Here is a 55137-nt window from a genome sequence, read left to right on the forward strand (position 1 = left end):
AGCGCCGATGCGGTGGAAATGATCGCCGCCCGGGTGGAAGGCAACCTGCTGGCCGCGGCCCAGGAAGTGGAGAAACTCAAGCTGCTCGCCGAAGGCAACCAGGTCGACGCCGAAACCGTGCAGGCGGCAGTGGCCGACAGCGCGCGCTTCGACGTCTTCGGCCTGATCGACTGCGCCCTCGGCGGCGATGCCGCGCATGCCCTGCGCATGCTCGAAGGCCTGCGTGGCGAGGGCGTGGAAACCCCGGTGATCCTCTGGGCGCTGGCCCGCGAGATTCGCCTGCTGGCCGGTATCGCCCACCAGCAGAACCAGGGCATTGCGCTGGACAAGGCCTTCGCCAGCGCCCGCCCGCCGGTGTGGGACAAGCGCCGCCCGCTGCTGTCCAAGGCCCTGCAGCGTCACAGCAGCAAGCGCTGGGGCCAGCTGTTGCAGCAGGCGCAGGAGATCGACGCGCAGATCAAGGGCCAGGCCGCCGGCGATCCCTGGAGCAATCTCGCCCTGCTGACCCTGCAACTGGCCGGCCAGCGCCTGCGCCTGTAATTCCTGCTGGTCTGCTTCCTTCTAGGGTGGGCCGGACGGCGATCCGCTTCAGCCCACGCCGACCACCGCTGGTGGGCTAAAGCCCACCCTACGAGCTGGCCGGCCAGCGTCTGCGTCTCGGCTAGTGAACGCAGGAACATCGCGGGACGCCCGGCCCCGGCTTGCGCAAAGGGATGGTGCGCACAGCGCACCCTACACATTTCCTGTACAGAGGCACATAATTCGCCGCGCCTGCATCCACGCAGACCTGCAGAGGAACCGTCATGAGCAAGAAAGCCGCAAAGCGGCCCAACAAGGCCAAATCCATCGTCGCCCAGCCGCTGTTCCGCGCCCGCCAGGAGCGGCCACTGAAAGGCAAAGGCAGCTACCGCCGCGAAGCCTCCCACAATTGGGAGGCTTCTTGCTTTATGGGTCGTGGAAATGCGCCGGTGGCCCTGTTTTCGGCGCCGGCATGCTAAGGTAGCCGCTTGCAAAACGCTCCGAGATAGACATGCCGCTCCATTTCCCGCGCCGTACCCTGGCTACCGCCGCCCATCTGCTTCCCCTGCTCCTGCTGACCGCCTGCGCCCAGGCCCCGGCCGAGAACCTGCCGGCGCCCAGCAGCGGCGCCGCGCTGAGCCAGCCCCTGATCGAGCCGGCCGACGCCCCGGCGCCCAGCTTCGCCGAGTGGCGCCAGGGCCTGCGCAGCGAGGCCCTGGCCGCCGGCATCGACGGTGCGCTGTTCGACCGTGTGTTCGCCGGCATCACCCCGGACCCGGCGGTGATCAAGGCCGACAGCAGCCAGCCGGAATTCACCCGGCCGGTCTGGGAATACCTGGACGGCGCGGTATCGGCCAGCCGCATCGGCCGCGGCCGCGTACTGCTCGCCCAGCACCACGCGGTGCTCAAGCGCATCGAACAGCAATACGGCGTGGAAGGCCGGGTGCTGGTGGCGATCTGGGGCCTGGAAAGCAATTTCGGCAGCAATATCGGCAGCCACAGCGTGATCCGCTCGCTCGCCACCCTGGCCTACGACGGCCGGCGCCAGGGCTTCTGGCGCGGTCAACTGCTGGCTGCGCTACAGATCCTGCAGAACGGCGACATCGGCAGCGACCGCATGCTCGGCTCCTGGGCCGGCGCCATGGGCCAGACCCAGTTCATGCCCACCACCTACAACCAGCACGCCGTGGATTTCGACGGCGATGGGCGACGCGACCTGTGGGGTTCTTCGACCGACGCCCTGGCCTCCGCGGCTCACTATCTGCAAGCCTCCGGCTGGCAGCCGGGTCAGCCCTGGGGGTTCGAGGTGCGCCTGCCGGCCGGCTTCGACTACGCCCTGGCCGACCCGGAGCAACGCCGCAGCCTGGCCGAGTGGGCCGAGCTCGGCGTGCGTCCGCTGCTGCCGAGCGGTGTCGCGGCCAGCGCCCGCGCCAACCTGTCGCTGCCCGCCGGCCATCGCGGCCCGGCCTTCTTGCTGCTGGACAACTTCCGCAGCATCCTCAAGTACAACAACTCCACCGCCTACGCCCTGGCCATCGGCCTGCTCGCCGACAACCTGCTGCGCCCCACCGAGGTCCAGGGCAGCTGGCCACGCGGCGAACGCCAGCTCGGCCGCAGCGAGCGCGTCGAGCTGCAGGAGCTGCTGGCGCAGAACGGCTTCGATCCGGGCCCGGCCGACGGCATCATCGGCGCCAATACCCGCAAGGCGATCCGCGCCCTGCAGCTGCAGCTGAACTGGCCGGCGGACGGCTACCCCAACGAGGCCCTGCTCGAGCAGTTGCGCGTACGTTGATCGCGGTTGCCCTGCAGGGCTCGCCGCGCACTCCCTTGCGGCACTGCCGAGCCGCAGTCGCTCGACGCACGCGGGATTGCGATTCGGCGGCGGCGCCCCGAGCGACTGCGCACTAGACCTGCGCCTGGACAACCCGCACCAACCCCGGCATGCGTGGCGCTGGCAAGCCGAGGCCCGGGGCATTGGCGCCGGGATCGAGGACCTCCACCCGGTCGAAGCCGCAACGCTGGAAGCCGGCGACGATCTCGCCATGATCGCGGTAATGCAGCGGGTAGCTGCCGCGCGTCAGCCAGCCGATCAACCCGACGCCCCACCGCAGCTGGCGATAGCGCGGATGCTCACGCAGATCCGGATACAGCTCGGTCAGATAGCTGCCGCCGGCGAAGCCGCGCAACTCGTCGGCCAGACGCCGCCAGAAGTCCTCGATCACCGCCAACGGGAAATAGTTGACCAAGCCCTCGGTGATCACCAGCACCGGCTGCCGTGGGTCCAGCTCGGCGAACAGCGCCGGCAGGCTGTCGCGGCCGCGCTCGGCGAGGATATCCACGGCGCGCACCTGATGGTCGCCGCACAGCCAGCCCTGGTCCCGCAGCAACAGGCGCTTGCGCGCCGCCATGGCCGGCAGGTCCGCCTCGAGGTAGCGCAGCTGGGGATAGCGCGTGCGAAAACGCCGCCCGCGCGGCGACAGGCCGCAGGCGATCTCCACCACCTGTTGCACCCCGCCCTGCTCGACGGCCGCGGCGAGCTGCGCATCGATCTGCAGGTGGCGCTGCAGCAGGAACGCCTCGATATCCAGGCCGAAGCCGACCCGTGCGCCCCAGGTCACCGGCCACAGCAGCTTGTGCACGAAGCGGCCGAAGCCGGTGACAAAGGCCGGCTCCGCCAGCCGGTGGTGGTACCAGACGTAGCCGGTGTAGTGCGCGGACGGGCTGATATGGGCGCTGCTGATTCGGGAACGTTCAGGCATGTTTAACGATCTTGTTGTTATGCTCGCCGCCCCAGACTATGCCTGTACGCCCCCATGCAACAGATCATGCCCGCCGAACCCACCCTTAGTTTGCCCTGGCCGCAGGCCCGCCCGCTGCCCGACGCCTTCTTCGACCGCGACGCCCAGCTGGTGGCGCGCGAGCTGCTCGGCAAGGTGATTCGCCACCGCGTCGGCGCGCTCTGGCTGAGCGCGCGGATCATCGAGACCGAGGCCTACTACCTGGCGGAAAAGGGCAGCCATGCCTCGCTCGGCTACACCGAGAAGCGCAAGGCGCTGTTCGCGGACGGCGGGCACATCTACATGTACTACGCGCGCGGCGGCGATTCGCTGAATTTCAGCGCCCATGGGCCGGGCAACGCGGTACTGATCAAGTCCGGCCTGCCCTGGCTCGATGCGATCAGCGGCGAGGCTTCGCTGGCGGCGATGCAGCGCAACAATCCGGCCAGCGATGGCACGCCGCGTCCGTCACAGCGCCTGTGCGCGGGGCAGACCCTGCTGTGCAAGGCCTTGGGCCTGAAAGTGCCGGACTGGGACGCGCGCCGCTGCGATCCGCAGCGACTGTTCGTCGAGGACCTCGGCGAGCGGCCGGCGCAGATCGTGCAGTGCCTGCGCCTGGGGATTCCCCAGGGACGCGACGACCATCTGCCGTATCGCTTCGTCGAGGCCGAACATGCGCGCCACTGTACGCGCAATCCGCTGCGCCGCGGTCAGCTCGAGGGGCGCGACTACTGGCTGCTGCAGGGCGCCGGGGAGACGGCGTGAGCGCCTGGCTGCAACGGCTCACCGACTGGCTCGGCGGCAACCCCGAGTGGCTGGGGCTGGCCGTCTTCCTGATCGCCCTGTTCGAATGCCTGGCGCTGGTCGGCATCCTCCTGCCGGGCGTGCTGCTGCTATTCAGCGTCGCCCTGCTGGCCGGCAGCGGCGTGCTGACGCTGTGGCAGACCCTGCTGTTGGCCTACGCCGGCGGCCTGTGCGGCGACCTGTTGTCGTACGGCCTCGGACGTCGCTTCAAGCAGGACATCCCGCGTCTGCCGCTGCTGCGCCGCCATCCCGAATGGGTGATGCGCGCCGAGCTGTATTTCCAGCGCTATGGCGTGGCCAGCCTGCTGGTGGGCCGCTTCATCGGCCCGCTGCGGCCGATGCTGCCGCTGGCGGCCGGCATGCTGGGGATGTCGGCGCCGCGCTTCGTCGCCATCAGCGCGCTGGCGGCGGCCGGCTGGGCGGTGGCCTATCTGCTGCCGGGCTGGGCCACCGGGGCGGCGCTGCGCCTGCCGATGGCCGCGGGTTTCTGGAGCGAGGCGGCGATCCTGCTGGCCGGCATCGGCCTGATCCTGCTGCTGACCGCGCAGGCCAGTCTCGCCGAACGGCGCCACGCCAGCCTGCTCGGCGGCGGCCTGAGCCTGGTTCTGCTGCTGGCCCTGATGCTCGGCTGGCCGCATCTGGATGCGCTCGACCAGGGCCTGATGACCCTGGTCCAGGAACAGCGCCATGCGCGCCTGGACACCGCCATCGTACTGCTGACCCGGCTCGGCGACCTGCGCATCCAGCTGGCTGCCGCCGTCCTGCTGTGCGGCCTGCTGCTGCTGGCCCGCCAGTGGCGAGCGGCGCTGTTCGCCGGCGCCACCCTGCTGTGCACTGCCCTGGCCAACAGCGCCCTGAAGAACGGCTTCGCCCGCGCCCGCCCGGACATTCTCAGCGACCCGCTGACCAGCTTCAGCTTCCCCAGTGGACACAGCTCGGCGGCCTTCGCCTTCTTCCTGGTGCTCGGCGTGCTGGCCGGGCGCGGCCAGGGCGCTCGCCTGCGCCTGGCCTGGATGCTGCTGGCCGGCCTGCCGGCGCTGGCGATCGCGCTGTCGCGGGTCTATCTCGGCGTGCACTGGCCCAGCGACATCATCGCCGGCGCGCTGCTGGCCAGCGCCACCTGCGGCCTGAGCCTGGCCCTGGCCCAGCGCCGACAGGCGCTCGATGCGCTGCCGGCTCGCCTGTGGTGGCTGCTGCTGCCGGCCTGCCTGGCACTGCTCGGCGGCCTGGCGACCTGGCATCTGTCGGCTGCGGTGTTGCGCTACAGCTACTGAGGCGCGGCGGCAACCCTTGCCCCGGCAAAGGCACTAGCCCGCCGCGGCCCGCGCCACCGTCCCTAGCGGCGCCGCGCCGAATGGCCTCTAGAGCCCCTTGACCGCGTAGATGCCGGCGGCGTTGCGCCAGTAGCCCTTGTAGTCCATGCCGTAGCCGAAGATGTAGCGGTCGATGCACTGCAGGCCGACATAGTCGGCCTTGAGGTCCGGGCGCGCCTTGCGCTGGTGCTGCTTGTCGATCAGCACCGCGGTGTGCACGGCGCGGGCGCCGGCGTGGTGGCAGAAATCGATGATCGCGCCCAGGGTATGCCCTTCGTCGAGGATGTCGTCGATGATCAGCACGTCGCGGTCGATGAACGAGACTTCCGGCTTGGCCTTCCAGAACAGCTCGCCGCCGCTGGTTTCGTTGCGATAGCGGGTGGCGTGCAGGTAGGACGCCTCCAGCGGGAAGGCCAGCTTGGGCAGCAGCTTGCCGGTGAAGATCAGGCCGCCGTTCATCACGCAGAACACCACCGGGTTGCGTTCGGCCAGTTCGGCGTTGATCCGGGCGGCGACGCGGTCGATGGCCGCTTCCACCTCGGCTTCGGGGAACAGGCAGTCGGCTTCCGCCATGACTTGGCGAATGTGCGCGAGATCGGCGGACATGGGCGTTTTCTCTCTCGGTTGGGCGGATGAAATGAGCGGCGCGCAGCAATGAAAGCTGATCGATCCGTCAAATAAAAGCGGGCAAAGGTACAGACCCGCGCCGTAGTTGCCAAGCTTCGCCTGACCAGCGTGGCCGAGGCGCCGTGACCCATCAGTCACCCCACCACCTGGCATGAGCAATGCTTTAATCTAACGCGATTTCCCCAGAGCCCGCCGGAGACCCCAGCCCATGCCCATCCGCGAGATCCGCCACCCGCTGATCCGTCACAAGATCGGCCTGATGCGCCGCGCCGATATCAGCACCAAGAACTTTCGCGAACTGGCCCAGGAAGTGGGCGCGTTGCTGACCTACGAGGCGACCAACGACCTGCCGCTGGAGAACTACGAGATCCAGGGCTGGGCGGGGACGGTGCAGGTGGAGAAGATCGCCGGCAAGAAGATCACCGTGGTACCCATCCTGCGCGCCGGCATCGGCATGCTCGACGGCGTGCTCAGCCTGATCCCGGGAGCCAAGGTCAGCGCCGTGGGCGTGGCGCGCAACGAGCAGACCCTCGAAGCGCATACCTACCTGGAGAAGCTGGCGCCGGAGATCGACGAACGCCTGGCGCTGATCATCGACCCGATGCTGGCCACCGGCGGCTCCATGGTCGCCACCATCGACCTGCTGAAGAAGGCCGGCTGCAAGGACATCCGCGCCATGGTCCTGGTCGCCGCCCCGGAAGGCATCGCCGTGGTCGAAAAGGCTCACCCGGACGTGACCATCTTCACCGCCTCGATCGATGAGCGCCTGAACGAGCACGGCTACATCATTCCCGGCCTTGGCGATGCCGGCGACAAGATCTTCGGCACCAAGCAGAAGGACGCCTGAGCATGCGCGACCCCATGCGGGACTCCACCTGGCGCCAGGCCCTGGCCGGCTCGCAGATGCTCTTCGTGGCCTTCGGCGCGCTGGTGCTGATGCCGCTGATCACCGGCCTCGATCCCAACGTGGCGCTGTTCACCGCCGGCCTCGGCACGCTGATCTTCCACCTTGTGACCAAGAACCAGGTGCCGGTATTCCTCGCCTCCAGCTTCGCCTTCATCGCGCCGATCATGGCGGCCAAGGCCGACTTCGGCCTGCCCGCCACCCTTGGCGGCCTGGTCGCCGCCGGCTTCGCCTACATGCTGCTGGCCGGCGCGGTGAAGCTCAAGGGTACCGGCTTCATCGACCGCCTGCTGCCGCCGGTGGTGATCGGCCCGGTGATCATGGCCATCGGCCTGGGCCTGGCCCCGGTAGCGGCGAACATGGCGATGGGCAAGGCCGGCGACGCCAGCGTGCAGCTGGTGCCGTACGATACCGCGCTGATGATCTCGCTGCCGGCGCTGCTCACCACCCTGGTGGTGGCGGTGCTCGGGCGCGGCATCTTCCGCCTGGTGCCGATACTCTGCGGCATCGCCGTGGGCTACGCCCTGGCCATCTTCTTCGGCGTGGTGAACTTCGACGCAGTGGCCGCCGCACCCTGGCTGGCCATGCCGGCCTTCATCGCACCGGAGCTGCACTGGGGGGCGATTCTGTTCATCCTGCCGGTGGCCATCGCGCCGGCCATCGAGCATATCGGCGACGTCCTGGCGATCGGCACGGTGACCGGCAAGAATTACCTGAAGCAACCCGGCCTGCACCGCACCCTGCTCGGCGACGGCCTGGCCACCTCGGCCGCCGGCCTGCTCGGCGGCCCGCCCAATACCACCTACTCGGAAGTCACCGGGGCGGTGATGCTGACCAAGAACTTCAACCCCAGGGTGATGCTCTGGGCCGCCGTGATCGCCATGGTGCTGGCCTTCATCGGCAAGTTCGGCGCGGTGCTGCAGAGCATTCCGGTGCCGGTGATGGGCGGCATCCTCTGCCTGCTGTTCGGCTCCATCGCGGTGGTCGGCCTCAACACCCTGATCCGCCACCAGGTCGATCTGTCCGAGGCGCGCAACCTGGTGATAGTCGCCGTGACCCTGGTGTTCGGCATCGGCGGCATGGTGATCGGCGCCGGCGACGTCAGCCTGAAAGGCATCTCGCTGTGCGGCATCATCGCCATCCTGCTCAACCTCCTGCTGCCCGGCGGTGCCGGCTGGCGCAGCAAGGGCCTGGATCAGGCCGCCGAGCAGTAGCCACTTCTTTGCTGGCGGTGCGCACGGCGCCCTGAAAGGAACAAGCCCCGAAGATCGGGGCTTTTCTTTGCCTCGGGCATGGCCAGTTTGCCGGCGCCCGCCAGTGAACGGCAAGCAGGACGTCGTTGCCATTGTGGGAGCCGCGCCCCACGGCGAATGGGGCTAGGCGAGAGCTTAGCCCCCGGCTCCCGAGGACTGGGCCATGGCGCCGCGGGTCATGCGGGAACGTCTCAAGGTCCGGGGCTTTCGCCGTGATAATCAGGCCTTTTCCGCTGGGGCCACCGGGGCGTCGCCGTTGGGCTGGCGCCGTTCGCGCCCCCATTGCAGGGCGATCAGGATGAGCGTCGGCACGCCGAGCAGGGCGGTGGCGAGGAAGAAGTGGGCGTAGCCGAGCTTCTCCACCATCACCCCGGAGTAGCCGCCGATCAGGCGCGGCAGCAGCAGCATGATGGAGCTGAGCAGCGCGTACTGGGTGGCGGAGAACTTCAGGTTGGTCAGGCTCGACAGGTAGGCGACGAACGCCGCGGTGGCCAGGCCGGCACTGAAGTTGTCGCAACTGATGGTGACGATCAGCATGTTCAGGTGCGGCCCCATGCTCACCAGCAGCATGAACAGCAGGTTGGTCGCCGCCGAGGCGAAGGCGCCGATGAGCAGGATCGGCATGATGCCGAAGCGCACGATCAGCAGGCCGCCCATGCCGGCGCCGAGCAGGGTCATGGCCAGGCCGAACAGCTTGCTGATGCTGGCGATCTGGTCCTTGCTGAAGCCCTGGTCGATGTAGAAGACGTTGGCCATGACCCCCATCACGGTATCGGACAGCCGGTAGGTAGCGATCAGGCCGAGCAGCAGCAGGGCCTGCCAGCGGTAGCGCAGGATGAAGTCGTTGACCGGCGTCAGCACCGGCGCCAGGCTGCGCCGGCCCATGGCCGACAGGCACAGGCTGGTGAGAATGGTATAGAGCAGGGCGCGCAGGAAGGCGCGGTCCTCCAGCAGCAGGTCGAGCAGGCTGGCCTCGCCACGCACCACGCTGGCAAAGTCGGTGTGGAAGAACTGGGTGAACATCGCCGGCACCGACACCAGCAGCACGATCAGCACCAGCACCGAGAGGATCTGCCGGACGAAGCCATACTTGGCGGCCGCCAGCTGGGTCTTCAGCGGCACCGGCGGCTCGCGCATCCACAGGCTGGTGAGCAGGCCCGGCAGCATCAGCAGGGCGAAGATCAGGTAGGTGCCGGCCCAGGCGCCGTGCTTGTACAGCTGGCTGGTGGAACCGAAGCCCTCGGCGAAATACAGCGCGCCGGCGGTGGCGAGCAGCGCGGCGACCCGGTAGCCGGCCATGTAGGCGGCGGCCAGGGCGGCCTGGCGGGTGTCGTCGACGATCTCCAGGCGGTAGGCGTCCACCGCGATGTCCTGGGTGGCCGAGGCGAAGGCCACCAGCACCGCCAGGGCGATCAGCCAGCTGAGCTGGGTCTGCGGATCGAAGCTGGCCATGCCGAGCAGACCGATGGCGATCAGGCTCTGCGCCAGTACCAGCCAGGAACGGCGCCGGCCCAGCCGGCCGAGCAGTGGCAGGCGCCACTGGTCGAGCATCGGCGCCCATACCCATTTGAAGGCGTAGGCCAGGCCGATCAGGCTGGCGAAGCCGATCGTCTCGCGCGCCACGCCGGCCTCGCGCAGCCACACCGAGAGGGTGGAAAACACCAACATGTAAGGCAGGCCGGCGGCGAAGCCGAGCAGGAGCAGCGCCAGGGTGGCGGGGCTGGCGTAGGTGGCGAGGGCTTCTCGCCAGGATTTGCGTGGCATCGGGCTTGAATCTGGGGGGTGAATGTATGCGCGCACTCTACCCGTTGTGCTCCGTCGGACGCCAGCCGTGCCGACGGATATCCACCCTATCGTTCAGGATACCGACGCCCTCGGCGCGCAGGCGGGCACGCTGCTCGTCACCGGCCGGGGTGCCGGCCGCCAGGCTCAGGCGTCCGCCGGCGCCGAGTACGCGGTGCCATGGCAGGCGGGTGCCGTCGGGCAACTGGCCGAGGGTGCGGCCGACCCAGCGCGCGGCACGGCCCAGGCCGGCCAGCCGGGCCAGTTCGCCATAGCTGACCACCTTGCCCGCCGGCACCTGCGCCAGCACTAGGTACAGCGCCTCGCGCCGCGCTTCGACGCTTGCCGGTGGCGAGGCCGGCCATGCAGACTGCGTCGGGTCCAAGTTGCCCATATGGGTTGTCCTCATCATGCTGCCGCGCCTGTTGCTCGCTCTCGTCCTTTATACCCTGGCCACGCCGCTGTGGGCGGACACCGTCTGGCTCGACAACGGCGATCGCCTCAGCGGCGAAATTCTGCTGCTCGACGGTGGCAAGCTGGCCTTGAAGACCAAGTATGCCGGTCAGGTACTGATCGACTGGAAGGATATCGATACCCTGAGTTCGGACAAGCCCCTATTGTTGCGGCGCCAGGGCTTCGACAACGATCACAGTCAGCGCTTGGCTCCCGCCGGCAGCGGTATGGTGCACATGCAGGGCGAGCGCAGCCAGGTGCTGCCGCTGGCCGAGATCACCCGCCTGGTGCCGCCGCGGCCGCTGCTGGAGGATCGCGTGTGGGAAGGCAACCTCGACGCCAAGCTGGACATGGAGCGTAACGACAACAAGGTCGACGAGTGGAAGCTCAAGGGCAATACCCGCGTCGAGCACGGGCGCTGGCGCCATGTGTTGCGCGGCGAGCTGGAACACGAGACCAAGAATGGGCAGAAGGTCGATGACAACTGGGAGCTGGAGTACGACCTCGACCGCTTCTTCACCGAGCACTGGTTCTGGCGGGCCGGGCTCGACCAGCATGAGGACGAGTTCGAGGCCATCCGGCGCCAGCGCGTCGCCGGCACCGGGCCGGGCTATCGCTTCTGGGACGACGAGCTGGGGCGGTTCGACCTGATCGGCCAGTACAACCGGGTGCGGCTGGAGACCGATATCGGCGATCGGGACTTCGCCACCAGCTCGCTGGAGCTGGACTACAAGCGACTGTTGTGGGGCACGCGCCTGGAGTTCTACGCCAACGCCGAGCTGCAGCTGCCGCATATAGACGAGATCGACTACGTACTCGACAGCGAATTCGGTCTGCGTTACCGCCTCAACCAATGGGCGCGGCTGTCGTTGCTCTATGAGCTCGATCAGTTGCGCGGCCTCGGTCAGACGCTGTCGGATCGTCGCTACCTGATTGGCGTCGGGGTGGGCTGGTAGGCGACCGCCCGGCGGAGAATGCTGAACTCCTCGGCAGTCGACCGGTCTGCTCTTGCTCTGGCGTCGGGCTTACGCATAATGCCCGGCTTTTTTGCCCATCAGAGCCCAGTTGTTACCGATATGTCGCGTTCACTTCCGCTTTCCCTGCTCAGTCTGAGCGTCGCCCTGCTCAGCGCCACCGCCGCCGCCGACACCGTCTGGCTGAAGAATGGTGACCGCCTGACCGGCACCATCAAGTTCTATGACGGCACCAAGCTGGCGCTGGAGACGGACTACGGCGGCACCATCGCCCTGGACTGGAAGAAGGTCGCCACCCTGGAGAGCGAACAGGCGCTGCTGATCAAACAGGACGATTTCAACGGCGAGCGTGCCAAGTCGCTGCAGGCCGCGGAACCGGGCCAGGTGACCCTGGCCAACGGCGACGCGCCGAAGACCGTGGCGCTGAGCGAGATCGCCCAGATCATCAAGCCCAAGCCGCTGGTGGAGGATTTCACCTGGAAGGGCAACATCGACCTGGCGCTGGACTACAAGCGCGGCGAGGGCGACAGCGACGATTACGACGTCGACATCAAGACCCAGGCCCGTCACGGCCTGTGGCGACACAATGCGCAGGCCGAATACAACCGCGAGCTGAAGGACGATGTGGTCAGCACCGACAACTGGGGCGCCGAATATGCCCTCGATCGCTTCCTCACCGAGCAGTGGTTCTGGCAGGGACGCTTCGAGTACGAGCGCGACCGTATCGAGGAGCTGGAACGCCAGCGCACCCTGGGTACCGGCCCCGGCTACCAGTTCTGGGACAACGAGCTGGGCGCCTTCTCCATCGCGACCCTGGCCAACCGCAGCGACTACGTCTACAGCAATGGCGAGCAGGACCGCTTCTACGCGCTCAGCTTCAAGTGGGACTACAACCGCTATCTGATCGGCAAGGCGCTGGAGCTGTTCAGCTCCGGCGAGCTGGGCAAGCCGCTCGAAGGTGTCGCCGATTATGCCCTGGATGCCGAGGTGGGGCTGCGCTACAAGGTCACCGACTGGGCCTCGCTGAACATGAAGGCGGAGAAGGACATCGTCAGCGGCGCCGAGGGCGAGCTCGACGAGACCCGCTACAGCCTGGGCTTCGGCGTCGGCTGGTAAGACGGGGACAGCAAAAAACCGCGCTCCTGGCACAGGGGCGCGGCTTTTCGTCCGAGCGAATGGCCTTACGCATCAGTCGGGGCTTTGTCCATCCGACGTGCCTCAATCGGCCTTGGCCAGATGCACCACCCGCTGCGGGAAGGGAATGCCGATACCGGCTTCGGTCAGGCGCTCCTTGGCCAGCTCGGTGAATTCGAAGGTCACCGGCCAGAAGTCACCGGTCGCCACCCACACGCGCAGCGACAGGTTGACCGCGCTGTCGCCCAGGCCGGTGACGAACACCGCCGGCTCCGGCTCGACATGCACGCGCGGGTCCCTGGCGATGTCCAGCAGCACCTCGCGGGCGCGCTTGATGTCGCTGGAGTAGTCGATGCCGATGTTGATGTCGACGCGCCGCCGCGGCTCGCGCGAATAGTTGGTGATATGGCCGTTGGACAGGTTGCCGTTGGGCACTATCACCACCTTGTTGTCGGCGGTCTTGAGCGTGGTGTGGAAGATCTGGATGCTGTCCACGCTACCGGATACGCCCTGCGCCTCGATCCAGTCGCCGGCGCGGAACGGGCGGAACAGCATGATCAGTACCCCGCCGGCGAAGTTGGCCAGGCTGCCCTGCAACGCCAGGCCGATGGCCAGGCCGGCGGCACCGATCATGGCGATGAACGAAGTGGTCTCCACGCCGATCATCGACGCCACGCTGATCAGCAGCAGCACGCGCAGCACGATGCTGACCAGGCTGCAAATGAAGCTACTCAGGGCGCGGTCCACTTTGCGCGCTTCGAGCAGGCGACCGACGCTGGCGGTGAGCTTGCCGATCAGCCACCAGCCGATCAGCAGGGTGATCAGCGCCAGGGTCAGCTTGCCGCCATACTCCAGCGCCACCGGCAACCAGGCCTCGGACATCTTCACCAGTTCGTCGACATTCATCTCCATGGGGTACTCCTAATTTCCTGTGCATGAAACGACACCGCCATGGCAGGCCATGGCGGTCAGATTGCTATCACGACTGCGACGCCGCCACGCGGCAAAGGTTCAATCGCGGAAGTTGTTGTACTGCAGCGGCATGCCGAAATCGTGACCGCGTAGCAGGGCGATGGCCTCTTGCAGGTCGTCGCGCTTCTTGCCGGTGACGCGCACCTGCTCGCCCTGGATGGCAGCCTGCACCTTGAGCTTGGCGTCCTTGATATGGGCGACGATCTTCTTCGCCAGCTCCTTGTCGATGCCTTCGCGGAAGGTCACTTCCTGCTTCATCACCTTGCCCGAGGCATAGGCGTCCTTGGTCTCCATGCACTGGCAGTCGATCTTGCGCTTGATCAGGCTGTTGCGCACGATGTCGAGCATCTGCTCGAGCATGAACTCGGCCTCGGCGGTCAGGGTAAGGGTCTTGTCCTTGCTCTCGATGCTGCACTTGCCGCGCAGGTCGAAGCGGCGATCGAGTTCCTTGACGGCATTGTCGACCGCGTTGGTCAGTTCGTGCTTGTCCAGTTCGGACACCACGTCGAACGAGGGCATAGAAATCCTCCTGATGGACGGCGCGACCGGCTTCACGGACGGAGCACGCCTGGCTTGACGGTAAAAAGACGCGGTCATTATATATCCGCAGAAGCAAACACCGCCCGGCCATGTACCGGGCGCCACGTCCCCTCAGCGAGCCTGCCCCATGCCCAACCCCCATCTCAGCATCCTGGTGGTGGACGACGCCAAGTTCTCCAGCGCCATGATCGGTCGCGCCCTGGGCCAGGCCGGCTATCAGGACGTGCGCTTCGCCAGCAGCGCCGCCGAGGCCCTGCAACTGCTCGAACAGCGCCCCGCCAGCGTGCTTCTGGCCGACTGGCTGATGCCCGAGATAGACGGCCTGGAGCTGACCGCGCGGGTGCGCCAGCTGGACGAGACCGCCGACCACTACACCTACGTCATCCTGCTCACCGGCAGGGAAGGCGAGAACGTCCTGGGCGAGGCCTTCGACCGCGGCGTCGACGACTTCATCAGCAAGGCGGCGATGAACGAGCAACTGGTGCCGCGCGTCTACGCCGCCGACCGCCTGTGCAACACCCTGCAACGCCTGCTGCAGGAGAACCGCCTGCTGACGCAGAACATCGCCAGCCTGGAGCGACGCAACCTGGTCGATCCGCTGACCGGCCTGGGCAACCCGCGCTACCTGCGCCAGAAACTCGCCGACAGCCTGCGCCAGGTCGAATCGCGTGACGGCGCGCTGTGCTACCTGCTGATCGGCCTGCAGCAGGCCGGGCAGCTGCATCAACGCTATGGCGAACGCTTCTACGACGAGCTGCTGCACGGCGTGGCCCGGCGCCTGCAGCAACTGGTACGGCCGCTGGACGTGCTGACCCGCCTGGACGACAACCACTTCGGCCTGATCACCCTGCTCGAAGACCTTCACGAATGCTCGCCGAGCAGCTTCAAGCGCCTGCACGAGGGGCTCAATCTCAAGGCGTTCAAGACCAGCGAAGGTTTCATCACCCTCAAGGCCGGCATCAGCCTGGTCGGCCTCGACGCCAAGGCCCTGCCGATCGAGCCCGAGCAGGTGCTGCGCCGCGCCGAAGCCCTGCTGGACGAGTCCTACGCCAGCGGCCGGGTCGCCGCCGTGCGTCTGCCGCTGCCATGACCTGGCACGTCCTCGGCGCCGGCAGCCTGGGCAGCCTGTGGGCCGTGCGCCTGGCCCGCGCCGGCCTGCCGGTGCGGCTGATCCTGCGCAGCGCCGAACGCCTGGCCGCCTACCAGACGGCCGGCGGCCTGACCCTGATCGAACGGGGTGAACCGCGCTGCTACGCCATCCCCGCCGAACTGCCGCAGGCCGACGCACCTATCCACCGCCTGCTGCTGGCCTGCAAGGCCTATGACGCCGCAGCCGCTGCCGCGCAGCTGGCGCCGCGCCTGGCCGTCGGCGCCGAGCTGGTGCTGCTGCAGAACGGCCTGGGCAGCCAGGAGGCGGTGGCCCAGCGCCTGCCGCGGCAACGCTGCCTGTTCGCCTCCAGCACCGAGGGCGCGTTCCGCCAGGCCGACTTCCAGGTGGTGTTCGCCGGCAACGGCCATACCTGGCTGGGCGACCCGGCCGACCCGCTGCCGCCGCCCTGGCTGGACGAGCTCGAGCGCGCCGGCATCCCTCATCAGTGGAGCCCGGACATCCTCGCCCGGCTGTGGCGCAAGCTGGCGCTGAACTGCTCGATCAACCCGCTGAGCGTGCTGCATGATTGCCGCAACGGCGGCCTGCGCGAGCATCCGGCCGAGGTCGCCACGCTCTGCGCCGAGCTCGTCGAGCTGCTGCAACGCTGCGGCCAACCGGCGGCGGCCGAGCAGCTGCACGAGGAAGTGCAGCGGGTGATCGAGGCCACCGCGGCCAACTACTCTTCCATGCACCAGGACGTGGCCCGGGGCCGGCGCACCGAGATCGCCTACCTGCTCGGCTACGCCTGCGCCGCGGCGCGGCGCCACGGCCTGCACCTGGCGCATCTGCAACATCTGCAGCAGCGCCTGCTCGCCCACCTCGCCGCGCGCGGCCTGCCGCTGGACTGACGACTCGCCCAGGGTGAACCGGGCGACGCCTTGTCCACCCTCGCCCGTCCCGGGAACCAGCCGCGCTGCGGCATCTTCACCCCAAGGCCTGCGCCGTCGCCCGATCGCGAACCGCCCCGGCGTGGCAATGACCGCCCGGCCGCGCTAACCTGCCGCATCCACCCGCAACAGCGAAAGCCTCATGAGACTGCGCCAGCGCCTCGACAACCTGCCGGTCGGCCGCAAACTGCTTGCCGCGCTGCTGGCGCTGCTCACAGCGGTGCTGCTGGTCGCCAACCTGGCCTTCATCAGCGCGGCCTACTGGATCACCCAGGAAAGCATGGCGCCGCAGGCCCTGCACACCCTCGGCCGGCTGATCGCCAGCCCGGCGCTGAGCAAGCAGGCGCTGCACTCGCCGGCCTCCGCCGAGGCCCTGCTCAAGCGCCTGGACGACTACGCGCCGCTGCGCGCGGCAGTGATCTACGACAGCAACGGCGTCAGCCTGGCGCAACTGCAGCGCGGCGAGAAGCTGGACCTGCCGCTGCTGCTGAGCCAGCTGCAGCACTGGCGCGACACCGCCTTTCGCCCCAACCACCTGGTCGAGTTGCCGCATCCCAGCGGGCGCCCGGGCGCCCTGCTGCTGGTCGCCTCCAGCGAGCTGCCCGGCGTCTTCTACACCGGCACCCTGAGCGCCAGCCTGGCGATCCTGGTGCTCAGCGTGCTGCTCTGGTTCGTGGTGGCGCGGCAGATCAGGCGCCTGGTGACCAAGCCGATCCGCAAGCTGGAGGAACTGTCGCGTCAGGTCACCCGCGAGGAGAACTACGCCCTGCGCGCCGCCCGCGGCAACCAGGACGAGATCGGCAGCCTGGCCGACGCCTTTAACACCATGCTGACGCGTATCGAAGCGCGCGAGCAGCAGCTCAAGCGCGCCCGCGACGATGCCCAGCAGGCCTTCGACCAGGCGCAGAGCCTGGCCGAGGAAACCCGCCACTCCAACCGCAAGCTGGAGCTGGAAGTGCAGGTGCGCAGCAAGATCGAGAAGAAACTCACCGGCTTCCAGAACTACCTCAACAGCATCATCGACTCCATGCCCTCGGCGCTGATCGCCCTCGACGAGCAGCTCTACGTCACCCAGTGGAACCAGGAGGCCAGCGCGCTTTCCGGCACCCGCCTGGACGAGGCGCTGAACCAGCCGGTGTTCCTCGCCTTCCCGCCGCTCAAGCCGTTCCTGCCGCAGCTCAAGCGCACCGCCGAACAGCACAAGGTGGAGAAGATCGAGCGGGTCACCTGGCACAAGGACGAGGAGGCGCGTCACTACGCCCTGACCTTCTACCCGCTGATGGGCAGCGCCGGACGCGGCGCGGTGATCCGCATCGACGACATCACCCAGCGCCTGGCACTGGAGGAGATGATGGTGCAGTCGGAAAAGATGCTCTCGGTAGGTGGCCTGGCCGCCGGCATGGCCCACGAGATCAACAACCCGCTCGGCGCCATCTTGCATAACGTGCAGAACATCCGCCGGCGCCTGTCGCCGGAACTGGAGAAGAACCGCGAGCAGGCCGAACAGGTCGGCGTGAGCCTGCAGGCCATCGACCGCTACCTTGAGGTCCGCGAGGTGCCGCGCCTGCTCGACGGTATTCAACAGGCCGGGCAGCGTGCGGCGAAGATCGTCAGCCACATGCTCAGTTTCAGCCGCCGCAGCGACCGCCAGTTGGCGCCCTGCAACTTGCCGGGGCTGATCGATCAGGCGCTAGAGATCGCCGGCAACGACTTCGACCTGACCGACAGCTTCGATTTCAAGACGCTGCAGATCGTTCGCGACTTCGACCCACGGCTCGGGCCGGTGGCCGCCACCGCCAACGAACTGGAACAGGTGCTGCTGAACCTGCTGAAGAACGCCGCGCAGGCCATCCACCAGCGCGACGATCGCGACGAGCCCGGGCGCATCACCCTGCGCACGCGCCAGGCCGGCAATTGGGCCGAACTGCAGGTCGAGGACAACGGCATCGGCATGGGCGAGGCGGTGCGCAAACGCATCTTCGAGCCCTTCTTCACCACCAAGGAAGTCGGCCAGGGCACCGGCCTGGGCCTGGCCGTGTCCTATTTCATCGTCACCAACAACCACAAGGGGCAGATGGAAGTGCAGTCCAAGCCCGGCCAGGGCACCTGCTTCACCCTGCGCCTGCCCCTGGCCGACAATACGGGACTCTGAACATGGGCTATCGCCTTTCCAAGATCTACACCCGCACCGGCGACCAGGGCGAGACCGGCCTGGCCGATGGCCGCCGGGTTGCCAAGGACCACCCGCGAATCGAAGCCATGGGCGAGCTGGACACGCTCAACAGCCAGCTCGGCCTGTTGCTCGCAGAACTGCACGAGGCCGTGGCGAACTGCCCGGGGCTGGCCGAGGTCGTCGCGGTCCTGACGCCCTGCCAGCACCGCCTGTTCGACCTCGGCGGCGAGTTGGCGATGCCCGACTACCAGGCCCTGCAAGCCGGCGAGGTGCAGCGCCTGGAAGCGGCCATCGACCGCTGGAACGAGGAAGTCGGGCCGCTGGAGAACTTCATCCTCCCCGGCGGCTCGCGCGTGGTGGCCCAGGCCCATCTGTGCCGCAGCGTCGCCCGTGGCGCCGAACGGCGTTGCCAGCAGCTCAACGCGGCGGAGCCGCTGCGCGCCGAGGCGCTGGCCTACCTCAACCGCCTCTCCGACCTGCTGTTCGTCGCCGCGCGCCTGATCGCCAGGCGCCAGGGCGTCGACGAAGTGCTCTGGCAGGCGGCGGAGAAACCACAGCCGTAGGGTGGATGACGCTTCACCCATCCACCACTGCCGGGCGTGCTGTAAACGGTGGATGGAAAGAGCGTCATCCACCGGCCCCGCAACACCTACGGCCACAACGCGCGGATAGCCGCCACTCCCTGCGCCCCAGCCTGCCAGGCGCGTTCGATATCGGCCGGGCCGAGGCCGCCGAGCAGATAGGCCGGACGGTCGAAGCCGCGCAGCAACTCGGCGGCGGCGTCCCAGCCCAGCGGCCGGGCGTCGGGGTGGCTGGCGGTGGCCTGCAGCGGCGACAGCGTGACGAAATCCACCCCCATCCGTGCCGCCAGCGCCAGTTCCTCGGCGTTGTGGCAGGAGGCCGCCAGCCAGCGGCTTTCGGGAAGCGGGCGACCCGCCGCGGCATGCTTGCGCAGCTGTCCGGCGGTCAGGTGCCAGCCGGCGGCGGGAAAGTCGCTGAGCCACTCCAGCGGCCCCTTGAGCATCAGCTGCGCCTTGCCGGCGCACAGCCCCAGCACGTCGCCGGCCAGGTCGCGGTACTGCGCATCGAACATGTTCGGCGCGCGCAGCTGAATCAGCCGTACCCCACCCGCCAAAGCGGTGCGTACGCCAGCCAGCAGCTCGTCCGGCGCCAAACCATCGGGGGTGATCAGGTAGAGATCCGGCAGGCGCGCCGCCGCGACTATGGGTCGGTTGGCGGCGGGAAACTCATGTTCGAGCAACTGCCGCTCGCTGACCCAGGCCAGCGGCTGGCCCTCGGCGCCGTGGGGCGCGCCGGTGAACGCCGAGACCTCCCAGACATCCAGCAGCACCTGCTTGTCCGGGTAGTCGTGGCGGATCTGGATCAGCGGCCGCGCCGTCGTCGGGCGGATGCCCAGTTCCTCCTCCAGCTCGCGCGCCAGGGCCGGCTGCACCGCCTCGCCCTCCTCCACCTTGCCGCCGGGGAACTCCCACAGGCCGCCCTGGTGTTTGTCCGGCGGGCGCCTGGCGATCAGGATGCGGCCATCCGCGCCGCGGATCAGCGCCACCGCCACATGGATGCGCTTCACCCCTTGCGCTCCTGCAGGGCAGCCTGCTGCCAGCGCTGGAAGGCCGGCCAGCGATAAAGGGTTTCGACATAGGCGGCGGCGGCGGTCGGCAATACCACCCGATAGCTGCGCAGGCGCGCCGCCACGGGTGCATAGAAGGCATCGGCGATGCTGGCGTGGCCGAACAGGTAGGGACCGTCCTGACCGAAGCGTTCGCGGCAATCGGCCCAGAGCGCACAAACCCGATCGATGTCGGCCTGGGCCTCATCGGGCATCTGCGGCAGCGCCTGATCGCGCGCCAGGTCCATCGGCAGATGGCTGCGCAGCGCCACGAAGCCGCTGTGCATTTCCGCGCAGATGCTGCGCGCCAGGGCGCGGGCGTATTCGCCGCGCGGCCACAGATGGGCCTCGGGAAAGCGCTCGGCCAGGTACTCGGCGATGGCCAGCGAGTCCCATACCGGCCCCTCCTCGGTCAGCAGCACCGGCACCTTGCCGGCCGGCGAATGGGCCAGCAGCTGGGCGCGACTGTCGGGCTGGTAGAGCCGTACCAGCACCTCGTCGTAGGGCTCCTCGGCGAGTTCCAGCGCCAGCGCCGCGCGCATCGACCAAGAGGAGTAGTTCTTGTCGCCGATCACCAGTTGCAGGGCCATGCCGGTCTCCTCGGTTTGCTAACGAAAAGGGGTCAACGGACGGTAAAAGCTCGGGCCGATAAAGGCAAATTCCCGCGCGTCATGGGGCCATGAGGCGCGGGAACGGTTGGCTGCACACGGAGCGATGACGGCCAACCGTTCCCGGATTGCATCCGGGCTACGGGCGCCGATGCCGGTGCACGGACGCCGCTTGGAGCTTGCTGCTTAGGTGCGGTATTCGGCGTTGATCTTGACGTACTCGTGGGACAGGTCGGTGGTCCAGATGGTCTCGCTGCAGCTGCCGCGGCCCAGCTCGATGCGGATGGTGATTTCCTCGCGGGCCATCACCGCCGCGCCCTGCTCCTCGGTGTAGCTGGCGGCGCGACCGCCCTGACTGGCGATGCAGACTTCGCCGAGGAACACGTCGATCTTGCTCACGTCCAGCTGCGGTACGCCGGCGTAGCCGACCGCGGCGAGAATGCGCCCCCAGTTCGGGTCGGAGGCGAACAGCGCGGTCTTGATCAGCGGCGAATGGGCCACGGCGTAGGCGACGTCGAGGCATTCCTGGTGGGTTCCACCGCCGTTGACCTGCACGGTGACGAACTTGGTCGCGCCCTCGCCGTCGCGGACGATGGCCTGCGCCACCTCCATGAACACCTCGAATACCGCCTGCTTGAGCTTGGCGAACGGCTCGCCGGCGGCCTCGGTGATCTCCGCCAGCGCCGCCTGGCCAGTGGCGATCAGCATGCAGCAATCGTTGGTGGAGGTGTCGCCGTCGATGGTGATGCGGTTGAACGACTTGTTCGCCGCATCGCGCACCAAATCCTGCAACACGCCGCGGGCCACCTTGGCGTCGGTGGCGATGTAGCCGAGCATGGTTGCCATGTTCGGGCGGATCATCCCGGCGCCCTTGGAGATGCCGGTCACGGTGATGGTGACGCCGTCGTGCTGGAACTGGCGACTGGCGCCCTTGGGCATCGTGTCGGTGGTCATGATGCCGGCGGCGGCGGCGGCCCAGTTGTCTTCCTTGAGATCATCGAGGGCGGCCTGCAGGGCGGATTCGATCTTCTCCACCGGCAGCGGCTCGCCGATCACCCCGGTGGAAAACGGCAGCACCGCCGCCTCGGCCACGCCGGTCAGTTCCGCCAGGCGGGCACAGGCACGGCGGGCGCGCGCCAGGCCATCGGCGCCGGTACCGGCATTGGCATTGCCGGTGTTGGTCAGCAGATAGCGCACCTCGCCACCCAGGCGCTCGCGGGTGATCAGCACCGGCGCCGCGCAGAACGCGTTGGTCGTGGTCACCCCGGCGATACGCGAACCTTCCGCACAGCGCATCACCACCACATCCTTGCGCCCCGGACGCTTGATGCCCGCCGAGGCGATACCCAGCTCGAAGCCGGGAACCGGGTGCAAGGTGGACAGCGGGCCAAGACCAACAGCCATAGTATGCGCTCCTTCAAAAGTGCGGTGGCCGCCTGGGCGACCGATCGAGAATGGTAAAACGCCGCGAGCGGCTGAGCCGTTCGCGGCGCTGTCAGGGCGGCGACAGCATAGCTGAAGCGCCCTCTACTGCAAGCGGCCCATGCGGGCCGATGGTCAGCCGATCTGACCGTGGCAGTGCTTGTACTTCTTGCCCGAACCGCAGGGGCAGGGCTCGTTGCGGCCGACCTTGGGCTCGCTGCGCACCGGCGCGGTGGCCACGGCGACCTCGCCGTCCTCGGCGACAGCCTCGGGCTGGGCCAGAGCGGAGGCTTCGGCATGCTGGAACTGCATGCGCTCGGCCAGGGCCTCGGCCTCGCGGCGCAGGCGCGCCTCTTCCTCGGCCGGGTCTTCGCGGCGTACCTGCACGTGGCTGAGAACGCGGATGGCGTCGCGCTTGATCGATTCGAGCAGGTCCTGGAACAGGGCGAAGGACTCGCGCTTGTACTCCTGCTTGGGATTCTTCTGCGCGTAGCCGCGCAGGTGGATGCCATGGCGCAGGTGATCCATGGTCGACAGGTGGTCCTTCCACAGGTCGTCCAGTACGCGCAGCAGGATCTGCTTCTCGAAGGTGCGCAGGGCCTCGGCACTGGCCTGGGTTTCCTTCTCCTGGTAGGCGGCCACCAGCTCGGCGAGGATGCGCTCGCGCAGGGTTTCCTCGTACAGCTTGTCGTCCTCGTCGAGCCACTGCTGCACCGGCAACTTGAGACCGAAGTCGCTCTGCAGGGAGGCTTCCAGGCCGGCGATGTCCCACTGCTCCGGCAGCGACTGCGGCGGGATGTGGTTGCTGATCGCGGCGCCGAGCACTTCCTCGCGGAACTCGGCGATGGTGTCGCCGATGTTGTCGGCGGCCAGCAGGCTGTTGCGCATGTGGTAGATCACCTTGCGCTGCTCGTTGGCCACGTCGTCGAACTCGAGCAGCTGCTTGCGCATGTCGAAGTTGCGCCCCTCGACCTTGCGCTGCGCCTTCTCGATGGCGTTGGTCACCATGCGGTGCTCGATGGCCTCGCCGGACTGCATGCCGAGCGCCTTCATGAAGTTCTTCACCCGGTCGGAGGCGAAGATGCGCATCAGGTTGTCTTCCAGCGACAGGTAGAAGCGGCTGGAACCCGGATCGCCCTGGCGACCGGCGCGGCCGCGCAGCTGGTTGTCGATGCGCCGCGATTCGTGGCGCTCGGAGGCGATCACGTGCAGGCCGCCGGCCTTGATCACCTGCTGGTGGCGCTTCTGCCACTCGGCCTTGATCTGCGCGACCTGTTCGTCGCTGTGGTTCTCCAGGGCGGCGACCTCGACTTCCCAGTTGCCGCCAAGCAGGATGTCGGTACCGCGACCGGCCATGTTGGTGGCGATGGTCACCGCGCCGGGACGACCGGCCTGGGCGATGATCTCGGCTTCCTTGTCGTGGTACTTGGCGTTGAGCACCTTGTGCTCGATCTTTTCCTTGAGCAGCAACTGGCTGACGTACTCGGAGGTCTCGATCGAGGCGGTACCGACCAGGACCGGCCGGCCCTGGGCCTGGCATTCCTTGATGTCGGCGATGATCGCCCGGTACTTCTCGTCCTGGGTCAGATAGACCAGGTCGTTGAAATCCTTGCGCGCCACCGGCTTGTTGGTGGGGATCACCACCACGTCGAGGCCATAGATCTGGCGGAACTCGAAGGCCTCGGTGTCGGCGGTGCCGGTCATGCCGGACAGCTTGGCGTAGAGGCGGAAGTAGTTCTGGAAGGTGGTCGAGGCCAGGGTCTGGCTCTCGGCCTGGATGTTGACCCCTTCCTTGGCCTCGATGGCCTGGTGCAGCCCCTCGGACAGGCGGCGACCGGGCATGGTGCGGCCGGTGTGCTCGTCGATCAGGATCACCTGGCCGTTCTGCACGATGTATTCGACGTTGCGGTGGAACAGGGTGTGGGCACGCAGACCGGCGTAGACGTGGGTCAAAAGGCCCAGGTTGTGCGCCGAATAGAGGCTCTCGCCCTCGGCCAGCAGGCCCGCGCCGGTGAGCATCTCCTCGACGTACTGGTGGCCCTGCTCGTTGAGCTCGACCTGGCGCGACTTCTCGTCGACCTTGTAGTGGCCTTCCTGGGTGACCACGCCCTCTTCTTCCTCGATGTGCTGCTTGAGGCGCGGGATCAGCCTGTTGATCTCGATGTACAGCTTGGAGCTGTCCTCGGCCTGGCCGGAGATGATCAGCGGGGTACGCGCCTCGTCGATGAGGATGGAGTCGACTTCGTCGATCACGGCGAAGTTCAGCTCGCGCTGGAACTTGTCCTCCAGGCTGAAGGCCATGTTGTCGCGCAGGTAGTCGAAGCCGAATTCGTTGTTGGTGCCGTAGGTGATGTCGGCGGCGTAGGCGGCGCGCTTCTCCTCCGGCGGCTGGAAGGGGGTGACGATGCCCACCGACAGGCCGAGGAATTCGTACAGCGGGCGCATCCAGTTGGCGTCGCGGCGGGCCAGGTATTCGTTGACCGTGACCACGTGCACGCCCTTGCCGGACAGCGCGTTGAGATAGACCGCCAGGGTGCCCACCAGGGTCTTGCCCTCGCCGGTGCGCATCTCGGCGATCTTGCCTTCGTGCAGGGTCATGCCACCGATCAGCTGCACGTCGAAGTGACGCATGCCCATCACCCGCTTGCCGGCCTCGCGGGCCACGGCGAAGGCCTCGGGAAGCAACTGATCGAGGGTTTCGCCCTTGGCCAGACGGGCCTTGAACTCTTCGGTCTTGCCGCGCAGCTGTTCGTCCGAGAGGGCGATCATCTGCTCTTCGAGGGCGTTGACGGACTGCACCGCCTTGAGCATGCGTTTGACTTCACGCTCATTCTTGCTTCCGAAAAGTTTTTTCAACAGAGGCGCAAACATATCGACAGGATCTTCCGGCGAATGGATGGAGGTCGGCGCAAATCGCGACCTGGCAGCCAGCATGGCTGCGGGCGAAGGGGGCATTCTACCCGGAAAAGCCGGGGAGGAAAGTGACGTTGTCAGCCCATTGTTACCCTACGCAGGGCAGGCCGCACGCGGCTCCGCGCCCCGACGACGCGGCACGTCCACCTAGATGGGGAGCGCGGGCGATGAATTCAAGCGGCGGCCGGCCTGCTGGCGCTGCGGCCGGGTCCGACTGCGCGCACTGCCGGCCGGTGCCTGATCGGGTGCCGCGATCACTCGATGCCGCTGGCGCGGGCGATGTACAGCGCTGGATTGACCTGGCGGCCATCCTTGCTGACTTCGAAGTGCACGTGATAGCCGGTGGAGCGCCCGCTGCGACCGACCTTGGCGATGGTCTGGCCACGCTGGACCAGGTCACCGATCTGCACACTGTTGCTCTGGTTGTGCGCATAGAGGGTGACGTAACCGTCGGCGTGGCTGATCTCCACCACATTGCCATAGCCGCCTTTCCTGCCGGAGAAGGTCACCACCCCGGCCGCCACCGAGACCACGTCGCTGCCGGGCTTGGCGGCGAAGTCGACGCCCTTGTGCATGCTGGAGCGCCCGGTCAGCGGGTGCACGCGCCGGCCGAACGGCGAGGACATGTAGCCTTGCAGCACCGGACGCCCGGAAAGGAACTCGGCCTCGGTCAGACGCCGCTCGCCGAGCAACTGTTCGAGCACCTCGAGCTGCTGCTCGCGGCTGTCGACGCGCAGCGCCAGTTCGTCCAATGCCATCATGAACGGCGGCGGCGCGTAGGCCGAGGCACCGAGGGCATCTTCCGCACCGCCCTGGCCGACATCCAGGGAGAAATCGAACTCGTCGGAATCCAGCTTGGCCAGTTCGGTAAGACGCTCACCGAGCGCATCGAGGCGGGTCAGCCGCGCCTGCAGTTCGGCGACGTGGGCAGCGAAGGCATCGAGCTGGCGCTGGGCATCCAGACGCACCGCGCCGACCTGCTCGCGCTGCTGGTCGAGGGCCTGGGCCAGCTGCGCGTCGACCACGGGTTCGACGGTCAGCCACTTGGCGCCGAGTGCGGCGCCGGCACCGAGGCTGAGGCTCAGGAGTATGAACAGCGTCAGCAGCAGCCAGCGCAGGTCGAGATTGATCGTTCGCGCCGAACCGTGCCGGCTGTTGAGCAGGATAATATGCATGGCATCCCCTTCTGGCAGAGCCCAGGCTGGCAGCAGGCTCTGCTACCATGACGGCTCTGCAATACTAAGGCCTCCTGCCATGACGTTCCGTCCCTTGCCGGCCCAGGCACCCGCTACGCTGCTACGCGAAGCCAAGCCCCTGAAAGCGCTGTTCGGCCAGACTCAACGCCTGACACACCTGCAGCGTCTTGTGGAAAGCCAGCTGCAACCAGCCGCCCGGGAGCACTGTCATGTGGCTTCCTGGCGTGACGGCTGTCTACTCTTGATAGTGACCGACGGCCACTGGGCAACGCGCTTGCGCTACCAACAGCGCAGGCTGCTCAGGCAGCTGCAAGCGCTCGAAGAGTTCGCGACCTTAACGAAAATACTCTTCAAGGTGCAACCGCAAGGTGGTCCAAGTCGTGCAGCAGATCGCACAATTCACCTCTCCGAGCGCGCCGCGCAAAGCATTCAGGCGGGCGCCGAAGGCATCCGCGATCCCAGGCTGCGCGCGGCTCTCGAGCGTCTGGCCAGCCACACCAAGGACGGCGAATAAAGCCGCCACGCCATCCGTCGGCAAGCGGCGGGCATCGCCGCTCCCCAAATGGCTCGTTGCCGGTTTCGCCCGGGACCTGCGGGTCAAAAAGAGGCCACCCGAAGGTGGCCGCTAGGTTGAAGCGAGAAAGGAGGGGTGAAACTACCCGGCCGCGACCGGGCGCATGTAGGAGATCGGCGCGAGCTTGGCGTCCTCGAAGGTCACCATTTCCCAGGCATCGGTCTGCTCGATCAGGGTACGCAGCAGGCGATTGTTCAGCGCGTGGCCCGATTTGAAGCCCTTGAACTCGCCGATCAGGCTGTTGCCCAGCAGGTACAGGTCGCCGATGGCATCGAGGATCTTGTGTTTGACGAATTCGTCCTCGTAACGCAGGCCGTCTTCGTTGAGCACACGGTACTCGTCGACCACGATGGCGTTGTCCACGCTGCCGCCGAGTGCCAGGTTCTGCGAACGGAGGAACTCGATGTCACGCATGAAACCGAAGGTGCGGGCCCGGCTGACCTCCTTGACGAAGGACGTGCTGGAGAAATCCACACTGGCGCTCTGCGTGCGGTTGCGGAACACCGGGTGATCGAAGTCGATCTCGAAGCTCACCTTGAATCCGTCGAAGGGCACGAAGGTGGCGCGCTTGTCGCCCTCCTCCACCGTCACTTCGCGCAGGATACGGATGAACTTCTTCGGCGCTTCCTGCTCCTGCAGGCCAGCGGATTGAATCAGGAATACGAAGGGACCGGCGCTGCCATCCATGATCGGCACTTCGGACGCGGAGAGCTCGACGTAGGCGTTATCGATGCCCAGGCCTGCCATGGCCGAAAGCAGGTGCTCTACCGTATCCACCTTGACATCACCATTGACCAGGGTGGTCGACATGGTGGTTTCACCGACGTTGCCGGCCAGCGCGCGGATTTCCACCACGGGGTCGAGGTCGGTGCGACGGAACACGATACCGCTGTCCACCGGGGCCGGCTTCAGGGTCAGGTAAACCTTTTCCCCCGAGTGCAGGCCAACGCCGGTGGCACGGATGATGTTCTTCAGGGTGCGTTGTCTGATCATGGCTTTGGCCGCTATATCGCTAGTTGCGAACTGTTTTCAACAATGGCCGGGGATGATAGCAGACCCGGCCTTTGCTGAACACCAATCACCTTCATACTCCTGATACATTCCATCAATCAGCCTGGCGGCGCAGGAAAGCCGGAATATCCAGGTAATCGAGATCGTCCTGGGTATTGAGCTTGGCTGCGGTAGCCGCGCCGGAATGGCTCTGGCGCTGCACGGTCGGACGCTCGTAGTCCTTGTAGTTGACCGACTGCTCGCCGCGCGGCTGTGCGGAGGGCTGCTGGGCAACCGGTTGGCTGGCAGCGACCTGCACGGTGTTGTCGATCACCTTGACCGGCTTCTCCAGGCGCGCGCCCAGGCCGGTGGCGACCACGGTGACGTGCAGTTCGTCACGCATGTCGGCGTCGATCACGGTGCCGACCTTGACGGTGGCCTGGTCGGAGGCGAACTGCTCGATGATGTTGCCGACGTCGGAGTACTCGCCCAGCGACAGGTCGGGGCCGGCGGTGATGTTGACCAGGATGCCGCGGGCGCCCTGCAGGTTGACGTCTTCCAGCAGCGGGTTGCGGATCGCCGCCTCGGTGGCCTCGCGGGCACGGTTCGGACCGCTGGCGCAGCCGGTGCCCATCATCGCCATGCCCATCTCGCTCATCACGGTCTTCACGTCGGCGAAGTCGACGTTGATCATGCCCGGACGCTTGATGATGTCGGAGATGCCGCGCACGGCGCCGGCCAGTACGTCGTCGGCCTTGGCGAAGGCGGACAGCAGGCTGGCATCCTTGCCGAGGATGGTCAGCAGCTTCTCGTTGGGGATGGTGATCAGCGAGTCGACGCTCTCGGCCAACGCGCGAATGCCCTCGTCGGCGATCAGCATGCGCTTGCGCCCCTCGAACGGGAACGGACGGGTGACCACGGCCACGGTGAGAATGCCCAGTTCCTTGGCCACCTCGGCGATCACCGGCGCAGCGCCGGTGCCGGTACCACCGCCCATGCCGGTGGTGATGAACACCATGTCGGTACCCTGCAGGACTTCGGCGATGCGCTCGCGGTCTTCCAGCGCGGCCTGACGGCCGACCTCCGGATTGGCGCCGGCACCCAGGCCCTTGGTCACGCCCGGGCCGAGCTGCAGCACGGTGCGCGCACCGATGTTCTTCAGCGCCTGCGCATCGGTGTTGGCGCAGATGAACTCGACGCCCTCGATGTTGCTGACCGCCATGTGGTTGACCGCGTTGCCGCCGCCACCACCGACACCGATGACCTTGATCACCGCACTTTGCGGAATGTTGTCTACTAGTTCGAACATGATCCCTCTCCTTCCTTTCTAGTTGTAACGCCTACTGCAAATCAGAAATTGCCCTGGACCCAGCGCTTGATGCGCTCGATGACCGGAGTCTTGGCTTCGTCCTGGTAAGGACTGCCCACCGACATGGAGATGCCGTCGTGCTGCTTCTGCAGCCCGTACAGGAGCAGCCCCACACCGGTGGAATAAATCGGGTTGCGCACCACGTCGGCCATGCCCTTGACGCTGTGCGGCACACCGAGGCGCACGGGCATGTGGAAGATCTCCTCGGCCAGCTCGACCGCGCCTTCCATCTTCGCCGTGCCGCCGGTCATGACGATGCCGGCGGGAATCAGGTCCTCGTAGCCGCTGCGGCGCAGCTCGGCCTGGATCAGGGTGAACAGCTCGTCGTAGCGCGGCTCGACCACCTCGGCCAGGGACTGGCGCGAGAGGTCGCGCGGCGGCCGATCACCGACGCTGGGCACCTTGATGGTCTCGCCCGGACCGGCCAGCTTGGCCAGGGCACAGGCATAGCGGATCTTGATCTCCTCGGCGTACTGGGTCGGGGTGCGCAGGGCCATGGCGATGTCGTTGGTGACCTGGTCGCCGGCGATCGGAATCACCGCGGTATGGCGAATGGCGCCCTCGGTGAAGATGGCGATATCGGTGGTGCCACCGCCGATATCGACCAGGCACACGCCCAGCTCCTTCTCGTCCTCGGTCAGCACCGAATAGGCCGAGGCAAGCTGCTCGAGAATGATGTCGTCGACTTCCAGGCCGCAGCGGCGCACGCATTTCTCGATGTTCTGCGCCGCGTTCACCGCGCAGGTGACCACATGCACCTTGGCCTCCAGGCGTACGCCCGACATGCCCAGCGGCTCGCGCACGCCTTCCTGGTTGTCGATCACGTAGTCCTGCGCCAGGGTGTGCAGTACCCGCTGGTCCGCCGGGATGGCCACGGCCTGGGCAGCGTCGAGCACCCGCTCGATATCGGCGCCGCTCACCTCGCGGTCGCGGATGGCGACGATGCCGTGACTGTTGAGGCTGCGGATATGATTGCCGGCCACGCCGACGAAAGCCGAGTGGATACGGCAACCGGCCATCAGCTGGGCTTCTTCCACCGCGCGCTGGATCGAGGCCACGGTGGATTCGATATTGACCACCACGCCCTTCTTCAGGCCCCGCGAGGGATGCGTGCCGATGCCGACGATTTCCAGCTGGCCGTCGGCCGTCACCTCGCCCACCAGCGCCACCACCTTGGAGGTGCCGATGTCCAGGCCGACGATCATCTTGCCGCTCTGCACGCTATTCATTCTGTTGCCTCTCCTCAATTCACTTTCTGCTCGGCCACGGCCGGCTCCACCGGCTCGCGCCAGGCCACGGCCAGGCCGTTGGCGTAGCGCAGGTCGATGCGCGCGATGTTCGCGCTCTGTTCTTTCAGCTCCCGCTCGTAGATGGCGGCGAAGCGACGCATTTTTTCCACCACGTGATCGCGCCCCAGCAGCAGCTCGATACGCTGGCCGCTGGCGTTCTCGGTGGCCGAGAGAAACCAGCTGCCGCGCTCGCGCAGCTGCAGCCCGACCACGGTAAAGCCCAACGGGCGCAGCAACTGGCTGAGCATCTGGTACTGCTGCATCACCTTGGGCTGCGCGCGCTTGGGACCGGACAGCTGCGGCAGGTGCTGGTAGTTGTCCAGCTCCTGCGGGGCGAAAGCCTGGCCCTGGTTGTTGAGCAACGCCTCGTCGCCCCAGCGGGCGATGGGCAGTTGTTCTTGCAGACGCACGTCGATCTGATCCGGCCAGACGCGGCGCACTTCGGCATGGGCGATCCAGGGCATGCGCTCGAGTTCCTCGCGCATGCCACGCAGGTCGACGCTGAAGAAACTCGCCTCGATGAACGGCGCGATGCGCCGCTGCACCGCCTGCTGGCTGACGTAGGCCAGATCGCCCTGCACGCCGATGCGCGCGATGGGACGGTCGGCGTAGGGCAGAAGACGGAGCGCACCTTCGTAGGCTGCGAAACCGAGACCGACCAGCAGCAGCGGCCAGGCCAGGCGTCCCACCCAGGAAAAATCCGCCTTGGGCAGGCGCAGGCGCATCGGCTCCTTGGCCACCAGACGGCTGGCGCCACGCGGCGCGGGCTTGCCGCGTTGCGGAGCCCTCAGCGAATCCTGATGACGCAGAGCGATGCTCATGGCTTAACCCCTTGCCTCGACGCTGTCGGCCAGGATCGCCAGCACCAGCTGCTGGAAATCCAGACCGGCGGCGCGCGCGGCCATCGGCACCAGGCTGTGATCGGTCATGCCCGGTACGGTGTTGACCTCCAGCAGCCAGAACTGGCCGCTGGCATCCTGCATCACGTCGGCACGCGCCCAGCCCTGAGTACCCACGGCTTCGCAGGCGCGCGCGGTCAGCTCCTTGAGCTCAGCTTCCTTCTCGGCCGAGAGACCGCAGGGAATGCGGTACTGGGTGTCATCGGCCAGGTACTTGGCGTCGTAGTCGTAGAAGGTGTGCGGAGTGCCGAGCCCGATGGGCGGCAGCACCTGGCCACGCAGCACGGCGATGGTGAATTCCGGGCCGGCAATCCACTGCTCGACCAGCACCTGGCTGTCGTAGCGCGCAGCGTCCTGCCAGGCCGCGATCAGCGCCTCGACGCTGTCGACCTTGGCCATGCCGATGCTCGAACCTTCGTGAGCCGGCTTGACTATCAGCGGGAAGCCCAGCTCGGCGGCGGCGGCCTCGCAGTCGGCCTTGGAGGTCAGCACGGCATGGCGCGGCGTCGGCAGGCCGAGGCTGTGCCAGACCTGCTTGGTGCGCAGCTTGTCCATGGCCAGGGCCGAGGCGAGGATGCCGCTGCCGGTGTAGGGGATGCCGGCGCACTCCAGCAGACCCTGCATGGCGCCGTCCTCGCCGCCACGACCGTGCAGCACGATAAAGGCGCGGTCGATCTTCTCGCTGGCAAGGCGCTGCAGGAAGTCGTCGCCGACGTCGATGCCGAAGGCGTCCACTCCGGCCGCCTGCAGCGCGCCGAGCACGGCGTTGCCGGATTTCAGCGACACCTCGCGCTCGGCGCTCTTGCCGCCGAACAGCACGGCGACACGGCCGAAGGCCTGGGGATCGAGGCTAGTGTGCAGACTCATTGCGCTTCCCCCACGAACAGCGGGTGCTTGATCAGCTGCGGCGCCACAGCGCCGATATCGCCGGCGCCTTGGCACAGCAGGATGTCGCCGGCGCGCAGCAAGGGCTTGAGCAACGGCGCCAGGTCGGTGCCGCGCTCGACGTAGATCGGATCGAGCTGGCCGCGCTGACGGATGCTGTGGCACAGCTGGCGGCTGTCGGCGCCCGGAATCGGCTCCTCGCCGGCCGGATAGACCTCCACCAGCAGCAGCACGTTGGCCTCGCCGAGCACCTGCACGAAGTCGTCGTAGAGGTCGCGGGTACGGCTGTAACGGTGCGGCTGGTAGACCATCACCAGACGCCGCTCCGGCCAGCCGCCGCGCACGGCCTTGATCACCGCGGCCACTTCGCGCGGGTGGTGACCGTAGTCGTCCACCAGCATCACGCTGCCGCCATCCACCGGCAGTTCGCCATACACTTGGAAGCGTCGGCCGACGCCCTGGAAGCCCGACAGGCCGGCGACGATGGCGGCATCCTCGATGCCCTCGTCGGTGGCGATGGCGATGGTCGCCAGGGCGTTCAACACGTTGTGGTTGCCGGGCATGTTGACCGACACGTCGAGCGGCGCGCAGTCCGGACGCAGCACGGTGAAGTGGGTGCGCATGCCTTGCTGGCGCACGTTGATCGCGCGCACGTCGGCGTCCTCACTGAAGCCGTAGGTCACGGTCGGACGGCCGACCTGCGGCAGCAGCTCGCGCACCACCGGATCGTCCACGCAGAGCACGGCCAGGCCGTAGAACGGCAGGTTGTGGAGGAACTCGATGAAGGTCTTCTTCAGCACGTTGAAGTCACCGCCATAGGTGCTCATATGGTCGGCGTCGATATTGGTGACCACCGAAACCATCGGCTGCAGGTGCAGGAAGCTGGCGTCGCTCTCGTCCGCCTCGGCGATCAGGAAGCGGCTGGAGCCGAGCTGGGCATTGGTGCCGGCGGCGTTGAGGCGGCCGCCGATGACGAAGGTCGGATCCAGGCCGCCGGCGGCGAACACCGAGGCCAGCAGGCTGGTGGTGGTGGTCTTGCCGTGGGTGCCGGCCACCGCGATGCCGTGGCGGTAACGCATCAGCTCGGCGAGCATCTCGGCGCGCGGCACCACCGGGATACGCCGCTCCAGGGCGGTGGCGACTTCCGGGTTGCGGGTGTTGATGGCGCTGGACACCACCAGCACGTCGGCCTGCTCGGCGTTCTCCGCGGCATGGCCGATAAAGATCTTCGCGCCGAAGCTTTCCAGGCGCTCGGTTACCGCCGAGGCCTTGAGGTCGGAGCCGGATACTTCGTAGCCCAGATTGAGCAGCACCTCGGCGATGCCGCACATGCCGGCGCCGCCGATGCCGACGAAATGGATGCGACGGATGCGGCGCATGCGCCGCACTTCGGCCTTCACCGCGGCGGGCGACTTAGCCATGGGCCACCTCCTGGCAGATATCGACCACCCGGCGGGTGGCGTCGGGCTTGGCCAGGCGACGCGCGGTGGCGCCCATGGCGGTGAGTTTTTCCAGGTGCATCAGAACCTCGGTGAGCTGCGCGGCGAGCTTGTCCGCGTCAGTGGCGTGTTGCGGAAGTAGGACGGCCGCGCCCTCCTTCGCCAGGTATTCGGCGTTGCGGCTCTGGTGGTCGTCGATCGCGTGCGGCAGAGGCACGAGAAACGACGGCAGGCCGGCGGCGGCCAGTTCGCTGACGGTCAGCGCGCCGGCGCGACAGATCACCAGATCGGCCCAGCCGTAGGCACGGGCCATGTCCTTGATGAAGGGCGCGACCTCGGCTTCGACCGCGACATTGCGATAACGCTCCGCGGTGACCTCGGCGTGTTGCTTGCCGGCCTGGTGGAATACCTGCGGACGCAGCTCGGCCGGCAGTTTGGCCAGGGCCGCGGGCATCAGCTTGTTCAACGGCTCGGCGCCCAGACTGCCGCCCAGCACCAGCAGGTGGGGCTTGCGCCGGGCCAGGGACTCGCGCGGGGTCTCGAGGAACAGCTCCTCGCGCACCGGGTTGCCGGTGGTACGCCGTTTGTCGGACGCTTTGAAGGTGTCCGGGAAGGCCTCGCAGATGCGCTCGGCGATACGTGAAAGCAGCCGGTTGGCGGTGCCGGCCACGGCGTTCTGCTCGTGGATCACCAGCGGCACCCCGGCCAGGCGCGCGGCAAGGCCACCGGGGCCGGTGACGTAACCGCCCATGCCGAGCACGCACACCGGCTGCAGCTGGCGCACGATGCGCCGCGCCTGCCACAGCGAGCGCAGCAGCTGGAAAGGCGCCTTGAGCAAGGACAGCTTGCCCTTGCCGCGCAGGCCGCTGACATCGATCAGGTGCAGTGGCAGGTTGGCGGCCGGCACCAGTTCGTTCTCGATGCCGCGCGGCGTGCCCAGCCAGTGCACGGTATAGCCGCGTGCCTGGAACTCGCGGGCGCAGGCCAGGGCCGGGAACACGTGGCCGCCGGTGCCGCCGGCCATGATCAGGACGTTACCGCGCATGGGCGACCTCCTGGCTCGGCTCGGTGAAATCCTCTTCGCTGAACTCGACGTCCTCGCTGCCCAGCACGGTGCGCCGCTCCCACTCGATACGCAGCAGCAGCGCCAGGCTGACGCAGCAGATCACCAGCGACGAGCCGCCGTAGCTGAGGAACGGCAGGGTCAGGCCCTTGGTCGGCAGCAGCCCGGTGTTCACCCCGATGTTGATCAGGAACTGGCCGATCCACAGGAAGGACAGACCGTAGGCCACGTAGGCGGAAAAGAACTGCTTGGCCTTCTCCGCCCACAGGCCGATGTATAGACCGCGCACGCAGACGAAGACGAACAGCGCCAGGGTCGCCAGCGCGCCGATCAGGCCAAGCTCCTCGGCCAATACCGAAAAGACGAAGTCGGTATGGGCTTCCGGCAGGTAGAACTGCTTCTGGATGCTGTTGCCCAGGCCGACGCCGAACCACTCGCCACGGCCGAAGGCGATCAGCGCCTGGGTCAGCTGGTAGCCGGCGCCGTACTGGTCGGCCCAGGGGTCGGTGAAGGTGATCAGGCGCTGCAGGCGGTACTCCTGGGTCTGCACCAGGACGAACACCGCGCCGACCGCCAGCGCCACCATCAGGCCGAAACGCAGCAGGCCGACGCCGCCCAAGAACAGCATGGCCATGGCCGCGCCCATCATCACCACGGTGGCGCCGAAGTCCGGCTCCAGCAGCAGCAGGCCGGCCATCGGCAGCAGCACGACGAAGGGCTTGAAGAAACCGGCCCAGCTCTCGCGCACCTCTTCCTGGCGGCGCACCAGGTAGCCGGCCAGATAGACCACCACGAACACCTTGGCGATTTCCGAAGGCTGCACGTTGAAGGCGCCGAAGCCGATCCAGCGTCGCGCGCCGTTGACCTCGCGGCCGATGCCGGGAATCAGCACCAGCACCAGCAGAACGAAGGCGGCCAGCAGCATCATCCAGCCGAAGCGCTGCCAGAAGCTCATGGGCACCAGCAGCACCACGCCGGCGGAGCCGAGGCCGATGACCAGGTAAATCAGGTGGCGAATCATGTGGTACAGCGGGTTGCCGGACAGCGCCGCGGCGACCTCCGACGAGGCCGAGGTGATCATCACCAGGCCCAGGCCGAGCAGGCCGAGACAGCCGGCCAGCAGCGGAAAGTCCAGGTCCAGGCCACGACGACTGCGCAGCGGCGACGGATAGGGGCGCAGGAAGGACAGCATCAGGCGAGCCCCTCCACGGCCTGGGCGAACAGGCGCCCGCGTTCTTCGAAGTTCCGGAACATGTCCAGGCTGGCGCAGGCCGGCGATAGCAGCACGGCGTCGCCCGCTTCGGCCAGTACGCTGCAGCGCTGCACCGCTTCGTCCAGGGTGTTCACCCGCAGCAACGGCGCGGCATCGCCCAGGGCCTCGGCGATCCGTTCGGCATCGCGACCGAGCAGCACCACGGCGCGACAGAAACGCGCCACCGGCTCCTTCAGCGCGGAGAAATCGGCGCCCTTGCCGTCGCCGCCGGCGATCAGCACCAGCTTGCCGGCGATATCCGCACCCAGGCCTTCGATGGCGGCCAGCGCGGCGCCGACGTTGGTGGCCTTGGAATCATCGTAGTAATTCACCCCGGCGCGCTCGCCGACCCACTGGCAGCGATGCGGCAGGCCGGCAAACCGACGCAGGGTGGCGAGCATCGCCGCCATCGGCAGGCCGACGGCGTGGCCGAGCGCCAGCGCCGCCAAGGCATTGGACTGGTTGTGCGCGCCGCGGATCTTCAACTCGCGCACCGGCAGCAGCGCCTCGAAACGAAACGCCAGGGACTTCTCGCCGTTCTCCTCGAGCAGGCCGAAGCGCTTGAAGTCGGGCTTGCCCAGGCCGAATTCCCAGCAGCTCACCTGATCGGCGATCAGCGGCCGCGACAGCGCGTCGTCGCGATTGACCACCACCTGCCGCGCGCCGCGGAAGATCCGGTGCTTGGCCAGGTGATAGGCCGGCAGGCCACTGTAGCGATCCATGTGGTCTTCGCTGACGTTCAGGCAGGTGGCCACTTCGGCATTGAGCTGATCGGTGGTTTCCAGTTGGAAGCTGGACAGTTCCAGCACGTACAGCTCGACATCGTCGGCCAGCAGGTCCAGCGCCGGCGTTCCGAGGTTGCCGCCAACCGCCACGCGCTTGCCGGCCGCCGCGGCCATTTCGCCGACCAGGGTGGTGACGGTGCTCTTGGCGTTGGAGCCGGTGATGGCGACGATCGGCGCGCGGGCCTCGCGGGCGAACAGGTCGATATCGCCGGACAGCTTCACCCCGCGCGCGGCGGCCTCGGCCAGCGCCGGGGTCGCGATGGCCAGGCCCGGGCTGACGTACAGCTCCGAGGCGCGGCAGAGAAACTCCACGTCCAGCTCGCCGCAGCGCACTTCCACCTGCGGATAGTCGCGCCTGAGCGTTGCCAGCTCCGGCGGGTTCGCGCGCGTATCGACCACGGCAAAACGCAAGCCCCGGCGCGCCAGGAAGCGCACCAGGGACATGCCGCTCTTGCCGAGGCCGACAACGATGCGGAACTGGTCGGAAGCGATCAACGACACGCGCTATTACCTCAGTTTCAGGGTGGCCAGACCGACCAGCACGAGAATCACGGTGATGATCCAGAAGCGGACGATCACCCGCGGCTCGGGCCAGCCCTTGAGTTCGAAATGATGGTGGATCGGCGCCATGCGGAACACGCGCTTGCCGGTCAGCTTGAAGCTGGCGACCTGGATGATCACCGACAGGGTTTCCATGACGAACACCCCGCCCATGATGAACAGCACCACTTCCTGACGGACGATCACGGCGATGGTGCCCAATGCGGCGCCGAGGGCCAGCGCACCGACGTCGCCCATGAATACCTGCGCCGGGTAGGTGTTGAACCAGAGAAAGCCCAGGCCGGCGCCGACCAGCGCGGCGCAGAACACGATCAGCTCGCCCGCTCCCGGCACGTAGGGGATGAGCAGGTAGTCGGCGAACTTGATGTTGCCCGACAGGTAACAGAAGATCGCCAGCGCGCCGGCCACCATCACCGTCGGCAGGATGGCCAGGCCGTCGAGGCCGTCGGTGAGGTTCACCGCGTTGCTGGTGCCGACGATGACGAAATAGGTCAGGACGATGAAGCCGACGCCCAGGGGAATGGCGACGTCCTTGAGCAGCGGCAGGATCAGGGTGGTCTCCACCGGGCTCTGCGCGGTCATATAGAGGAAGATGGCCGCCGCCAGGCCGAACACCGACTGCCAGAAATACTTCCAGCGGCTCGGCAGACCGCGCGAGTTCTTCTCGATCACCTTGCGGTAGTCGTCGACCCAGCCGATGGCGCCGAACAGCAGGGTCACCGCCAGCACCACCCAGACGTAGCGGTTGGACAGGTCGGCCCAGAGCAAGGTGCTCACGGTGATGGCGCTGAGGATCAGTGCGCCACCCATGGTCGGCGTGCCCTTCTTCGACAGGTGCGACTGCGGCCCGTCGTGACGCACGGCCTGGCCGATCTGGCGCACCTGCAGGGTGCGGATCATCCACGGGCCGAGCCACAGCGACAGCGCCAGGGCGGTGAGCACGCCGAGGATGCCACGCAGGGTCAGGTACTGAAAGACCGCGAAGCCCTTGTGGAACTGTTGCAGGTACTCCGCCAGCAGCAGCAGCATTTAGTGAATCTCCCCAGAAACGCCACAGAGCGCCGCCACGACCTTGTCCATGGCAGCGCTGCGTGAACCCTTGATTAGTAGTGTGCTGCCGGCCTGCTCGGCGCGAAGCGCTGCGATCAGGTCGGCTTGATCGACGAAGTGACGGCCTTTTGCGCCGAACTCCTCGACCGCATGGCGCATCAGCGGGCCGACCGCATAGAGCGCGTCGACCTTGCCGGCAGCGTAACGCCCGACATCGCGGTGGCCCTGTTCGGCCCACTCGCCCAGCTCGCCCATGTCTCCCAGCACCAGGACGGTGCGGCCGGAGAAGCCGGCGAGTATATCCACCGCCGCGCACATCGACACCGGGTTAGCGTTGTAGCTGTCGTCGATCACCCGCACCCCGTTCGGCGCCAGTTGCGCTACGGCGCGGCCCTTGACCGGCTGCAGGTGTTCCAGCCCCTGAATCATGGCGACCAACGGCAGGCCCAGGGCATGGGCGGCGGCACAGGCGGCCAGGGCGTTGGCCACGTTGTGCTCACCCAGCAGGTTGAGCTGGATGCGCGCACTGCCGGCCGGGCCGTGCAGGGTGAAGCCCTGGCAGCCGCGTTCGTCACGGGCCAGATCGCTGCCGTGGAAATCGGCGCGGGTATCGCGCAGGGCGAAGCTCAGCACCCGGCGCCCGGCGGCGCGGCGCTGCCAGACGGAGAAGGCCTTGTCGTCCAGATTGAGCACGGCCACGCCATCGGCCGGCAGGCCTTCGAGAATCTCGCCCTTGGCCTCGACGATCTTCTCCGGGCCGCCGAACTCGCCGACATGGGCGTTGCCGGCATTGGTGATGATCGCCACCTGCGGCCGGGTCAGGCTGACGGTATAGGCGATCTCGCCGACATGGTTGGCACCCAGCTCGATCACCCCGGCGCGGTGCTCGGGGGCCAGTTCGAGCAGGGTCAACGGCGCGCCCAGGTCGTTGTTGAGGTTGCCGCGGGTGGCCAGCACCGCACCGTTCAGGCCGGCGCGCAGGATCGCCGCGAGCATCTCCTTGACGCTGGTCTTGCCGCTGGAGCCGGTCACGGCCGCCAGCGGACCGCTAAAGGCCTGGCGATTGAGCGCGCCGAGCTGGCCGAGGGCCAGACGGCTATCGGCCACCAGCAACTGCGGCAGCGGCGCACCGACCACCTCGCGCTCGACCAGGGCGGCGACCGCGCCCTTGGCGACGACCTCGGCCAGGTAATCGTGGCCATCGAAGCGCGGCCCGGTCAGCGCCACGAACAGCTGGCCGGGGGCGATGCTGCGGCTGTCGGTGCCAACGGCGGAGAAGGCAACGTCGGCGCCGATCAGGCGGGCGTTGAGATGGTCGGCGACTTCGCCGAGCAGCCAGGGTTTAAGCATGGGCTGCCTCCCAGGCCGCCAGGGCCTTGTTCGCCTCGAGCAGATCGGAGAACGGCTGACGCACGCCCATGATTTCCTGGTAGTCCTCGTGGCCCTTGCCGGCCAGCACCAGCACGTCGGCGGCCTCGGCCTGCGCCACCAGACGGGCGATCGCCTCGCCGCGCCCGGGGACGAACTGCACGGCATCCGGCGCGGCAAAGCCGGCGCGGATATCCTTGATGATCTGCGCCGGGTCTTCCGTGCGCGGATTGTCGTCGGTGACCCACACCGCATCGGCCAGACGCTCGGCCGCCGCGGCCATCAGCGGGCGCTTGCCGCGATCACGGTCGCCGCCGCAGCCGAACAGGCAGATCAGCCGCCCGCGTACGTGCGGGCGCATGGCCTCGAGCACCTTTTCCAGGGCGTCGGGGGTGTGCGCGTAATCCACCACCACCAGCGGCTGGGTGCCGCCACCGAGGCGCTGCATGCGCCCGGCGGGGCCCTGCAGCTGCGGCAGCACCTTGAGAATCTCGTCGAGGCCGTAGTCCATGCCGAGCAGCGCGCCGACCACCGCCAGCAGGTTGCTCAGGTTGAAGCGGCCGAGCAGGCTGCTGCGCAGCATGCCCTCGCCACGCGGGGTGACCAGGTGGGCACGCACGCCGTGGTCGCCGAACTGGGTCTCGCGGCAATGCAGGTAGGCGGAGGCGTCATTCAGGCTGTAGCCAATCAGCCGCGAATCATGCGTCTGCTGCGCCAGCTCCTGACCGAAGGCGTCATCCAGATTGACCACCCGGCACTGCAGCTCCGGCCAGGCGAACAGCCTGGCCTTGGCCGCGCCGTACGCCTGCATGTCACCGTGGTAGTCGAGATGGTCGCGCGACAGATTGGTGAATACCGCCACGTCGAACTCCAGCGCCGCCACCCGGCCCTGATCCAGGCCGTGGGACGACACCTCCATGGCCACCGCGCGGGCACCGGCCTGCTTGAGCGAGGCCAAAGTCGCCTGCACGCCGACCGGGTCGGGCGTGGTGTGCTTGCCCTGTTCCAGCGCCCCATGAAAACCGTTGCCCAGGGTACCGACGATACCGCAGCGCTGGCCGAGCAGATCCAGCGCCTGAGCCAGCAACTGGCTGACGCTGGTCTTGCCGTTGGTGCCGGTGACACCGATCAGGTGCAAGCCGCGGCTCGGCTCACCGTAGAAGCGCCCGGCGATGGCCGACAGCTGCCCGGCCAGCCCCTTGACCGGCACCAGCACGCTGCTTTCGGCGCGCATCGGGGCAGCACCCTCGGCCTCGTAGGCCACCGCGGCCGCGCCACGGGCGACGGCGTCGGCGATGTGCATGCGGCCGTCCTGCTGGCTGCCGGGCACGGCGAGGAACAGATCCCCCGGGCGCACCTTGCGGCTGTCCAGGGTCAGTTCGCGAATCAGCACGGCGCTCTCGGCGACCGGCAGCAATTGATTGAGCGGCATAGGCATCAGTCGCGCCCCCCCTGGTTGACGGCAGCCACTTTCTGTTCCGGCGCCGGCAGGTTGTCCGGCGCGATGTTCATCAGACGCAGCGAACCGGCCATTACCCGGCTGAACACCGGCGCGGAGATCAGGCCGCCGTAGTAGGCGCCCTTGCCGGGTTCGTCGACCACCACGACCATGGCGATGCGCGGGTCCTGCGCCGGGGCGAAGCCGGCGAACAGCGAACGGTAGGAGTTGGCCTTGTAACCCTTGGTGCCGACGCTGGTCTTGCGCGCGGTGCCGCTCTTGCCGGCCACGTGATAGCCCGGCACCTGCGCCCGAACGGCCCCGCGCGGGGATTCGATGACCTGCTGCAGCATGCCCTGCAGGGTCCTGGCGACGTCCTGCGGCACCACCTGCATGGCGCCCGGCTTGCCGTCCACGCGAATCATCGACAGCGGTACCATGCCGCCGCCGTTGCCCAGCGCGGCGTAGGCGTGGGCCAGCTGTACCGCGGTCACCGACAGGCCATAGCCGTAGGACAGCGTGGCGGTCTCGGCCTGGCGCCACTGGCGGTGGTTGGGCAGGTTGCCGACACGCTCGCCGGGAAAGCCCAGGCCGGTGTCGCGGCCGAAGCCCAGCTCGCTGAAAACCGTGTACAGCTGCTCGCCGCCGACGTCGAAGGCGACCTTGCTCATGCCGACGTTACTGGAGTTGATCAGGATGCCGGTCAGATCCAGCTCTGGCCCCTGGGTACGGGAAACATCGCGGATGTTGTAGCGTCCGATCTGCAGCGTGCCATTGCCCACCTGGACGATATCGCTGGGCTTCCAGCGCCCGGTCTCCAGGGCGGCGGCCATTGACAGCGGCTTGATGGTCGAACCGGGCTCGAACACGTCGGTCATGGCGCGGTTGCGCATGGCCGCCGGCGTCAAGTTGCGCCGGTTGTTGGGGTTGTAGGTCGGGTGATTGACCATGGCCAGCACCTCGCCGGACTTCACGTCGACCATCACCAGGCTGCCGGCCTTGGCATCATGCTCCAGCAGTGCATTGCGCAGCTCGCGATGCGCCAGGTACTGCAGGCGCAGGTCGATGGACAGTGCCAGGGCGCGACCTGCCTTGGCATTCTGGGTGACCTGAACGTCCTTGATCAGCTTGCCACGGCGATCCTTGAGCACCTGACGCTTGCCCGGCACGCCGGCCAGCCAGTCTTCGTAGGCCAGCTCCATGCCCTCGCGACCGCGATCGTCGATATCGGTGAAGCCCACCACATGAGCCGCCACCTCTCCGGCCGGGTAGAAACGGCGGAACTCCTCGATGGCGTAGACGCCCGGCACCTTCAGATCGAGCACGCTCTGCCCTTTCTCCGGGGTCAGGCCACGTACCAGGTACATGAACTCGCGCTCCTTGTTCTGCTCCAGACGCTCGGCGAAGGCCTTGGGCTCCTGGCCCAGGGCAGCGGCCAGCGCCGGCCAGTGCTCGCGACCGTGCTGCAGCTCCTTGCCGTTGGCCCACAGGGTGGTGACCGGCGTGCTCACCGCCAGCGGCTCGCCGTTGCGATCGGTGATCAGGCCACGGTGCGCCGGAATCGGGATATGCCGCACGCTGCGGGCATCGCCATGAGCCTTGAGGAAGTCGTGATCGAGCACCTGCAGATCAAGCATGCGCCAGGCGATGGCGCCGACCATCAGGGCGAGCAAGGCCAGTACCAGGCGGAAACGCCAGGGATAGAGCGCGCCCTCGAGGCCGATCATGGCTGCACCATGCGCACGGCGGCAGGATCGGGGATGTACATCTTCAGGCGCTCGGTCGCCAGCGCCTCGATGCGGTTGTGCGCGGTCCAGGTACTCTGCTCCAGGATCAACCGCCCCCACTCGGCCTGCGCTCGGTCGCGCTCGCTGAGTTCGCCGTACAACTCGTTGAGCAGCTGGCGATTCCAGTGCGCGCTGTAGGACACCGCCACCGCGGAACACAGGATGGCGACGAACAGCACCAGCATCAGCAGGCTGCCGCTGGGCATGGACTTGCCGAGGCGCGGACTCACCGCAGCTTCTCCGCGACGCGCATTACCGCGCTGCGCGAGCGCGGGTTGGCCTTGAGCTCCGCCTCGCCGGCGAAGACCGGTTTGCCGATCAGCTTCAGACGCGGCTCGAAGGCCTTGGGGATGATCGGCAAATCGCGCGGCAACTTGTCCGCCTCGCCCTTGGCCTGGCGCTTCATGAACTGTTTGACGATGCGGTCTTCCAGCGAGTGGAAGCTGATCACCACCAGGCGACCGCCGACCTCCAACGCCTCCAGCGCTGCATCGAGGCCGCGCTCGAGGTCACCCAGCTCGTTGTTGACGTGAATGCGGATGCCCTGAAAGGCGCGGGTCGCCGGGTTCTTGCCCTTCTCCCAGGCCGGGTTGGCATCGGTCAGCACCTTTGCCAGGTCGGCGGTGCGGGTAAAGGGCTGCTGCTCGCGGCGCTGCACCACGGCTCGCGCCATGCGCTTGGCGAATCGCTCTTCGCCGTAGTCCTTGAGCACGCGGGCGATCTCGTCTTCGGCGGCCGTGGCGATCCAGTCCGCCGCACTGACACCCACTGCGGGATTCATGCGCATATCCAGCGGGCCGTCATTGAGAAAGCTGAAGCCGCGCAGTGGATCGTCCAGCTGCGGCGAGGACACGCCGAGATCCAGCAGGATGCCGGCGACCTTGCCGGAAAGGCCACGGACAGCAACTTCCTCGCCGAGTTCCGCAAAACTGCGCTGCACAACGACAAAGCGGCCGTCTTCGGCCGCCAATGCTTCCCCGGTGGCTATTGCCAGGGGGTCTTTGTCGAACCCCAGCAGCCGCCCGTCTGGCCCGAGCCGCTGCAATATCAACCGACTGTGTCCTCCACGACCGAAGGTGCCGTCGAGGTAGCAGCCGCCTGCGCGCACGGCGAGCCCCTCGACGGCTTCGTCGAGCAGCACGGTAATATGGCGAAAGCTGCTATCGGTCATGGTCACAGGATCAGGTCACGCAAGTCATCGGAAAGGGCGCCGGGCTGCTTGATAGCGGCCAGATCGGCTTCGGCTACGGCGTTCCAGGTATCTTCGTCCCAGAGTTGAAACTTGTTCAGCTGGCCAACGAGCATCGCCCGCTTGTCCAGCTTGGCGTACTCGCGCAGGCGCGGCGGCACCAGGAAACGACCACTGGCATCGAGCTCGAGGTCGACCGCGTTACCGATCAGCAGACGCTGCAGGCGGCGGTTCTCCTCACGAAAGGAGGCCAGCTCGCGCAGCTTGTTCTCGATCAGCTCCCATTCGGCCAGCGGGTAGACGCAAAGGCAGGGGTCGACGGCATCGATGGTGACGATGAGCTGGCCGGCACAACGCGAAACGAGCTCGTCGCGATACCGACTCGGCATCGCGAGGCGCCCTTTGGCGTCGAGACTGATGGCGTTAGCTCCGCGAAACACGGCTGCGTTCCCCTGTAATTAGCTTTCCATGCCCAAAAAAACCCACTTCATGCCACTTCCCACCACTTGCGCACACTATAGGAATGCGTATGCCCCACCGTCAAGGCGCGCCGGAAGGGAAAAATCCTTACAGGACGGAGATTTAGCGAACGAAAGCGAGGGAAGACGCGATGCCGGAACCGACAACTTGCGCACAATATCCAGCCAATCCAGCCAGCTGAAAATCGAACTTAAAGTAATTTCTTAAGAGTAAGATTTTTTCGGTATCAGACGAGCGGGGAATAGAAGCGCAAATCGAGGAAGAAAGGGGGGGGAGAGTCGATCTGTAAGCCGGGTTCTGTCGAGGACAGTCATTCCTCTACGACGTACATCACTGCACGCCTTTAGCAACCTACCCGGTTCCAGCGCGGGCCACGCCAATGGAACCCTATTTGGTCTTGCTCCGAGTGGGGTTTACCTAGCCACGGACTGTTGCCAGCCGTGCGGTGCGCTCTTACCGCACCTTTTCACCCTTACCGGCACTTGCGTGCTTAGGCGGTTGTTTTCTGTGGCACTTTCCGTAGGCTCGCGCCTCCCAGGCGTTACCTGGCACTCCGCCCTATGGAGCCCGGACTTTCCTCCCCCTTCTTGCGAAGGCAGCGACTGCCCGATCGACTCTCCGCCGGCAAGGGTATCAAAGCCGCAAGCCGCAAGCCACACGCAGCAGACAAAAGCCGCCACCGCAGCTCCCGGCTCGCCACTTACCCCTGGCGCTCCAGAGCCACCTGGTAGAGCAGGTTCTTGCGCACCCCGGTGATCTCGGCCGCCAGCGCCGCCGCGCGCTTGAGCGGCATTTCCGCCAGCAACAGGTCGAGCACCCGCAACGCCTCGGCGCTGACCGCCTCCTCGCCTTCCGGCGCCTGCCAGCCGGCCACCAGCACCACGCATTCGCCGCGCTGCTGATTGCTGTCGCCGGCCACCCAGGCGCACAGCTCGGCCAGGGGCAGACCCTTGAGGGTCTCGAAGGTCTTGGTCAGCTCGCGCGCCAGCAGCGCCGGACGCTCGTCGCCGAACACCGCGCGCATGTCCTCTAGGCATTCGAGGATGCGGTGCGGCGCCTCGTAGAAGATCAGCGTGCGCGGTTCTTCGCGCACCTGCTCCAGGCGCGCGCGGCGCCCGGCGGCCTTGGCCGGCAGGAAACCTTCGAAGATGAAGCGATCCGACGGCAGGCCGGCGGCCGACAGCGCGGCGATAAGCGCGCAAGCGCCCGGCACCGGCACCACCGCAAAGCCGGCGGCACGCGCCTGGCGTACCAGGTGATAGCCGGGGTCGGAGATCAACGGCGTGCCCGCATCGGAGATCAGCGCCACGTCCTCGCCCCCCTGCAGACGCGCAAGGAAGCGCCCGCCCTGCTCGCGCTCGTTGTGCTCATGGCAGGCCGCCAGCGGCGTTTGGATGCCGAAATGCTGCAGCAGGCGCGCCGAATGGCGGGTGTCCTCGGCGGCAATCAGCGCCACCTCGCGCAGAATGCGCAGGGCGCGGGCGCCGATGTCATCCAGATTGCCGATCGGTGTGGCGACCACGTAAAGGGTGCCTGGCTGAACACCGGTATCGGATAAATGACTCACTGGACGCACCTCATTTATTGAAAGAGCGCTCATTCTAGCCGGTTCCGCCCAGGTGACATCGCACCCGCTGCGGGCCTTGGGTACAATCGCCGCTTGATTTGCTCAAGAATCAGGATGACCCGATGATCGCTAGCCTGCGCCCCCTTTCCGCCCTTTGCCTGGCCGGCTTGCTCGCCGCCTGCGCCAGCTTGCCCTCCGATACCCTGGGCCAGCTGCCGCGCACGCCACAGGCCAGCATCGAGCAGATGCTCCAGCAGGCTGCCGAAAGCAAGCCGGAGCAGGCCGCCCTGCTGCGCCTGTCTGCCGCCGATCAGGCCTACCGCCAGAAGGACATCGCCCGCGCCGCGCGCATCCGCGAGCAGATCGATATCGCCAGCCTGCAGCCCGCGCAGCAGATTTTCGCCAGCACCCTGGACGCCGAACTGGCGATGGCTCGCCAGCAGCCCAAGAGCGCCCTGCGCGCGTTGCAACACCCCAGCCTGGAACGCCTGGCCGAGCTGCCGGTGGAGCAGCAGATCCGTACCCAACTGGTCCGGGCGCGCGCGCTGGAAGCCACCGACCAGGCTCTGGCGGCCGCCCGCGAACGGGTGTTCATCGCCCCACTGCTCAGCGGCCAGGCCGCCCGCGACAACCACGAGAGCATCTGGGAGCTGGTTTCCAGCCTGCCACCGCAGGCCTCGGCCGGCGCCGACAACGACCTGGCCGGCTGGCTGGAGTTGGCGCGTGCGGTCCAGGGTGGCGCTACGCTCGATCAGCAGCAGGCCGCCATCGACCAATGGGTCGCGCGCAACCCCCAGCACCCCGCCGCCGCACAACTGCCCGAGGCGCTCGGCAAGCTGCGCGAGCTGGCCAGCCAGCCGCTGCAGCGCATCGCCCTGCTGCTGCCGCAGGAAGGTCAACTGGCCAGCGTCGCCCGCGCCCTGCGCGACGGTTTCCTCGCCGCCCACTACGAAGCCCAGCAGGCCGGACAGAACCCGCCGCAGATCCAGCTTTACGACAGCGCGCGCATCGGCTCGCTGGACGCTTTCTACCAGCAGGCCCAGGCCGACGGCGTGCAGCTGGTGGTAGGTCCGCTGGAAAAACCACTGGTCAAACAGCTCAGCGGCTACGAGCAGCTGCCCATCACCACCCTGGCGTTGAACTACGGCGACGCCGGTCAGGAAGGCCCGTCCCAGCTGTTCCAGTTCGGCCTCGCCGCCGAAGACGAAGCCCGTGAAGTGGCCCGTCGCGCCTGGGACGACGGCATGCGCCGCGCCGTGGCCCTGGTGCCTCGCGGCGACTGGGGCGACCGCGTGCTAGACGCCTTCCGCCAAAGCTGGCAGGCCCAGGGCGGCAGCCTGATCGCCGCCGAACACGTCGAACAACCGGTGGAACTGGCGCGCCAGATCGCCGACCTGTTCCAGCTGCGCGAAAGCGAAGCCCGCGCCCGCCGCCTGCAGAACACCCTCGGCACCAGTCTCGACGCGCAGCCGGCGCGGCGTCAGGACATCGACTTCATCTTCCTCGCCGCCACGCCGCAACAGGCGCAGCAGATCAAGCCTACCCTGGCCTTCCAGTACGCCGGCGACGTGCCGGTGTACGCCACCTCGCACCTGTTCACCGGCACCCACAGCCAGGCACAGTACCAGGATCTGGAAGGCATCCGCTTCTGCGAAACCCCCTGGCTGCTCGATACCCATGCGCCGCTGCGCGAGCAGGTCAGCAGCCAGTGGCCTCAGGCCGCCGGCAGCCTCGGCCGGCTGTATGCCATGGGTGTCGATGCCTATCGCCTGGCGCCGCGCCTGGGACAGCTCAAGGCACTTCCGGAGACACGCATCGACGGCCTCTCCGGCAGCCTCAGCCTGAACGCCGCGCAGCGCGTGGAACGCCAGCTGCCCTGGGCCGAGTTCCGTGGCGGCCAGGTCCAGCGCCTGCCCGACATCCTTAATTGAGCGCACACAACGATCTGGGTCGGGCCGCCGAACAGGCAGCCCGGCAGCACCTGGAACGCAACGGCTTGCGGCTGATCGAACAGAACTGGGCGTGCCGTCGTGGCGAGCTCGATCTGGTCATGCTCGACGGCGATACAGTAGTATTCGTCGAAGTCCGCGCCCGCCGTTACAGTGCCTGGGGCGGCGCCCTGGAGAGCGTCGATGCACGCAAGCGCGGCAAGCTGATCATGGCCGCCGAGCTGTTCCTCCAGCAGCACTCGCGCTGGGCCCGCCACCCCTGCCGCTTCGACGTGGTCGCCATCACCGGCGGCGCACACCTCGACTGGATCCAGAATGCCTTCGAGGCCTGACCGCCGCACACTCAAGGTTCTAACCGATGGACATGCAATCCCGAATCCGCCAGCTATTCCAAGCCAGCATCGACACCAAGCAACAGGCCATGGAAGTCCTGATTCCCTACATCGAGCACGCCAGCCTGGTGATGGTCCAGGCCCTGCTCAACGAGGGCAAGATTCTCTCCTGCGGCAACGGCGGTTCGGCCGGCGACGCTCAGCACTTTTCCTCCGAGCTGCTCAACCGCTTCGAGCGCGAACGCCCCAGCCTGCCGGCCATCGCCCTGACCACCGACAGCTCGACCATCACCTCGATCGCCAACGACTACAGCTACAACGAGGTGTTCTCCAAGCAGATCCGTGCCCTCGGCCAACCCGGCGACGTGCTGCTGGCGATTTCCACCAGTGGCAATTCGGCCAACGTCATCCAGGCCATCCAGGCCGCGCATGATCGCGAGATGACCGTGGTCGCGCTTACCGGCCGCGACGGCGGTGGCATGGCCTCGCTGCTGCTGCCGGAAGATGTGGAGATCCGCGTCCCGGCCAAAGTCACCGCACGCATCCAGGAGGTCCACCTGCTGGCCATCCACTGCCTGTGCGACCTGATCGACAGTCAATTGTTTGGGAGTGAAGAATGAAGCGTTCCGCCCTGATTCTGGCCGCCCTGGCCGTTACCCTGACCCTGGCCGGTTGCGGTAGCCGCAGCATCGGCAACAAGATCGACGACCAGTTCCTCGGCCCGGACGTTGCCTCGCAGATCAGCAAGGCCCACGCCGACCTGGCCAGCCCCACCTCGCGCATCCTGGTCACCAGCTACAACGGCGTGATCCTGCTGGCCGGCCAGACGCCGCGCAGCGAGCTGAAGGAAACCGCCGCGCAGACCGCGCGCCGCGTGCAGGGGGTGAAGAAGGTCTACAACGAGCTGCAGGTCCAGCAACCGGCCTCGCTGCTGGCACGCAGCAACGACTCGCTGCTGACCACCAAGATCAAGACCCAGATGCTCGCCGACGCCACGGTGCCGAGTACGCGGATCAAGGTGGTCACCGAAAACGGCATCGTCTACCTGCTCGGCCTGGTGACCCGCGAGGAAGCCAACGCCGCCACCCGCGTGGTGCAGGGCGTGTCCGGGGTACAGAAGGTGGTGCGACTGTTCGAGTACACCAACTGAGACAGCGGCAAGCCGCGAGCCTCAATCTGCCAACGAAAACGGGCGCCCACTGGCGCCCGTTTTCGTTGGTGCAGCATCCGCTCCTGCCCTTGCTGACGGCTCGAAGCTTGCTCCAGCCCTACTTGACCACCTTCAGGCTGGGCCGACCGCCGGGACGCGGCGGCTCGCCGCCGGACGGGCCGTCGTCGTCCGGCCCCTGCCCATCCTCGTCGTCCTCTGGCGGCGATTCCATATCGAAGACCATGCCCTGGCCATTCTCGCGCGCATAGATCGCCATGATCGCCGCGGCCGGGATGTACAGGCTATGGGCAACGCCACCGAAACGCCCCTCGAAACTCACCGCCTGGTTGTCCATGTGCAGATGACGCACCGCGCCGGGCGAGGCGTTGAGCACGATCTGACCATCGCTGGCGAAGCCAGGCGGCACCTGCACCCCGGGGTATTCGGCATTGACCAGCAGGTGCGGGGTGCAGTCGTTGTCGACTATCCACTCGTACAGGGCACGCACCAGGTAGGGACGGCTGGAATTCATGTTTTCCTCCTCGCGCCTCAGCGCATCTCGCGCTCAGCGGCGGACAGACTGGCCTGAAAGGCCTCGCGGGCGAACTGACGCTCCATGTAGTCGAGCAGCGGCTTGGCCGGCCGCGGCAGCTCGATCCCCAGCTGCGGTAAGCGCCAGAGTATCGGCAGTAAACAGCAATCCACCAGGCTCAACTCGTCACTGAGGAAGAACGGCCTGCCTTCGAACAGCGGCGACACGCCGGTCAGACTCTCGCGCAGCTCCTTGCGCGCCTGCTGACGCTCGGCCTCCTTGCTGCGCTTGTCGAGAATGCGGTCGACCAGGACACACCAGTCGCGCTGGATACGATGCATCAGCAGACGACTGTTGGCGCGCGCCACCGGATAAACCGGCAACAGCGGCGGATGCGGATAACGCTCGTCCAGATATTCCATCACCACGGACGATTCGTACAGGGCCAGGTCGCGATCGACCAGGGTCGGTACGCTGCCATAGGGGTTGAGCTCCGCCAGCTTGGGCGGGCAACGGCCCAGTTCGACATCGACGATCTCGACGCTGACACCTTTCTCGGCGAGCACCAGACGCACGCGATGGGAATAGTGGTCGACGGGGTCGGAGTAGCAGGTCAACCTATTGGTCACCGCCATGGCGATCCTCCTCGCGTTTCTTGGGTTTCTCAGATGCACGGAAAAATTGCCGGAGCAATTTTCGATGTCGCCTGCGACGCCCCTCGCAGGGGCGGCCGCCAGGGATGGCAGGGCAGAAAAACCTGCGCGCCCATCAGGGCGCGCAGGTTTGAACGCAGAGCGGGAGCGACTTAATGCACGTCCTTCCAGTACTCGCGCTTGAGCAGGTAGGCGAACACGAAGAAGAACGCCAGGTACAGCAGCACGTAGGTGCCGATGCGCTGGGACTCCAGCTTGACCGGGTTGGCCGAGTAGGCCAGGAAGGTCACCAGGTTCTTGATCTTCTCGTCGAACTCGGCCTCGCTCAGGGTGCCGGTGTTCGGCTCGACGGTCAGCTGGTCGCAGGCCTCGTGAGTGATCGGCGCACCGGTCAGCGGGTCGAACTGCTTCTTACCGTCGGTGACGACCTGAACCTGCTTGCAACCGATCACCTGGTTGCCCTGCAGGCCAACCAGCACGTTGGGCATGCCGACGTTGGGGAAGACCTTGTTGTTAGCGCCCAGCGGACGACTCGGATCCGCATAGAAGGTGCGCAGGTAGGTGTACAGCCAGTCGGTGCCACGCACGCGGGCGACCAGGGTCAGGTCGGGCGGCGCCGCGCCGAACCAGGCCTTGGCGTCTTCGGGCTTCATGCCGATCTTCATGTGGTCGCCGATCTTGGCGTCGTTGAACACCAGGTTGTCCAGCATGATCTCGTGCGGAATGCCGAGGTCATCGGCGACCCGCTCGTAACGCTGGAACTTGGCCGAGTGGCAGCCCATGCAGTAGTTGGCGAAGGTACGCGCGCCATCCTGCATGGCGGCCTTGTCGGTCAGGTCGATATCGACCTTGTCCAAGTGCACATCTTCACCGCCGGCGGCGAAAGTCAGCGCCGGCAGTGCAGCGAGAACAAATGCAGCAAATAGCTTTTTCATCAGCCAGTCACCCTTTCCGGAACCGGTTTGGTCTTCTCCATCCTGGTGTAGAACGGCATCAGGATGAAGTACGCGAAGTACAGGGCAGTGCACACCTGCGACAGCAGGGTACGACCCGGGGTCGGCGCCAGCACGCCCAGTACGCCGAGGATGACGAAGGAGATGCAGAAGATCACCAGCCAGATCTTGCTCAGCCAGCCCTTGTAGCGCATGGACTTGACCGGGCTACGGTCCAGCCAGGGCAGGACGAACAGCACCGCGATGGCCGCGCCCATGGCGATCACGCCCAGCAGCTTGTCCGGCACCGCACGCAGGATCGCGTAGAAGGGGGTGAAGTACCAGACCGGCGCGATGTGCGCAGGTGTTTTCAGCGCATTGGCTTCTTCGAAGTTGGGCTTCTCCAGGAAGTAACCGCCCATTTCCGGGAAGAAGAACACCACGAAGCAAAACACGAAGAGGAATACCACCACGCCGACGATATCTTTCACGGTGTAGTAGGGATGGAAGGCGATGCCGTCCAGCGGCACACCGTTCTCGTCCTTCTTCTTCTTGATGTCAACGCCGTCCGGGTTGTTCGAGCCGACTTCGTGCAGCGCCAGGATGTGCAGCACCACCAGACCGAGCAGGACGATCGGCAGGGCGATCACGTGCAGGGCGAAGAAGCGGTTCAGGGTGATGCCGGAAATCAGGTAGTCACCACGGATCCACTGGGTCAGGTCATCGCCGATCACCGGGATGGCACCGAACAGCGAGATGATCACCTGGGCGCCCCAGTAGGACATCTGGCCCCAGGGCAGCAGGTAACCCATGAAGGCTTCTGCCATCAGGCACAGGTAGATCAGCATGCCGAAGATCCATACCAGCTCGCGCGGCTTCTGGTAGGAGCCGTAGAGCAGGCCGCGGAACATGTGCAGGTAGACCACCACGAAGAATGCCGAGGCGCCGGTGGAGTGCAGGTAGCGCAGGATCCAGCCGTACTCGACGTCACGCATGATGTACTCGACGGAGGCGAAGGCGCCTTCGGCCGAAGGCTCGAAGCTCATGGTCAGCCAGATGCCGGTGAGGATCTGATTGACCAGTACCAGCAGCGCCAGGGAGCCGAAGAAATAGAAGAAGTTGAAGTTCTTCGGCGCGTAGTACTTGGACAGATGGTCTTCCCACATCTTGGTGGCGGGGAAGCGTGCATCCACCCATTCCATGAATTTGCTCATCAAGCGTTCTCCTGGTCCACACCGATGATGATCACATCATCCGTCTCGTAGGTGTGCGGCGGCACCGGCAGGTTGAGCGGTGCGGGCTGAGCCTTGTAGACGCGACCGGCCATGTCGTAGCGGGAACCGTGGCAGGGGCAGAAATAGCCACCGACCCAATCCGCACCGAGGTCCGCCGGCGCGACTTCCGGACGGAAGGACGGCGCACAACCCAGGTGGGTGCACAGACCGACCAGCACCAGCAGTTCGGGCTTGATCGAGCGGGTCTTCTTGTCGACGTATTCCGGCTGCACCGAAGCGGCAGACGCGGGATCGGCCACACTGCCTTCGATCTTGGTCAGGTTGGCCAGGATCTCCTCGGTACGGCGCACGACGAACACCGGCTGACCGCGCCACTCAGCAACCATCTGCTGACCCGCCTCGATCTTGCTGACGTTCACCTTCACCGGTGCACCGGCCGCCTTGGCCTTGGCACTGGGGAACCATGACCCCACGAACGGAGTCGCAGCACCTACCGCTCCAGCAGCACCCACCACGGAAGTGGCTGCCACCAGGAAGCGACGTCGGCCTGCATTCACGCCGTCATTGCTCATTCAGTCGTCTCCCATCAGCTTTGTGGCCTGTTGTTCAGGCCTTTACTAAGTAAAAATCGGGCCGCGCAAAAAATTCGCCAAATGGTAAAGAAAAGCCCCTTTTCTGACAAGGTAATTACCCCCTCGAAGAAGGGCGAAAGCCTTGCCGCACGCGGCCTGCGCGACTGCGGCACGTTGTCGCAGCAAATTTCCACGCCCATAAAAAACGCCCAGTTCCGCGAGGAAACTGGGCGTCTTTCGAAAGTGCCAGCGAATTAACGCTTGGAGTACTGCGGACGCTTACGCGCCTTGCGCAGACCAACTTTCTTACGCTCGACTTCACGGGCGTCGCGAGTGACGTAACCGGCCTTACGCAGCGGGCTGCGCAGGGTCTCGTCATACTCGATCAGGGCGCGGGTGATGCCGTGACGGATGGCACCGGCCTGGCCACTGACACCGCCACCGATAACGGTAACGTAGATGTCGAACTTCTCGGTGGTCTCGGTCAGCTCCAGCGGCTGACGCACGACCATGCGAGCGGTCTCGCGGCCGAAGAAGGTATCCAGGCTGCGATTGTTGATGGAGATGTTACCGGTGCCCGGACGCAGGAATACGCGCGCGGTTGCGGTCTTGCGACGGCCAGTGCCGTAGTTTTGAGTCGCCGACATAATGGACTATTCCGTCAAATCTTCAGTTCTTGGGGCTGCTGAGCGGTGTGCGGGTGAGCGGCACCCTTGTACACCTTCAGCTTACGGTACATGTCGCGACCCAGCGGGTTCTTCGGCAGCATGCCTTTGACCGCGGTCTCGATCACGCGCTCAGGAGCACGAGCGATCAACTTCTCGAAGTTGATCTCTTTGATGCCGCCCGGGAAACCGGAGTGGGAGTAGTACTTCTTGTCGCTGGCCTTGGCGCCGGTGACACGCACCTGCTCGGCATTGATCACGACGATGTAGTCGCCGGTGTCAACGTGCGGGGTGTATTCCGGCTTGTGCTTGCCGCGCAGACGGCTGGCGATTTCGGTGGCCAGACGACCCAGGGTCTGACCTGCAGCGTCGACCACGTACCAGTCGCGCTTAACAGTTTCCGGTTTTGCAGTAAAAGTCTTCATTCGCTATAGCCTCAGGGGCCGCCCTGAAAATAAGACGGCGGATCTTACTGAATAGTGCTTGCTTTGACAAGTCAAAGACGGCCGGAAACAGACGCTATCGGGGGCTCGGGTCAGCGCGTCCGCCACGGCGGGGGGTTCGGCGGGCTAGGCATCCCCACCTTCTCTGTCGGCGAGCTAGGCGTTCCCGCGTCGAGAGCCGCGGAATTATGCCGATTGCGGTGAAAATAGCAACCTGCTTTGATGAAGCCCTTTTCCCGCTGCGCAATTAAGGAGACCGTCATGGAATACCGTCAGCTGGGTCGCACCGACCTCAAGGTCAGCGCCATCTGCCTGGGCAGCATGACCTGGGGCGAGCAGAACAGCGAGAGCGAAGGCCATGCCCAGATCGAGCGTGCCAAGGCCTGCGGCGTCAACTTCATCGACACCGCCGAGATGTACCCGGTACCGCCGCGCGCCGAGACCTACAGCCGCACCGAACAGATCATCGGCAGCTACTTCAGGCAGCGTGGCGACCGCGCAGACTGGATTCTGGCGAGCAAGATCGCCGGCCCCGGCAACGGCATCGACCATATCCGCGGTGGCAACCTGAAGTTCAATCGCGCCCACATAGTCGCGGCCCTGGATGCCAGCCTGAAACGCCTGCAGACCGACTGGATCGATCTGTATCAGCTGCACTGGC

Annotated in this window: 53 protein-coding genes, 1 other RNA gene and 1 pseudogene (2 of these 55 running past the window's edge); 19 read left to right on the forward strand and 36 right to left on the reverse strand. The window is 66.7% G+C overall.

The genetic code is table 11. From position 1 onward, the window contains the following. From holA to ACUTAF_RS16885, 3 genes and pseudogenes are all read left to right on the forward strand, one after another. Nucleotides 1-540 carry the 3' portion of a DNA polymerase III subunit delta gene (gene holA / locus ACUTAF_RS16875; RefSeq protein ID WP_445581047.1) on the forward strand. It extends 489 nt beyond the left edge of the window, so the window shows 540 of its 1029 coding nt (coding positions 490-1029); its start codon lies beyond the left edge, outside the window; it ends in the stop codon at nt 538-540. A gap of 263 nt (nt 541-803) precedes the next feature. After that, a pseudogene (gene arfA / locus ACUTAF_RS16880) lies at nt 804-950 on the forward strand (alternative ribosome rescue factor ArfA); the annotation flags it as partial. An 80-nt stretch (nt 951-1030) separates the two neighbouring features. Then, entirely contained in the window at nt 1031-2311 is a 1281-nt protein-coding gene (locus ACUTAF_RS16885; protein ID WP_445581048.1) for a lytic murein transglycosylase, read from the forward strand. A gap of 112 nt (nt 2312-2423) precedes the next feature. On the opposite strand, the gene ACUTAF_RS16890 is transcribed toward ACUTAF_RS16885, so the two are convergent. Then, nucleotides 2424-3278: a class I SAM-dependent methyltransferase gene (locus tag ACUTAF_RS16890; RefSeq protein WP_445581049.1), complete on the reverse strand. Its 855-nt coding sequence runs from the start codon at nt 3276-3278 to the stop codon at nt 2424-2426. A 66-nt stretch (nt 3279-3344) separates the two neighbouring features. On the opposite strand from ACUTAF_RS16890, the gene ACUTAF_RS16895 reads away from it, so the two are divergent. Further along, a complete protein-coding gene (locus ACUTAF_RS16895; RefSeq protein WP_445581050.1) occupies nt 3345-4061 on the forward strand; it encodes a DNA-3-methyladenine glycosylase in 717 nt (238 codons plus the stop codon). Next, nucleotides 4058-5374, forward strand: a complete 1317-nt coding sequence (locus ACUTAF_RS16900) for a bifunctional DedA family/phosphatase PAP2 family protein (protein WP_445581051.1) — start codon at nt 4058-4060, stop codon at nt 5372-5374. Before ACUTAF_RS16895 ends, ACUTAF_RS16900 begins: the two co-directional genes overlap by 4 nt. 87 nt (nt 5375-5461) lie before the next feature. Here the strand turns inward: ACUTAF_RS16900 and ACUTAF_RS16905 are convergent, their stop codons facing one another. Continuing rightward, nucleotides 5462-6019 (reverse strand): hypoxanthine-guanine phosphoribosyltransferase, encoded by a 558-nt coding sequence (locus ACUTAF_RS16905; protein ID WP_445581052.1) that lies wholly within the window; start codon nt 6017-6019, stop codon nt 5462-5464. A gap of 229 nt (nt 6020-6248) precedes the next feature. Between ACUTAF_RS16905 and upp the strand changes: the two genes are divergently transcribed. Together upp and ACUTAF_RS16915 are read left to right on the forward strand one after the other, a co-directional pair. Next, on the forward strand, nt 6249-6887 hold the full coding sequence (gene upp / locus ACUTAF_RS16910; RefSeq protein ID WP_445581053.1) for a uracil phosphoribosyltransferase: 639 nt from the start codon (nt 6249-6251) through the stop codon (nt 6885-6887). 2 nt (nt 6888-6889) lie between these two features. Further along, entirely contained in the window at nt 6890-8158 is a 1269-nt protein-coding gene (locus ACUTAF_RS16915; protein WP_445581054.1) for a uracil-xanthine permease family protein, read from the forward strand. Between the two features lie 258 nt (nt 8159-8416). Here ACUTAF_RS16915 and ACUTAF_RS16920 read toward each other — a convergent pair whose 3' ends face one another. Next, the gene (locus tag ACUTAF_RS16920; protein ID WP_445581055.1) at nt 8417-9961 is read right to left on the reverse strand and encodes an AmpG family muropeptide MFS transporter; all 1545 of its coding nucleotides are present in this window, start codon (nt 9959-9961) and stop codon (nt 8417-8419) included. A gap of 37 nt (nt 9962-9998) precedes the next feature. After that, complete coding sequence (locus tag ACUTAF_RS16925; RefSeq protein WP_445581056.1) at nt 9999-10373, reverse strand: MGMT family protein; 375 nt, start codon at nt 10371-10373, stop codon at nt 9999-10001. Between the two features lie 16 nt (nt 10374-10389). Between ACUTAF_RS16925 and ACUTAF_RS16930 the strand changes: the two genes are divergently transcribed. Further along, nucleotides 10390-11388: a DUF481 domain-containing protein gene (locus ACUTAF_RS16930; protein ID WP_445581057.1), complete on the forward strand. Its 999-nt coding sequence runs from the start codon at nt 10390-10392 to the stop codon at nt 11386-11388. Nucleotides 11389-11508: 120 nt separating this feature from the next. Beyond that, entirely contained in the window at nt 11509-12522 is a 1014-nt protein-coding gene (locus ACUTAF_RS16935) for a DUF481 domain-containing protein (protein ID WP_445581058.1), read from the forward strand. Between the two features lie 102 nt (nt 12523-12624). On the opposite strand, the gene ACUTAF_RS16940 is transcribed toward ACUTAF_RS16935, so the two are convergent. Both ACUTAF_RS16940 and ACUTAF_RS16945 read right to left on the reverse strand, forming a co-directional pair. Further along, nucleotides 12625-13452 (reverse strand): mechanosensitive ion channel family protein, encoded by an 828-nt coding sequence (locus tag ACUTAF_RS16940; protein WP_445581059.1) that lies wholly within the window; start codon nt 13450-13452, stop codon nt 12625-12627. A 99-nt stretch (nt 13453-13551) separates the two neighbouring features. After that, entirely contained in the window at nt 13552-14031 is a 480-nt protein-coding gene (locus ACUTAF_RS16945) for a YajQ family cyclic di-GMP-binding protein (RefSeq protein ID WP_445581060.1), read from the reverse strand. A 148-nt stretch (nt 14032-14179) separates the two neighbouring features. Here ACUTAF_RS16945 and ACUTAF_RS16950 point away from each other — a divergent pair, with 148 nt between their 5' ends. The 4 genes from ACUTAF_RS16950 to ACUTAF_RS16965 all read left to right on the forward strand — a co-directional run bounded on the left by ACUTAF_RS16950 (nt 14180) and on the right by ACUTAF_RS16965 (nt 18825). Then, the gene (locus tag ACUTAF_RS16950) at nt 14180-15142 is read left to right on the forward strand and encodes a GGDEF domain-containing response regulator (RefSeq protein ID WP_445581061.1); all 963 of its coding nucleotides are present in this window, start codon (nt 14180-14182) and stop codon (nt 15140-15142) included. Beyond that, entirely contained in the window at nt 15139-16050 is a 912-nt protein-coding gene (locus ACUTAF_RS16955; RefSeq protein WP_445581062.1) for a putative 2-dehydropantoate 2-reductase, read from the forward strand. Before ACUTAF_RS16950 ends, ACUTAF_RS16955 begins: the two co-directional genes overlap by 4 nt. Nucleotides 16051-16231: 181 nt before the next feature. Beyond that, nucleotides 16232-18241, forward strand: coding sequence for an ATP-binding protein (locus tag ACUTAF_RS16960; protein WP_445581063.1), 2010 nt, complete (start codon nt 16232-16234; stop codon nt 18239-18241). 2 nt (nt 18242-18243) lie between these two features. Continuing rightward, a complete protein-coding gene (locus ACUTAF_RS16965) occupies nt 18244-18825 on the forward strand; it encodes a cob(I)yrinic acid a,c-diamide adenosyltransferase (protein WP_445581064.1) in 582 nt (193 codons plus the stop codon). 86 nt (nt 18826-18911) lie between these two features. Here the strand turns inward: ACUTAF_RS16965 and ACUTAF_RS16970 are convergent, their stop codons facing one another. The 5 genes from ACUTAF_RS16970 to ACUTAF_RS16990 all read right to left on the reverse strand — a co-directional run bounded on the left by ACUTAF_RS16970 (nt 18912) and on the right by ACUTAF_RS16990 (nt 26007). Beyond that, complete coding sequence (locus tag ACUTAF_RS16970) at nt 18912-19850, reverse strand: Nudix family hydrolase (protein WP_445581065.1); 939 nt, start codon at nt 19848-19850, stop codon at nt 18912-18914. Then, nucleotides 19847-20479 (reverse strand): glutathione S-transferase family protein, encoded by a 633-nt coding sequence (locus ACUTAF_RS16975; protein WP_445581066.1) that lies wholly within the window; start codon nt 20477-20479, stop codon nt 19847-19849. Before ACUTAF_RS16975 ends, ACUTAF_RS16970 begins: the two co-directional genes overlap by 4 nt. Before the next feature lie 204 nt (nt 20480-20683). Continuing rightward, on the reverse strand, nt 20684-21901 hold the full coding sequence (argJ, locus tag ACUTAF_RS16980) for a bifunctional glutamate N-acetyltransferase/amino-acid acetyltransferase ArgJ (RefSeq protein ID WP_445581067.1): 1218 nt from the start codon (nt 21899-21901) through the stop codon (nt 20684-20686). Between the two features lie 153 nt (nt 21902-22054). Beyond that, nucleotides 22055-24790 carry a preprotein translocase subunit SecA gene (gene secA / locus ACUTAF_RS16985; protein ID WP_445581068.1) on the reverse strand — a complete coding sequence of 912 codons (2736 nt, stop codon included), beginning with the start codon at nt 24788-24790 and terminating at the stop codon, nt 22055-22057. Between the two features lie 296 nt (nt 24791-25086). Then, nucleotides 25087-26007: a M23 family metallopeptidase gene (locus ACUTAF_RS16990; protein ID WP_445581069.1), complete on the reverse strand. Its 921-nt coding sequence runs from the start codon at nt 26005-26007 to the stop codon at nt 25087-25089. A gap of 79 nt (nt 26008-26086) precedes the next feature. On the opposite strand from ACUTAF_RS16990, the gene ACUTAF_RS16995 reads away from it, so the two are divergent. Beyond that, a complete protein-coding gene (locus ACUTAF_RS16995) occupies nt 26087-26542 on the forward strand; it encodes a DUF721 domain-containing protein (RefSeq protein ID WP_445581070.1) in 456 nt (151 codons plus the stop codon). A 141-nt stretch (nt 26543-26683) separates the two neighbouring features. Here the strand turns inward: ACUTAF_RS16995 and lpxC are convergent, their stop codons facing one another. The 18 genes from lpxC to rsmI all read right to left on the reverse strand — a co-directional run bounded on the left by lpxC (nt 26684) and on the right by rsmI (nt 46046). Next, a complete protein-coding gene (lpxC, locus tag ACUTAF_RS17000; RefSeq protein ID WP_445581071.1) occupies nt 26684-27595 on the reverse strand; it encodes a UDP-3-O-acyl-N-acetylglucosamine deacetylase in 912 nt (303 codons plus the stop codon). Between the two features lie 112 nt (nt 27596-27707). After that, nucleotides 27708-28901, reverse strand: coding sequence for a cell division protein FtsZ (gene ftsZ / locus ACUTAF_RS17005; protein ID WP_445581072.1), 1194 nt, complete (start codon nt 28899-28901; stop codon nt 27708-27710). Between the two features lie 41 nt (nt 28902-28942). Beyond that, nucleotides 28943-30190 carry a cell division protein FtsA gene (gene ftsA / locus ACUTAF_RS17010; RefSeq protein ID WP_445581073.1) on the reverse strand — a complete coding sequence of 416 codons (1248 nt, stop codon included), beginning with the start codon at nt 30188-30190 and terminating at the stop codon, nt 28943-28945. 14 nt (nt 30191-30204) lie between these two features. Then, nucleotides 30205-31071 carry a cell division protein FtsQ/DivIB gene (locus ACUTAF_RS17015; RefSeq protein ID WP_445581074.1) on the reverse strand — a complete coding sequence of 289 codons (867 nt, stop codon included), beginning with the start codon at nt 31069-31071 and terminating at the stop codon, nt 30205-30207. 3 nt (nt 31072-31074) lie between these two features. Then, complete coding sequence (locus tag ACUTAF_RS17020) at nt 31075-32016, reverse strand: D-alanine--D-alanine ligase (RefSeq protein ID WP_445581075.1); 942 nt, start codon at nt 32014-32016, stop codon at nt 31075-31077. Beyond that, the gene (murC, locus tag ACUTAF_RS17025) at nt 32013-33455 is read right to left on the reverse strand and encodes a UDP-N-acetylmuramate--L-alanine ligase (protein WP_445581076.1); all 1443 of its coding nucleotides are present in this window, start codon (nt 33453-33455) and stop codon (nt 32013-32015) included. The genes ACUTAF_RS17020 and murC overlap by 4 nt, the downstream gene beginning before the upstream one ends. Beyond that, nucleotides 33448-34518 (reverse strand): undecaprenyldiphospho-muramoylpentapeptide beta-N-acetylglucosaminyltransferase, encoded by a 1071-nt coding sequence (gene murG, locus ACUTAF_RS17030; protein ID WP_445581077.1) that lies wholly within the window; start codon nt 34516-34518, stop codon nt 33448-33450. Before murG ends, murC begins: the two co-directional genes overlap by 8 nt. Continuing rightward, complete coding sequence (gene ftsW / locus ACUTAF_RS17035; RefSeq protein ID WP_445581078.1) at nt 34508-35728, reverse strand: putative lipid II flippase FtsW; 1221 nt, start codon at nt 35726-35728, stop codon at nt 34508-34510. Before ftsW ends, murG begins: the two co-directional genes overlap by 11 nt. Further along, nucleotides 35728-37074 (reverse strand): UDP-N-acetylmuramoyl-L-alanine--D-glutamate ligase, encoded by a 1347-nt coding sequence (gene murD, locus ACUTAF_RS17040; RefSeq protein ID WP_445581079.1) that lies wholly within the window; start codon nt 37072-37074, stop codon nt 35728-35730. Before murD ends, ftsW begins: the two co-directional genes overlap by 1 nt. 6 nt (nt 37075-37080) lie before the next feature. Further along, the gene (gene mraY, locus ACUTAF_RS17045) at nt 37081-38163 is read right to left on the reverse strand and encodes a phospho-N-acetylmuramoyl-pentapeptide-transferase (protein ID WP_445581080.1); all 1083 of its coding nucleotides are present in this window, start codon (nt 38161-38163) and stop codon (nt 37081-37083) included. After that, nucleotides 38164-39534, reverse strand: coding sequence for a UDP-N-acetylmuramoyl-tripeptide--D-alanyl-D-alanine ligase (locus tag ACUTAF_RS17050; RefSeq protein WP_445581081.1), 1371 nt, complete (start codon nt 39532-39534; stop codon nt 38164-38166). It lies immediately after the preceding gene. After that, complete coding sequence (locus tag ACUTAF_RS17055) at nt 39527-40990, reverse strand: UDP-N-acetylmuramoyl-L-alanyl-D-glutamate--2,6-diaminopimelate ligase (RefSeq protein WP_445581082.1); 1464 nt, start codon at nt 40988-40990, stop codon at nt 39527-39529. The genes ACUTAF_RS17050 and ACUTAF_RS17055 overlap by 8 nt, the downstream gene beginning before the upstream one ends. After that, entirely contained in the window at nt 40990-42717 is a 1728-nt protein-coding gene (locus ACUTAF_RS17060; protein WP_445581083.1) for a peptidoglycan D,D-transpeptidase FtsI family protein, read from the reverse strand. Before ACUTAF_RS17060 ends, ACUTAF_RS17055 begins: the two co-directional genes overlap by 1 nt. Beyond that, nucleotides 42714-42983: a cell division protein FtsL gene (ftsL, locus tag ACUTAF_RS17065; RefSeq protein ID WP_445582464.1), complete on the reverse strand. Its 270-nt coding sequence runs from the start codon at nt 42981-42983 to the stop codon at nt 42714-42716. The genes ACUTAF_RS17060 and ftsL overlap by 4 nt, the downstream gene beginning before the upstream one ends. Nucleotides 42984-43003: 20 nt before the next feature. Continuing rightward, nucleotides 43004-43948 (reverse strand): 16S rRNA (cytosine(1402)-N(4))-methyltransferase RsmH, encoded by a 945-nt coding sequence (gene rsmH / locus ACUTAF_RS17070; RefSeq protein ID WP_445581084.1) that lies wholly within the window; start codon nt 43946-43948, stop codon nt 43004-43006. A gap of 2 nt (nt 43949-43950) precedes the next feature. Continuing rightward, nucleotides 43951-44406, reverse strand: coding sequence for a division/cell wall cluster transcriptional repressor MraZ (gene mraZ / locus ACUTAF_RS17075; protein ID WP_031303041.1), 456 nt, complete (start codon nt 44404-44406; stop codon nt 43951-43953). 310 nt (nt 44407-44716) lie between these two features. Then, an RNA gene (gene rnpB / locus ACUTAF_RS17080) (RNase P RNA component class A) lies at nt 44717-45064 on the reverse strand. Nucleotides 45065-45146: 82 nt separating this feature from the next. After that, nucleotides 45147-46046, reverse strand: coding sequence for a 16S rRNA (cytidine(1402)-2'-O)-methyltransferase (gene rsmI / locus ACUTAF_RS17085; RefSeq protein ID WP_445581085.1), 900 nt, complete (start codon nt 46044-46046; stop codon nt 45147-45149). Nucleotides 46047-46135: 89 nt separating this feature from the next. Between rsmI and ACUTAF_RS17090 the strand changes: the two genes are divergently transcribed. Genes ACUTAF_RS17090 through ACUTAF_RS17105 form a run of 4 tightly spaced genes read left to right on the forward strand, consistent with a single transcriptional unit; the run spans nt 46136 to nt 49444 of the window. Continuing rightward, entirely contained in the window at nt 46136-47944 is a 1809-nt protein-coding gene (locus tag ACUTAF_RS17090; RefSeq protein WP_445581086.1) for a penicillin-binding protein activator, read from the forward strand. Further along, on the forward strand, nt 47941-48294 hold the full coding sequence (locus ACUTAF_RS17095) for a YraN family protein (protein WP_445581087.1): 354 nt from the start codon (nt 47941-47943) through the stop codon (nt 48292-48294). The genes ACUTAF_RS17090 and ACUTAF_RS17095 overlap by 4 nt, the downstream gene beginning before the upstream one ends. 26 nt (nt 48295-48320) lie before the next feature. Beyond that, a complete protein-coding gene (locus tag ACUTAF_RS17100) occupies nt 48321-48914 on the forward strand; it encodes a phosphoheptose isomerase (protein WP_445581088.1) in 594 nt (197 codons plus the stop codon). Beyond that, nucleotides 48911-49444, forward strand: coding sequence for a BON domain-containing protein (locus ACUTAF_RS17105; protein ID WP_445581089.1), 534 nt, complete (start codon nt 48911-48913; stop codon nt 49442-49444). Before ACUTAF_RS17100 ends, ACUTAF_RS17105 begins: the two co-directional genes overlap by 4 nt. Before the next feature lie 118 nt (nt 49445-49562). On the opposite strand, the gene ACUTAF_RS17110 is transcribed toward ACUTAF_RS17105, so the two are convergent. From ACUTAF_RS17110 to rplM, 7 genes are all read right to left on the reverse strand, one after another. Then, complete coding sequence (locus ACUTAF_RS17110) at nt 49563-49976, reverse strand: ClpXP protease specificity-enhancing factor (RefSeq protein WP_445581090.1); 414 nt, start codon at nt 49974-49976, stop codon at nt 49563-49565. A gap of 17 nt (nt 49977-49993) precedes the next feature. After that, nucleotides 49994-50611 (reverse strand): glutathione S-transferase N-terminal domain-containing protein, encoded by a 618-nt coding sequence (locus tag ACUTAF_RS17115; RefSeq protein WP_445581091.1) that lies wholly within the window; start codon nt 50609-50611, stop codon nt 49994-49996. Nucleotides 50612-50781: 170 nt separating this feature from the next. After that, nucleotides 50782-51564 (reverse strand): cytochrome c1, encoded by a 783-nt coding sequence (locus tag ACUTAF_RS17120; RefSeq protein ID WP_445581092.1) that lies wholly within the window; start codon nt 51562-51564, stop codon nt 50782-50784. Next, a complete protein-coding gene (locus ACUTAF_RS17125) occupies nt 51564-52775 on the reverse strand; it encodes a cytochrome b (RefSeq protein WP_445581093.1) in 1212 nt (403 codons plus the stop codon). The genes ACUTAF_RS17120 and ACUTAF_RS17125 overlap by 1 nt, the downstream gene beginning before the upstream one ends. Next, on the reverse strand, nt 52775-53368 hold the full coding sequence (gene petA, locus ACUTAF_RS17130; RefSeq protein WP_445581094.1) for a ubiquinol-cytochrome c reductase iron-sulfur subunit: 594 nt from the start codon (nt 53366-53368) through the stop codon (nt 52775-52777). The genes ACUTAF_RS17125 and petA overlap by 1 nt, the downstream gene beginning before the upstream one ends. Before the next feature lie 254 nt (nt 53369-53622). Further along, nucleotides 53623-54015: a 30S ribosomal protein S9 gene (gene rpsI, locus ACUTAF_RS17135; RefSeq protein ID WP_003242948.1), complete on the reverse strand. Its 393-nt coding sequence runs from the start codon at nt 54013-54015 to the stop codon at nt 53623-53625. A 14-nt stretch (nt 54016-54029) separates the two neighbouring features. Continuing rightward, nucleotides 54030-54458 carry a 50S ribosomal protein L13 gene (rplM, locus tag ACUTAF_RS17140; RefSeq protein ID WP_268178934.1) on the reverse strand — a complete coding sequence of 143 codons (429 nt, stop codon included), beginning with the start codon at nt 54456-54458 and terminating at the stop codon, nt 54030-54032. A 279-nt stretch (nt 54459-54737) separates the two neighbouring features. Between rplM and ACUTAF_RS17145 the strand changes: the two genes are divergently transcribed. Continuing rightward, nucleotides 54738-55137: the start of an NADP(H)-dependent aldo-keto reductase gene (locus ACUTAF_RS17145; protein WP_445581095.1), read on the forward strand. The gene runs 638 nt beyond the window's last position; 400 of the gene's 1038 nt are visible here — the first part of the coding sequence; the start codon lies at nt 54738-54740; the stop codon falls past the right edge of the window.

This window comes from Pseudomonas sp. SP16.1 (assembly GCF_052682975.1).

Excerpts from the sequence above, each read along its gene's own strand:
- ACUTAF_RS16885 (WP_445581048.1), top strand. The coding sequence starts at position 1,031 with ATGCCGCTCCATTTCCCGCGCCGTACCCTGGCTACCGCCGCCCATCTG.
- ACUTAF_RS16890 (WP_445581049.1), bottom strand. The coding sequence starts at position 3,278 with ATGCCTGAACGTTCCCGAATCAGCAGCGCCCATATCAGCCCGTCCGCG.
- ACUTAF_RS16895 (WP_445581050.1), top strand. The coding sequence starts at position 3,345 with ATGCCCGCCGAACCCACCCTTAGTTTGCCCTGGCCGCAGGCCCGCCCG.
- ACUTAF_RS16905 (WP_445581052.1), bottom strand. The coding sequence starts at position 6,019 with ATGTCCGCCGATCTCGCGCACATTCGCCAAGTCATGGCGGAAGCCGAC.
- upp (WP_445581053.1), top strand. The coding sequence starts at position 6,249 with ATGCCCATCCGCGAGATCCGCCACCCGCTGATCCGTCACAAGATCGGC.
- ACUTAF_RS16915 (WP_445581054.1), top strand. The coding sequence starts at position 6,890 with ATGCGCGACCCCATGCGGGACTCCACCTGGCGCCAGGCCCTGGCCGGC.
- ACUTAF_RS16920 (WP_445581055.1), bottom strand. The coding sequence starts at position 9,961 with ATGCCACGCAAATCCTGGCGAGAAGCCCTCGCCACCTACGCCAGCCCC.
- ACUTAF_RS16925 (WP_445581056.1), bottom strand. The coding sequence starts at position 10,373 with ATGGGCAACTTGGACCCGACGCAGTCTGCATGGCCGGCCTCGCCACCG.
- ACUTAF_RS16930 (WP_445581057.1), top strand. The coding sequence starts at position 10,390 with ATGCTGCCGCGCCTGTTGCTCGCTCTCGTCCTTTATACCCTGGCCACG.
- ACUTAF_RS16935 (WP_445581058.1), top strand. The coding sequence starts at position 11,509 with ATGTCGCGTTCACTTCCGCTTTCCCTGCTCAGTCTGAGCGTCGCCCTG.
- ACUTAF_RS16940 (WP_445581059.1), bottom strand. The coding sequence starts at position 13,452 with ATGGAGATGAATGTCGACGAACTGGTGAAGATGTCCGAGGCCTGGTTG.
- ACUTAF_RS16945 (WP_445581060.1), bottom strand. The coding sequence starts at position 14,031 with ATGCCCTCGTTCGACGTGGTGTCCGAACTGGACAAGCACGAACTGACC.
- ACUTAF_RS16950 (WP_445581061.1), top strand. The coding sequence starts at position 14,180 with ATGCCCAACCCCCATCTCAGCATCCTGGTGGTGGACGACGCCAAGTTC.
- ACUTAF_RS16955 (WP_445581062.1), top strand. The coding sequence starts at position 15,139 with ATGACCTGGCACGTCCTCGGCGCCGGCAGCCTGGGCAGCCTGTGGGCC.
- ACUTAF_RS16960 (WP_445581063.1), top strand. The coding sequence starts at position 16,232 with ATGAGACTGCGCCAGCGCCTCGACAACCTGCCGGTCGGCCGCAAACTG.
- ACUTAF_RS16965 (WP_445581064.1), top strand. The coding sequence starts at position 18,244 with ATGGGCTATCGCCTTTCCAAGATCTACACCCGCACCGGCGACCAGGGC.
- ACUTAF_RS16975 (WP_445581066.1), bottom strand. The coding sequence starts at position 20,479 with ATGGCCCTGCAACTGGTGATCGGCGACAAGAACTACTCCTCTTGGTCG.
- argJ (WP_445581067.1), bottom strand. The coding sequence starts at position 21,901 with ATGGCTGTTGGTCTTGGCCCGCTGTCCACCTTGCACCCGGTTCCCGGC.
- secA (WP_445581068.1), bottom strand. The coding sequence starts at position 24,790 with ATGTTTGCGCCTCTGTTGAAAAAACTTTTCGGAAGCAAGAATGAGCGT.
- ACUTAF_RS16990 (WP_445581069.1), bottom strand. The coding sequence starts at position 26,007 with ATGCATATTATCCTGCTCAACAGCCGGCACGGTTCGGCGCGAACGATC.
- ACUTAF_RS16995 (WP_445581070.1), top strand. The coding sequence starts at position 26,087 with ATGACGTTCCGTCCCTTGCCGGCCCAGGCACCCGCTACGCTGCTACGC.
- lpxC (WP_445581071.1), bottom strand. The coding sequence starts at position 27,595 with ATGATCAGACAACGCACCCTGAAGAACATCATCCGTGCCACCGGCGTT.
- ftsZ (WP_445581072.1), bottom strand. The coding sequence starts at position 28,901 with ATGTTCGAACTAGTAGACAACATTCCGCAAAGTGCGGTGATCAAGGTC.
- ftsA (WP_445581073.1), bottom strand. The coding sequence starts at position 30,190 with ATGAATAGCGTGCAGAGCGGCAAGATGATCGTCGGCCTGGACATCGGC.
- ACUTAF_RS17015 (WP_445581074.1), bottom strand. The coding sequence starts at position 31,071 with ATGAGCATCGCTCTGCGTCATCAGGATTCGCTGAGGGCTCCGCAACGC.
- ACUTAF_RS17020 (WP_445581075.1), bottom strand. The coding sequence starts at position 32,016 with ATGAGTCTGCACACTAGCCTCGATCCCCAGGCCTTCGGCCGTGTCGCC.
- murC (WP_445581076.1), bottom strand. The coding sequence starts at position 33,455 with ATGGCTAAGTCGCCCGCCGCGGTGAAGGCCGAAGTGCGGCGCATGCGC.
- murG (WP_445581077.1), bottom strand. The coding sequence starts at position 34,518 with ATGCGCGGTAACGTCCTGATCATGGCCGGCGGCACCGGCGGCCACGTG.
- ftsW (WP_445581078.1), bottom strand. The coding sequence starts at position 35,728 with ATGCTGTCCTTCCTGCGCCCCTATCCGTCGCCGCTGCGCAGTCGTCGT.
- mraY (WP_445581080.1), bottom strand. The coding sequence starts at position 38,163 with ATGCTGCTGCTGCTGGCGGAGTACCTGCAACAGTTCCACAAGGGCTTC.
- ACUTAF_RS17050 (WP_445581081.1), bottom strand. The coding sequence starts at position 39,534 with ATGCTTAAACCCTGGCTGCTCGGCGAAGTCGCCGACCATCTCAACGCC.
- ACUTAF_RS17055 (WP_445581082.1), bottom strand. The coding sequence starts at position 40,990 with ATGCCTATGCCGCTCAATCAATTGCTGCCGGTCGCCGAGAGCGCCGTG.
- ACUTAF_RS17060 (WP_445581083.1), bottom strand. The coding sequence starts at position 42,717 with ATGATCGGCCTCGAGGGCGCGCTCTATCCCTGGCGTTTCCGCCTGGTA.
- ftsL (WP_445582464.1), bottom strand. The coding sequence starts at position 42,983 with ATGCCCAGCGGCAGCCTGCTGATGCTGGTGCTGTTCGTCGCCATCCTG.
- rsmH (WP_445581084.1), bottom strand. The coding sequence starts at position 43,948 with ATGACCGATAGCAGCTTTCGCCATATTACCGTGCTGCTCGACGAAGCC.
- rsmI (WP_445581085.1), bottom strand. The coding sequence starts at position 46,046 with ATGAGCGCTCTTTCAATAAATGAGGTGCGTCCAGTGAGTCATTTATCC.
- ACUTAF_RS17090 (WP_445581086.1), top strand. The coding sequence starts at position 46,136 with ATGATCGCTAGCCTGCGCCCCCTTTCCGCCCTTTGCCTGGCCGGCTTG.
- ACUTAF_RS17100 (WP_445581088.1), top strand. The coding sequence starts at position 48,321 with ATGGACATGCAATCCCGAATCCGCCAGCTATTCCAAGCCAGCATCGAC.
- ACUTAF_RS17105 (WP_445581089.1), top strand. The coding sequence starts at position 48,911 with ATGAAGCGTTCCGCCCTGATTCTGGCCGCCCTGGCCGTTACCCTGACC.
- ACUTAF_RS17110 (WP_445581090.1), bottom strand. The coding sequence starts at position 49,976 with ATGAATTCCAGCCGTCCCTACCTGGTGCGTGCCCTGTACGAGTGGATA.
- ACUTAF_RS17115 (WP_445581091.1), bottom strand. The coding sequence starts at position 50,611 with ATGGCGGTGACCAATAGGTTGACCTGCTACTCCGACCCCGTCGACCAC.
- ACUTAF_RS17120 (WP_445581092.1), bottom strand. The coding sequence starts at position 51,564 with ATGAAAAAGCTATTTGCTGCATTTGTTCTCGCTGCACTGCCGGCGCTG.
- ACUTAF_RS17125 (WP_445581093.1), bottom strand. The coding sequence starts at position 52,775 with ATGAGCAAATTCATGGAATGGGTGGATGCACGCTTCCCCGCCACCAAG.
- petA (WP_445581094.1), bottom strand. The coding sequence starts at position 53,368 with ATGAGCAATGACGGCGTGAATGCAGGCCGACGTCGCTTCCTGGTGGCA.
- rpsI (WP_003242948.1), bottom strand. The coding sequence starts at position 54,015 with ATGTCGGCGACTCAAAACTACGGCACTGGCCGTCGCAAGACCGCAACC.
- rplM (WP_268178934.1), bottom strand. The coding sequence starts at position 54,458 with ATGAAGACTTTTACTGCAAAACCGGAAACTGTTAAGCGCGACTGGTAC.